A 56394-nucleotide genomic window follows, 5' to 3' on the forward strand; every position below is an offset into this window, starting at 1 on the left:
CTTACAGGAAGTCAGTCCCGCGGTGATCTGCTCGTCGCGGAAAGCCTGCGCGATCTGGTAACACAAGTGCCCGGAAAGCTCTCAGCCCGCCTCGAACTCTACCGGGTCATTTCCCGTAAAGCCGCCTTTCTTGAAGAGGGAGAAGACAACCGACTTCACGCGCTGTCATTTCCTCAACGCATCCTTCTCCTCCTGACCGCACTGGAAGGCCTGTCCTCTTCTCAGGCAGCCAATATCCTTGAACTTGATGAAGACACGGCAATCGCGGAAATAACCAGCGCCCACAAAACGATCCGGTCCGTCTCCCAGACGTCGATTCTCATTATTGAAGATGAGCCAATCATCGCCATGGATATCGAGGATCTGATCATTCATTGCGGACATACGGTCGCCGGCATCGCTCACACCCAGGCGGACGCGATTGCCCTGGCCAGGGAAACCAGGCCCGGCCTGATTCTGGCGGATATCAATCTCGGCGAAGGCGGCAACGGCATGGAAGCCGTGGCTGAAATCATGAAAAACATGACCGTACCCGTCATTTTCGTGACCGCTTACCCCGAGTGCCTCCTGACCGGAAACACTGTCGAACCGGCTTTTGTCATTACAAAACCGTTCGAACCTTTAACCCTCGCCATCGCTACCTATCAGGCCATTACAGGCGGGGTGCCAGTCCCCTGACCCCCAGCCTGCGTCAGATTCAGGGGAATTACCTCGTCAGGCATCTTGCATGACGGGTCACTTCCCCGCACTTTCCGCACATGGCACCTCCTCCTCTCCTTCTCCTGCAGGACATCACTCTGACGCTTGGCGGGAAACCACTGCTCGATGGCGTGGGGTTTTCAGTTTCTCCCGGCGAACGGGTCTGTCTTGTCGGCCGTAACGGCTGCGGCAAATCCACCCTTCTCCGCATTGCGGCAGGCGAGATCCTCCCCGATTCCGGAACTCGCTTCCTCCAGCCCGGCAGCACCCTGCGCTATCTGCCGCAGGAGCCTGATCTTTCCGGCTATGAAACGGCGCTCGATTACGTGATCGGCGGCCTGACCGACCCATCGCAGGAATGGCGCGCAAGCGTCATGCTTGATGCGCTGGGTATGAGTCCGATGGATAACCCCGCGACACTGTCCGGTGGAGAGGCCCGTCGCTGTGCGCTCGCTCGTGCACTGGCCGCCGAGCCGGACGTGCTTCTGCTGGACGAGCCGACCAACCATCTCGACATGCCGACCATCGAGTGGCTGGAAAAGGAACTGCTCTCCCTGCGCACCGCCATGGTCATCATCAGCCATGACAGACGCCTGCTGGAAACCCTGTCACGCAGCGTCGTCTGGCTTGATCGCGGCACCACGCGCCGTCTTGATCAGGGATTCGAGCGATTCGAGACATGGCGTGAAGAGGTTCTGGAGCAGGAAGAACGGGACGCCCACAAGCTGGACCGTCAGATTGCACGCGAAGAAGACTGGATGCGTTACGGCGTCACCGCCCGCCGCAAGCGCAATGTGCGGCGTGTGGCGGAACTTGCCGCCCTGCGCACCGCCAGGAAGGACGCCGTCCGTCCTCAGGGAACAGTAAACCTTACCGCACAGACCGCTTCGAACTCCGGAAAACTCGTTACAGTCGCAGAGCAAGCCTGCAAAAGCTGGGGTGATCGGCCTATCGTGCGCAATCTCGACCTGCGCCTGCTGCGCGGTGATCGCATGGGCGTAGTCGGGGCGAATGGAGCAGGCAAAACCACTCTGCTGCGCCTGCTGACCGGGCTGGATCAGCCCGACAGCGGCACTGTGACGCTTGGTCCATCCGTCGCGATGGTTACGCTCGACCAGCAACGCAAAACACTGAACCCGCAGCAGACTCTGGCCGACACACTGACCGGTGGTGGTGGAGAAATGGTGCAGGTCGGCGACGAAAAGCGCCACGTCATCGGCTATATGAAGGACTTCCTGTTCCGTCCCGAGCAGGCCCGCACCCCTGTCGGACAGCTTTCCGGTGGAGAGCGTGGTCGTCTGATGCTGGCCTGCGCTCTCGCTCGCAAGTCAAACCTGCTGGTGCTCGACGAACCGACCAACGATCTCGATCTGGAAACGCTCGACCTGCTGCAGGAAATGCTGTCGTCCTATGACGGCACTGTCCTTCTTGTCAGCCATGATCGTGATTTCCTTGATCGCGTTGCGACATCCACTCTCGCCGCAATCGGCGGCGGCGAATGGATCGAATATGCTGGTGGCTACAGCGACATGCTGGCTCAGCGTCACGGAGAGGCACTGGAGCAGCGCACAGCAGCCCCTCAGGAGCCCGCTGTTTCTTCTCCCGGCCCTGCGGCAACCAATACGGCCAGGTCCGGCACCCGCAAACTGACCTACAAGGATCAGCTTGCGCTGGACAAACTGCCGGGACAGATCGCGGAAACCGAAGCCAAAATTCTCAAATTGCGGGCGGCACTGGAAGATCCTGATCTTTACACCAAAGACCCAAAAGGTTTTGCCAGACACAGCGATGCGCTGGATGCCGCGGAACGGGATCTGACGACCGCCGAAGAGCTCTGGCTGGAACTGGAAACCAGGCGCGAGGCGTTGCAGTAAGACTGATCGCAGAAGAAGACAGGCGGCGCTAAAGGACACTCTCCACCATTTACGCCTGACTGTTCCGCAGTCAGGCGGTCCATGTCCTGACGCAGGACTCCACATCCAGCACGATCCCACCCTTTGCGACAATCTGACCACAGGCATAAGGGCCAAGCGCACCGGCGGCGGTCAGAAAGACGGCACCCGGATACGGCACCCAGATCTCATCGATCTGGTTCAGCATGTCATCCAGACTGCCCCTGTGCAGGAACACGTCATTCACTGTCCCGAAATTGCAGATTTCCGCTATTTTGGCCGCAAGCCCTGCCTGCGTGGTGACCACTCCGGCAAAAGGCAGCCCGCCCAACAGGGAGCGCAAACCGGGATCTGCTTCAGCAAGGGCCGACATCGTATCGAGCCCCGCGCACGGTGCGTAACGACCTGTACGGACCTCCCGGTCCTGCTCGGCAAAAAAGCCGAAATGTTCCCTGTCGTCCTGCAAAATGACCGATGAAGGTAGGCAGAGGATGGCAGAATCCCGTGCGGCTTCCCGGTACACTCGCCCCAGCCTTGCCTGTGTGCTGGCGGCACAGTCGATAAAAGCCGTATCTGACATCCTCTGCCACACGGCGTCGGCCATCTCTGTAATTTCCACGGCTCGCAATAGCAGAGAGGCGTGAAGACTGGTTGCACACACGACTTTCGCTTCGTCGTATCCCATGCTGACCAGAGAGAACGGATCGCCAGCCTGCAAGGCGCTCTGAATCATCGCCGCCACACGCTGAGGCGAGAGCCACAGTTCGGATTTTTTGGCCTCTTCCAGATCCTGCAACAGGATTCTGCGCTGGGATGCCTTCGCCAGACGGGCGTTGGCCAGTTGGCTGTAGAGCGAGATTCGTCCTCGCTGGGGCGCAGCCAATTCATCAAGAAAATCCGCGCTGTCGATCAGTTCGTCATACCGTCCTGTTGCTTCGAGACTACGGATATAGTTCCAGGCGGAAAAACGCTCCCCACTGAGACCATGCACCACATTGCGGAGCAGAGGGAGCGCCTCCTCAAATCGACCATCGTTGACCAGGGCTGCGGCGATGTCTGCGTCCTGCGCCTCATCACGCATTTCAGTGCGCAGAAGCAGGTCGCAGATCGTTTTCCGTTCCTGAGCGTTGGCCGTTTCAGACGCCTTCAGCAGAATCTGGCGCAGAAAACGGACGTCCGGCCATTTCTCGAACGCACGACTACAGTCAGCAATGACCGCCCCCATGTCGCCCTTTTCCAGATCATGCTCCGCCCGCGTCAGCGCGGAAGTGAAACTTTTTTCAGAAGCCCCGGTCAGATGCTCTGTTCCGTCACCGCTCAAGATCCGTTCCCTCACCGAATAGAATCGCCAGACAGAACGTCCCATGGTCACACGCGTTTCTGGCAGAACGCAAACAGAGCCCAACAATCAGCAGCTAACCTTAATTTAGGCTAACGATACGGATGATCATAAAAAAAACGGATGGAGCATAACTCCATCCGTCTGCCCGTATCGGGGCCGTGAAACGCCCGCTTACTCGCCCTTCGCCGCCACAGTCAGAAGACCTGTCAGACGCTGCGCAAAAGCGGTCGGGTCCTTCGGATTTTCGCCGTCCTGAATACGGGCGACATCCAGAAGCACGCGGGCCAGATCAGCCAGAGCCGGGCTTTTCTCAGCCGCCTTACGCGCCAGTTCGAGCACCAGAGGATTGCGCGGATTGAGTTCCAGAACCGGAGCCGATTCCGGCAGCTTCTGACCGCTGCGCCGCATCAGCTTCTGCAACTGAAGGTCCGGACCATTCTCGGACGCCGCCAGCACAACGGCGCTGGACACCAGACGATCCGTGCCGCGCACATCGGACACTTCGCCGCCCAGCGCCTCTTTCAGCGCCGGAAGCAGGATGTCCATGTCAGCGGCTTCACCCGTCGCGGCTTCGCCTTCGACAGCGAACTTCTCAAGATCGGCCGCACCCTGTGTCACGCTCTTCAGCGTCTTGCCTTCAAAGCTGGTCAGACGATCCGGCCAGAAAGAATCGACCGGCTCGGACAGCAGCAGCACTTCCAGACCACGCGCCCGGAAGCCTTCAAGCTGCGGCGAGTTGGCGACCGCATCCTCGTTGTCGCCTGTCAGATAATAGATCGCCTCCTGCTCGGGCTTCATGCGGCTGATATAGTCGGCCAGCGTGGTCCAGCCGGCCTCCGGCTTGTCCTCTTCCGCCTTCACGGCGCTGGAACGGAAGCGCGCCAGACCGGCCAGTTCCGTGCGATGCTCGGCGTCTTCCCAGATGCCTTCCTTCACGATGGAACCAAAGTTTTCCCAGAACTTCAGGAATTCAGCATTGTCTGAAGAACGCTTCTTGATCTCGTTCAGCATACGCCCCGTCACGGCCTTGCGGATACGGGCCAGAACCGGCGTCGCCTGAAGCATCTCACGCGAGACATTCAGCGGCAGGTCTTCCGTATCCACCACACCGACGACAAAGCGCATCCATGCAGGCAGCAACGCAGCATCGTCCGTGATGAACATCCGCTTCACATGCAGGCGAATCTTGCTCTCGCGGGCTGGATCACCGAACTCGAACGGACGTGAGCCGGGAATGAACAGCAGCGCGCTGAACTCGATGGTGCCTTCCGCGCGCCAGTGCAGCGTATCCCACGGTGTATCGAAGTTGTGGGATACGTGACGGTAGAAGTCGTTGTACTGTTCTTCCGTCACTTCACTCTTCGGCTTGCGCCACAGAGCCGTGCCTTCATTGGCCGGGCTTTCCTCGCCGTCCTTCACGATGGTCACCGGCCACGCGATATGGTCCGCCCACTTGCGGATGATTTCCTGCAAGCGCCACGAATCAAGGAACTCGTCAGCGTCTTCCTTGATGTGCAGGGTAATATCCGTGCCCGGCTTTTCGCGGGTCGCCGGCGCGAGTTCGTAAGATCCCTTTCCGTCCGACGTCCATTTCCACGCCTCGTCCGAACCGGCGCGACGGGAGACGACTTCCACGTGATCCGCCACCATGAAAGCGGCATAGAAACCGACGCCGAACTGACCGATCAGATTCGGCTTGTCCTCGGGGTTCGCACTCTCGAGTTCCTTGCCGAACGCGCGCGTGCCGGACCGGGCGATGGTGCCGAGGTTATTGACCAACTCTTCCCTGGTCATGCCGGTGCCATCGTCGGTGATGGTCAGCAGGCGGGCGTCCTTGTCCGGATTGATGCGGATTTTCGCGTCTTCAGGGAGCGCGCGGGCGCCATCGGTCAGCGCCTCGAAGCGACGGCGGTCGGTGGCGTCGGCGGCGTTGGCCACCAGTTCGCGGAGGAAAATCTCGCGTTCGGAATAAAGGGAGTGAACGACAAGGTCGAGAAGCCGTCCGACTTCGGCGCTGAATTCATGCTTTTCAGCCGAGGAAGACGGGTTCCTGGTGTCCTGTTCGGTCATATAATAAATATCCTTCTGCTTTCAGTTCATTCAAATGCAGTCGTCGAGCGACTGTAGCCTGTCGGAATTAGTCCCTCTTTAGAGGGCACATCAAGACACTCATTTGCACCACAAAATGCAAATGCAGCGCTATACATGGTGTCAGTCAATCCTAATGACAGGGGGACAAAGGAGTAAATTGTCACCCCATTGCACCAGTGTCATGGCTTATGTCTTCGGGTCAAAATGCCGGAAAACCAGCAACCGCACTTTCCGGCCTCACCCGAGACGGACGGAATCTGCATCATCGCCAGTTCCGGGAATGCAGAAGTGAGGGGATTATTCTCCACTTCAGAATGCTGACCCTTGTCTATTGTGTCCCGAGTTCCTGCAGGACACGGACCTTATGATTTTCAAGATCGATGTATCTCAGTTTAATCGGAGCAAGCTGGGAAACCATCCGGAAATAAGGAAGCGCCGGACGTTTATGCACCTCATCCAGAATTTCAAGACCACCAAGCTCACGGGCCGGGACAAAGCCATAACATTCTCCGTATGTCAGAGGGCCGAGTTTCTTCAAAGCCCGTTTGAAAAGTGGAGCCGCCTTTTCTGTTCTTTCAATATAGTCGTAACTTTCTTTATCAACCCCCATAAGTTCTACAGCAATACTTTGATCTGGTGGGAGTATTGGGAAATCCTCATCGAGATGTTCTGTATAGGCAATTTTCCCGTAAATATTCACCGAAAGAAAATAATTCCTGTTATTCCAGATCAAAAGTTTTCCGAATGCGGAAAACCCTATCAAGACAGATTCCTTCGGTGGAAAATCAGGGTCTCCATCAAGAATGAGACTGACAAGTTCCTGATATTTATCCGGACGGCATAGCTGAAAATACCCATCAAGCCACAGGCCGGTCCCGCACTCTTCCCAGAAATCAAGCATCGTCTGCGGAACCAGGTCAGCATAAGCCGCCAGAACGTCAGCAGGAACCTGCTCTCCTCCAACAGGACGACCAAATTTTTTCAGAATATATTGAAAAATATCCGATAGCTCTATCATGATACTCCGTTCCCCTCGTCGCAAACCTCTAAACGTACATCCATCGTCTTTTTTCCTGCCTTCAATGCTTTTTTGACCGCATTGACCAATGCTTCCCGGCATCGCCCCTTACTCCACGCGCTGCCTACACGGCGGTTGGCTCCACGAGGGCGCATTGCCATGTGCTCAGCATCTTCCTCATGACCGCCGACAATCGAGTCCAGAATATGCGCTGCATCCAGCTTCTTCATCCGTTCGAGAGTCTCACTTTCTGCCTCCTGCTTGGCTATTTTAGGGCTGATACCTTGGCGCAATTTTTTCTTTTCTACGGCGTGTCGTCAGTTAAGTCCTGAGTGTGGCGCATGAGGGTTGTACTTTCTGTCTGCCTGTTGTGTCTGTTTCCCCGGTTTTGAGGGAGATGGATGAATGCGGCGATACGGTTTGCGCGACGACCAGTGGGAGCGGATAAAGGCTCTTCTTCCCGGTCGTGAAGGTCATGTCGGCGGCACGGCTGCGGACAACCGTCTGTTTGTGGAGGCCGTGCTGTATCGCTATCGTGCAGGCATCCCCTGGCGTGACCTTCCTGCCCGCTTTGGCGACTGGAAAAACAAACATCGCCGTCTGCGCCGCTGGCGCGAAAGTGGTGTGATTGAAAGGATCTTTCGTTATCTGGCGGCAGATCACGACAACGAATACATGATGATCGACAGCACGATTGTGCGGACGCATCAACACAGCGCCAGAGCCCTGAAAAAAGGGGCACGGATCAGGCCATCGGACGCTCACGAGGTGGACTGACGACGAAGATCCATGCCATCTGCGATGCGCTCGGTAATCCGGTGGAACTCGCCCTCACACCGGGGCAGGATGCCGATATCACCCAGGCGGAACCGCTGCTGGAAAACATCGATCCGGATGCCTTCCTCGCCGACAGGGCCTATGACGCAGACAGACTGATCGACCGTTTGACAGAGCGCGGGATTACTTCGGTCATCCCGCCAAAACGCAATAGAACAACACGACGCAAAACAGATTTCGCTCTTTACAGGGAGCGAAATCTGATCGAAAGGTTTTTCAATAAACTCAAACAGTTCCGCGCCATTGCAACCCGCTACGACACATTGAAATCGACCTTCCTCGCAGCCGTTCAGTTCGCTTCAATCATCATCCTGCTTAAATGACGACACGCCCTAATATTCCACTCTCTTTTTTGTAATAGTCATTCCTCGTCTCAGTTCTATCCTGAGCATCATTCTCCGGCCTGTATGATCCCGTATCGTCTTTTCTGGCCTGTGCATCGGCAAGACGCTTATCCATCTCTTCAGGCGACAGGTCATTGATGAACTTCTGCTGTTCATCCAGCTCCTTCTGCGTTTCCGCCCGGTCATCCGGCCCGTTACCACCCGGAAAACATGGAATCTCTCCACACTCAATGCAGGGCTTATCGGAGGCTTTATCCTTCAGAGCGGTGTCTGCCTGATGGTTTGCGTGCTTTAACGCCCCGGACGTCGCAACAACAACGCCGAGAGCAGCAGCCGCAAGAAGCCACTCAGCCGGCCCAAGCTCGGAAATCCGCTCATCTGTCAGAAAGCGGGGAAGATTGCTGAACCCGGCTCCGTCCATTGCTGCGAACACGGGCTAATCGGGCCACAGGGCAATCCTGTCGCACAGCGTTCGAATATCATTACCACTCATGACGGGTCGTAAAACGGCGTAACCAACGAGGATACCAGTCGCGGACAGAGATTGCCGCCGCCGTCATGTTCGGTGCGGTCACCTATCCGCGCGGCTGGTTTGCTGTTGATAAGCATCTACGCCGAGTCTGCGCTTATTTTATTCAGCAAACCATCACAGGTCGTCCCCAAGACAATCGTCAGCAAAGCCCATCCTGTCTTAGAGCCTGATCGAGATCATTTTGAATAATTTCAGCATATTCTGAATGAAATGTACCACGCCTACCAAGTTTGCAAGAAATAAAAATCAATAATTTCAAGTAACAGAGAAACTGATACGCTTGAAAGTGATTTAAACGGCGTAAAAATATATGGAACAGACACTTAGGAGATAGCCTGAAAAATGTTCAAGCTCCGCTACTGATACCAAAAACGATATCAAATCCGATGAATACGAGGCCTTATTAATCATCATCTCCATCCGTGATTACCCGATCAGAAGGACGCAAAGGTCTAGCCTCAGCTAGCAGTGCATCATGCGCCCCTTTCGCGAATATACCGAACCATTTATCGGGACTTCCTAGAGGACACATATTAAAAGACAAGCCGAATTTATATGAATCTATACCACCAATTAAAGCTCCTAAATTAACATCTTTTTTCTCTATAAAATTAAGAAACAAAACAGGATCTTCCTTAAGTATATTCTTTTCAAAAAAAATCAACTCACCAGAATCTTCTGTAAAAGACATCTCCATTAACGTGTTTCCGCTAAATTCTAAAGTAGGGACTTTAATTTTACCTCTTTGCTCCCTAACTCTTCCGTCTCCAAATACCCTTTCTCTCTCGGGTTTCCCATAAAGTTTTTCAACATTCTCTCGGGTCATGCCAAATTTTAGGTCGTTGACTCCAACATAAGGAGTAAATATCCATCTCACTCGTATTTTTTCTCTTCAACGAAGGTTTATACTGGATTGACTTGACTAGATCATGCGCTTTGTTTTTTGTTTTAGAAAATTATTGAAACAAAAAAATCACGGCGGATTGTTTTTATAAACATCTCAGTTTTTCTGAACACATCTCGCATATTCAATAGCTTCTTTGATCGTATCCTTGTGTTTATCATACATAGATGTTCCATCCTGAAATTTTATTGATTTCAAATCGTCTATGTCCACCTGAAGTACTTCCATATATTTTCCTTCTTTTATCAATTTAGCCTGCTGTTTTCTATACTCTTCCGCTACCCGAGATGATCCCCAACTGGCAGTATCTTCATGGTCAGCTTTATCCATCTGGATGGCTGGCCCCTTTTCCCTTGTTGGGCCTCCTCCACTTTTACTCGCTGAATTCGCTGGCATATGGTGAGATTCCAGCTTCGTCGGATCCGTGTTTTCATCAGTTTTCTGGAACCTGTCCTTCCTGTTCTCGCGCTGCTTCGTCTCTCCGTGCCTTCCGCCCCGATAGTCTCCTTCACCCCGCCCAACAGCCCGGCCTGCAGCGCCACCAACGACACCGCCGACTTTGCTGCCAATAGCGCCACCAACTCTCGCTCCAAATCCACCGGGCCGCTCATGACGCCCCCCTATGCACGGGCGCTTTGGCTGCCGCCTCCACCATCCGTGCTTGCCGGCTTCCTTCGGACACGGACGGAAACCACCATTCGCGTTCGCCGGCTTCCCCGAGACGGGCGGAATCTACATCATCCCAGTTCCGGGGATGCAGAAGTGAGGGGATTATTCTCCACTACCCACTTCAGAATGCTGCCCCTTGTCTATTGAGCCCCGAGATCCCGCAGGACACGAACTTTATGATTTTCGAGATCAATGTATCTCAGTTTAATCGGAGCAAGCTGGGAAACCATCCGGAAATAAGGAAGCGCCGGACGTTTATGCACCTCATCCAGAATTTCAAGACCACCAAGCTCACGGGCTGGAACAAAGCCGTAACATTCTCCGTATGCCAGAGGGCCGAGTTTCTTCAAAGCCCGTCTGAAAAGCGGAGCCGCCTTTTCTGTTCTTTCAGTATAGTCGTAGGTATCATCATCAATACCTGAAAGCTCCGCTGGAAGTTCTCTATTTGGCTGCAATATGGGAAAATTTGAATTTAAGTGACTAGTGTAAGCAACTTTATTATATAACGACAAAGAGAGAAAATAATTTGTGTTATTCCAGATCAAAAGTTTTCCAAATGCGGAAAACCCTATCAAGACAGATTCCTTCGGCGGGAAATCAGGATCACCATCAAGAATGAGACTGACAAGTTCCTGATATTTATCAGGTCGGCATAGCTGAAAATACCCATCAAGCCACAGGCCAGTCCCGCACTCTTTCCAGAAATCAAGCATCGTCTGCGGAACCCGGTCAGCATAAGCTGCCAGAACTTCCGTAGGCACCTGTTCTCCGCCAATAGGACGTCCAAACTCTTCCAGAACAAATTGAAAATCTTCTGATAATTCTATCATGACACCCCGTCTCCCTCTTCGCAAACCTTCAGATGCACATCCATCTTCTTCTTTCCCGCCTTCAATGCTTTTTTGACCGCATTGACCAATGCTTCCCGGCGTCGCCCCTTACTCCACGCACTGCCTACACGCCGGTTCGCTCCACGAGGGCGCATTGCCATGTGCTCAGCATCTTCCTCATGACCGCCGACAATCGAGTCCAGAATATGGGCAGCATCCAGTTTCTTCATCTGCTCAAGAGTTTCACTCTCTGCTTCCTGTTTGGCTATCTTGGGGTTAAGTCCTTGCTGTCGTTTTTCTCTCTCTAAAATTTTCTTTGTCTCATTGTAATATGCTTTCCTCGTCTCAGTTCTATCCTGAGCATCATTGTCCGGCCTGTATGACCCCGTATCATCCTTTCTGGCCTGTGCGTCGGCAAGACGCTCATCCATCTCCTCAGGCGACTGATCGTTGATGAACTTTTGCTGCTCATCAAGCTCCTTCTGCGTTTCCGCCCGGTCATCCGGCCCGTTGCCACCGGGAAAACAGGGAATTTCTCCACACTCGATGCAGGGCGTATCGGAGGCTTTATCCTTCAGGCTGGAGTCCGCCTGATGGTTGGCATGGTTTAACGCCGCAGACGTTGCAACAACAACACCAAGGGCAGCAGCCACAAGTATCCATTCAGCCGGCCCAAGCTCAGAAAAAGCAGCTCCTGCTACAGCAATACGAGCAGCAAGACCTTCTGCGAGCGCTGGAGACGCTATCGGAACGGCAGCAGCACTCATTGTCTCTCCAGCCCCTCGTTTCTACTTTGGGCCATCTCCTCCATAAATATTTTCAGAACAGAATCAGCCTTGTCGTTTTTTAACTCAATCACTCTCTCAATTGCTTTTTGCTTTGCAAACCGCCCCTCAGACATCAACTGAAGCCACGCCAGACGCCCCTGTCCGGCTTCAGTCTTCAGCCCCCATGCCTTCCCCACTTTTTCCGCCTCTTCCACGAAGCCTAATAACTCCGTGTCATCCATCTTTTTCGTCTGCTCCAGCGCGGTCTCCCGCAAATATGCGACGATCTTGCGCCGGGATCGCAGGGTCATACCGTCCGTGATGGCATCCATCTGCTCCTTGGTGAAACTCAGTGGACCTTTTGCGGGCTCTGGCCAATCCATCCGACGTTTCGCTTCCAGCACGCCTTCCGGCACACTGACCACAAGAGACTGCGCCGGACCGAACATCCGCGCCCGCTGCGCCGGTGTCATCACTGGCAGTGTCAAAACCACGGTCTTCGGATCAAAATGCCGGAAAACAACCATTCGCGTTTTCGGGCTTTTTCCGGGCGCGGATGGAATCCGCACCATCGTCAGACTGCGTAGATGCCTGTGGAATTCGTCCGCACCGCACGGCGCGTTCCAGAAAACAGAACCGTCCGGAACATCCCGCAAGGTCAAAAACGTCTCCAGCCGATCGCGCGGAACAATCGCCATAAATGGCCCGGCGCGGCCGACGTCTCCCGGCCTGCGATCGAGAAACAACGGACGGAAGGGAATCCGTTCATCTCTCAGAAAGCGGGGAAGATTGCTGAACCCGGCTCCGTCCATTGCAGCGAACACGGGCTGGTCGGGCCACAGGGCAATTTTGTCACGCAGCGTCGGAACAGCATCTCCAGTCATGACAGGTCGTAAAACGGCGTGTCCAGAGAGGACGCCTGTCGCGGACAGGGATCACCACCGCCCGTATCTCCGATGAAGACATTTCCGCTTCCGCCAATGATAACGCCGCCATGTTCGGTGCGGTCGCCCATTCGGGACGCTGGTTTTCCGTTGATAAAGACCGTGGCAGAACCCTCGCTGATTTTGTCTGGTGGCCCCTGACAGGTTGCCCTGTCACCCACACGGGCGGCGGGGCGACCATTGATGAACACATTCGGCGAACCAGTAACGACGGGACCGCCCACATGAGGCATCTGCGCTGTCGTTTTCGGACAGGTGTGCATATCCGTCAGCCGTGCGGCGGGCTTTCCTGACATTCCCGTTTTCTCCCGGTCTGGTGATCAGACGTTTTCACCAGTCTTATCTGGATGAAATCCTTTGATAAATCCATTCAGGGCGTCAAGCTGGCTTTGCGTAAACATACCCTGAGCCAGCGCGGCCATGACCAGAACAGTCTTTCCGGCCAGCAGGTAAAGCCGCCTTTCATCTGCACGGCTATCAGCGCTTTCCAGCGTCCCGGCAGTGATGAAACCTTCAACTCCTTCATGGAGGTATGGTTTCTTCCACGACAGGGCGTAGCCCTCTCCATTGGTCTCACGTGTAGTAATTGCTTCAGACACATAGTCCGTCAGCCCGCTTCCGTCAGGCAAGGGGGAGCGCGTGACGACAATGCTGAAAACCTGTCCTTCATCTGGCGTCAGGGTGAAGGCAAGAACACTGTGATCTTGTGTTCCTTCGGGAAGATCGAGGCTGAACCCTGGAATGCGATAAGTCATCCCGTCACATTCCTTGTTGCGCTGACCGGTCTCCCGTGCAGGACCGGATCGCAAACCCGCAGAAGATCAGATCTGTTTGACTGTATTCCATTAAGATGGATTACAGAAAAAAAGGGAGCAGAGACAGGCCCTACTCCCCTTCACAGCACGATCTGAGATCAGGCCGAGCCTTTTTCCTTCAGCGCCGCCAGCACGTCTTCCGGACGGACAGGCATATGCCGCAGGCGGACACCCACCGCATTGAAGATGGCGTTGCCGATGGCCGCGCCAATGGTGGTCACGCCCGGCTCTCCGAGACCCATGGGCTTTTCCGTGCTTTCGACAAACTCGATGTCCATCTCCGGCACGTCCGGCATCCGCAGCGGCGTGTAGGTGTCGAGATTTCGATCACGGCAGACGCCGTTCTCGATCTCGCTGCCTTCACTTAGCGCCATGCTGAGGCCCCAGAGCGCCCCGCCTTCCGTCTGCGCCAGCGCGCCGTCCGGATCGACGATGGTTCCGGCATCCAGCACCAGCCAGATCTTCTCACAGGTGACGACACCCGTTGCCCGATCCACATGCACCCGCACCGCACCGGCGGTCCAGGTCGGCATGCCGCGTTCCTGACCGAAGGTGGTCGCCATGCCCAGCGCCGTGTCTTTCGGGAGCGGCTTGCCCCAGCCAGCCTTCTCGGCCAGCCGTTTCACAACAGCTGCCTGACGCAGTGCGCCACCGTTGGAATCCGGAGCCTGACCCTTGTTGCGTCCGTCCGGCCCATTGCCGTTCAGCAGTTCCAGACGGAGCGCGACCGGATCTTTACCAAGGGCATGGGCCACTTCATCGATAAAGCTTTCCTGCGCCCAAGGCGTCCAGCCCGCGCTCACTGAACGCAGCCAGCCGGGACGGAAGGTTTCCTTCGCAAGATCGTTGCTGATTGCACGGACGCGCATGGCGCCGAAATCGTACCAGCTATCCGCACCCGCAATGGCGAACTGATCGTAAGGCTTGCCGTCCACGCCCTTTTCCATGAACGCACTGGCCATCACTTCGGTCGGCCAGCCTGCCGTCGCATGATGTTCGAATCCGACGACGGTGTTTTTCTCGTCCAGCGCCACACGCACTTTCTGCACGGACGGCGAGCGGATTGAGTCGAACTGCATGTCATCGGAGCGCGTCAGGATCAGCTTCACCGGCTTGCCGCCAATGGCCTTGGAGGCCAGCGCCGTCGGAACTGCATAGTCACCGTTCAGACGACGACCGAAACCGCCTCCGAGCAGATAGCTGACCATCTTCACTCTGGCTTCAGGCACGCCGAGCGCCTTGGCGATGACCGGCAGGAACAGGGTCTGCCACTGGTTACCGCAGTGAATTTCCCATGTGCCGTCCTTCAGCCGGGCGATCGCGTTCATCGGCTCAAGCTGATAGTGCATCACCGAAGCGCAGGTATATTCCTGCTCCAGCACGCGCTTCGCGCCCTTGAACGCCTCATCGACGCCTTTGTCGTTGAAGATCATGGTGCCGACATCGGATTTGCCGATCAGCTCGCGTCCGCGATCCTGAATCTGCTTTTCCGTGACGTTCGCGGTCCTGCCCGGCGTCCACTCGACTTTCAGCAGGTCCGTGGCGCGGATGGCGGCCGGATAGCTTTTCGCCAGCACGACAACCCAGCCCGGAACCGTCTCGCTGGGATCGTCCAGCGTGATATAACGGATATAACCCGGAACCTTCTTCGCCTCGGTGTCATCTACCGAGACAACCTTGGAGCCGTAGCGGGTCGGCGGCATCTTCGGACGGCCATAGACCATGCCGTCGATTTTCGCGTCGATACCGTAGATCGCCGTGCCGTTGGTCTTGGACGGAATGTCCAGAGACTTCACCGGCTTGCCGATCAGGCGACGCTCCGAAGCCGGCTTGAGCGGTAGAGCCTTCATCTGGTCAGGCGTGAAACTGCGTGTCGGCTTCGCTTTGGCGACGATGTCACCAAAGCTGATGGAGAACGAGCCACCAATCACATGACCATTCCGGGCATGGCAGGAAGAGGCTGGAATCCCCAGCAGCTTCGCGCCTTCCTCGACCAGAATGGTCCGGGCGGCAGCGCCGGCCTGACGGAACACGTCCCATGTCATCCAGACAGACCATGAGCCACCCGTGACCATCAGGCCCCATTTCGGGTCCGTGTCCACATAGGTGATCTTCACCTTGTCCCAGTCGGCTTCCATTTCGTCAGCGATGATCCGGGCGAGCGCCGTGCCGATATGCTGGCCCATTTCCGCGCGGATGATGTTGACGTTGATCGTCCCGTCCGGCGCGACCGAGCACCAGATGTTGGGCTCGAACTCCGGCGGCGGCAGGGGCGCGCCGAGCGGATAGGTCTGCGCGGCCTGCGACTCACGGGCGAAACCGAACAGGAAGGAACTGCCGACGGCAGCGGAGAGGAAGCCACGCCGGGACAGGCCGCGCCCTGCGGCCCGGTCCTGCTGGGCGGCAATGCGTTCGAGCTTACCCATTGGAGTGATCTCCCTCCGTCTTCGCCGACTTCATGGCGGCGGCGGCTTCCTTGATGGCCTTGCGGATACGGATATAGGTCATGCAGCGGCAGAGGCTGCCGCCCATGACGCCGTCGATATCCTCATCCGTCGGATCGGGATAATCGCGCAGCAGGCTGGCGGCCTGCATGATCTGTCCCGACTGGCAGTAACCGCACTGCGGTACCTGAATCTCCTGCCACGCTTCCTGAAGCGGATGACGACCTTCCGGGTCCAGCCCTTCGATCGTGGTGACATCCGCGCCTTCGATGGCGGAGACTGGCGTCACGCAGGAACGGGTCGCCCGTCCGCCGACATGCACGGTGCAGGCGCCGCACTGGCCGACGCCGCAACCGAACTTCGTGCCTGTCAGCCCGAGATCGTCCCGCAGAGCCCACAGCAGAGGGGTGTCTTCCGGCACGTCGAGCGAGACGTCACGGCCATTGAGTTTGAATTTGATCATGATACGGCTCCGTGATCCCAGCTCATCCGAGGCTCAGTGCGAGGAATTGACTGGTGGTTCCACCAGCTTGCGGGCGTCAGCAGCTTTCTTCTCCAGATCCGTCCATGGTGGCAGGGTCGTGCGCGTGCGGCGCAGATAGGCGGCGATACGCGCCATGTCGTGGTCGCTGAGCGCATTGTAGAAACTCGGCATCGCGACGCCGCTCTGGCCTTCCTTCGCCGTCAGGCCACGCAGCATGACAAGGTAAAGGTTGGTCGGCTCTTTCAGCCACAGCGCATTGTTGAGCGCGAGTTCAGGGCGTCCGAGAACCGGCGCGGGCGCCGCGTTGTAATGGCAGGCTCCGCAGGCGCCCTGATAGAGACGCGCGTCCGGGTCCGTGCTGAAACCGACAAGATCCTTCTTCGAGTCCGTCATGGCCTGCGCAATGGCCGCCTTGTCACCGGACACACGCTCGGCCGCATGGGCCTTGTCCGCGAAATAATAGGCAATGGCGTGAACATCCGATTCCGGAACGGTCGCAAGGAAGTCATGCGCGACAGGCGACATCGGGCCGCCAGCCGGACCGTGCAGCGGCGCAACGCCGTTACGGAGATACTGATACAGCTCGTCTTCGGTCCAGACGACAGGCGTCGGGTTGTTCTGGTTCAGCGGCGGAGCAATCCAGCCATCAACCACACCACCGTCATATTCCTGACCCGGCACCTTTTCCGCACCGGCAAGATTGCGGGGCGTATGACAGGCGCCACAATGGGCTGCGCCTTCGGCCAGATAGGCGCCGCGATTCCATTCCGCATTGTGGTTGGGGTCCGGCTTGTAACGACCGGGCGTGAAGAACAGCATTTTCCAGCCTGCAAGACCCAGACGGGGCGCGATGCTCAGCGGAAAGCCATTCGTGCGGTGGGTCATATGCACCGCCGGGCGGGTCATGATCCACGCATAAAGGTCCGAGATGTCCTCGTCGCTCATCTTGGTGAAATGGTCATAAACGAACGCAGGCAGCAGATGGGAGCCGTCACGGGACACGCCATACTGGAGCGCACGGCGGAGGGCTGCTTCCGACCAGTTGCCGATGCCCGTCTCCGGATCCGGCGTGATGTTGGAAGAGAAGATGTCGCCGAACGGCGTCTCCATCTTGTAATCGCCGGCCAGCGTCGGACCGCCGCCATTATCCTGACGGGTATGACATTCAACACAGTAGCTCTCAGCCGCGACAATGCGACCGCGCTCAATCTTTTCCGCTGAAAACTGTCCCGGCTGCACAGGGGCGATCTTGGGAATGGCTGGCCACCAGGCGTACCAAAGAAACCCTGCTCCGGCGATAGCACCGACGCCCGCAACGCCTGCAAGTATGCGTTTGATCACTCTCAACCCTCACTGCCGGAAAACCGACCGTCTTTCACAATGGAAAGCGACACGCATCCGCCACGAAAACTCTGTTCAGGCATTTGTGTCACTCTGCGCCATCTTTTAATAGAGGCATAAATCCGAGTGTGGAACCTCAAAACAGGAATATGATCTATGTCATGGCAGAATTTTTAATACCGAAACGGCGTAATGACCTTTTAAGGCACCCGGAAGTGAACAAATCGTCTATATCCATATGAATATAGATGTATCATTACTATCTTGACGGCCCTCGAATATTCATTTCCTGCACCTTCACCGGGCCTGAGCGGCAGGATGAGGCCAAAATGCCCGTGGCGCGCGGATAATATGGATAAAAGACTTGAAAGACAGGGCGCTGTTCTGTATGAGCGCCTTTCCTTCACGCGTCCGGGCCTGTGGGGCATGCCCGGCCGTGCTTTGCTGTTTTCTTTCTTCGGAAGGAAAGCAGCCTTACGTCAAGGAGACTGAAATGCCCAAGATGAAGACGAAATCGTCGGTCAAGAAGCGGTTCAAGATCACCGCGACCGGCAAGGTGCTCTGCGGTCCTGGCAACAAGCGCCACGGCCTTATCAACCGTTCACAGAAGATGAAGCGCACCAACCGTGGTCCCCAGACCATGACGGAAATGGACGCCAAGACTGTGAAGCAGTGGGCCCCCTACGGGCTGGCTTGAGGAGCACTTTATAAATGGCACGTGTTAAGCGGGGCGTAACGACGCACGCCCGTCACAAGAAAGTTCTCAAGCTCTCCAAGGGCTTCCGTGGACGTTCCTCCACGAACTATCGCATTGCGATGGAGCGTCTCGAAAAGTCGCTTCAGTACGCCTACCGCGATCGTCGTAACAAGAAGCGCGAATTCCGCGCCCTGTGGATCCAGCGTATCAACGCTGCCGTTCGCGAGCATGGCCTGACCTACAGCCGTTTCATCAACGGTCTGGACAAGGCTGGCATCGAGATCGACCGTAAGGTTCTGGCAGCCATCGCATTCGATGACGCCGCCACTTTCGGTGAAATCGTAAAGAAGGCTCAGGCTGCTCTCGCTGCCTGACTGCCGCCTTCAAAGACGCCATAAGAAAGCCGCCTCTCCGGGCGGCTTTTTTTATGGCATTCTTCAGATGCGCTGACTTTGCAATCTTCCAGAAACAGGCCCGATCCGGGCTCGGCTCCAGGCGAACCGGAGCATGGGAGCCCCATTCTCATTTTTAGAACTATAGCCGGGCAGGCCACGTGCTGTTCATCAGGCTCTTTTACGGCCCACAAGGCGCTGCATCGCACAGCGGCTACCGTGGAGAAAACCATGTCGGCTTTCTTCTTCCAGAATCGCCTTAAGCCCATTGTCCAGTTCATTTCCAGCAAGCACGACGAACCCCTTTCTGGCGTAAAAGGGCGCATTCCAGGGCACATCGCAAAATGTCGTCAGAGTGATTGCTGTCAGATGATTCTTCTCGGCCCACACTGCAAGTGTCTCAAGAAGAGCTGCTCCAATACCGTTGCCCTGCATGCACTCCACAACTGACATTTCCATAATATGCATGCGCACGCCTTCCCTACGGGTGCTCAGAAACGCCACCGGATTGCCTGTCTCATCAACTGCGACCCAGCATGTCTCCGCAGCGATACAGGCCTCATGCCTTTTTTCTGATATGGGTTCGTCATCAGCAATCCATGCAAGAGACGGAATATTGCGGAAGGCCTGAGCGGCGGACCTCTCGATATCAGGCAGCAGAGCAGCGTCTGCATGTCGAGCCTTGCGAATACTGAAAGAGAGTGTGGGCTTTACCAGTCTCACGATCGCTTCTGTCCTGATACTCCGTGTCCGTTTCCCACCCTGGCGACGCGGAGTCAGTGTGCCTCAACTGAAAATATTGATGGAGGAGTCAGTGTCTCCAACAGTCGCGCGCAGGCCGCAAATGCGCTGTGTGCTAGCCGGATGAACGTCTAAGCACACATCCATTCAGGAACTGATTGAAAGAACATATGTTATCTCGTGATGGCGCAGGGGAATCGCCGGTCTTCCGGCCGAAGCCGACACGATCATAAAAAATCCCATCGCAACATTTAAGCGGCAGGAATCTCTACCGGCCGGTTATCCTCACCCACCGCCACAAACACGAACTTTCCATGTGTCACCAGTTGCCGCTCACTGGACTGCCGCACACGCCGCCACGCCTGCACCCCAATCGTCATGGACGTGCGGCCGACCTTGAGAATGTCCGTATAGACCGACAGTTCATCGCCCACCGCCATCGGCGCAAGGAAGGAGACGCCGTCAATGGCGACTGTCACCGTTTTTGAACCAGCCCGCATGCCCGCCGCCGAGCCGGCCGCCAGATCCATCTGGGACATCACCCACCCGCCAAAAACATCCCCTGCGGCGTTGGTATTGCTCGGCATGGCGATGACACGGATGGTCAGTTCACCCGATGGCTCTTTGATCTCGTTTGACAGCATGGACGTCCTCACTTTCGCCTGGCGTAGCGATATCGAGAATGAGCGAAAAGGATGCCGTCGGCAACTGACGTCCTCGTTGGTTGCGCTCTGTTAGGGGCCGTAAAGCGCTTCAGGTGTAACGAGGGGATCCGAAATCGTCTTCAGCCCTTCCGGCCCGAACTGCCGGTAGAAACAGCTCCGCCGTCCTGTGTGACAGGCCACACCTGTCTGATCCACCAGCAGCAGGATCGCATCGCCATCGCAGTCAAGCCGTGCTTCGATCAGTTTCTGCACCTGACCGGATGTCTCGCCCTTGCGCCACAGCGCCTTGCGGCTGCGCGACCAGTAACAGACCTGCCCTGTCAGCAATGTTTCCCTGAGCGCATCGCGGTTGAGCCATGCGACCATCAGCACTTCACCGCTGTCATGCTGTTGCGCAATGCCGCAGACAAGACCGGACGCATCAAACGCAACACGTTCCAGTTCACTTTCCACGGATTCAGCCGTCGGGCGGATGGTTTCCTGTTGAGCGGTTTTCACGGTGATACTTCCCCCAGACCAGCGGCCTGACTGTTTTTCTCTGCTGCCTGCACGGTCGCAAACCATGTGGGCACGCGCGGCACAATCCGGTGGCCTTCCGCTTCCAGATGAAGGTCTACAGAGTCGGGCTTCAGAAACGCCAGACCGCAATGGTCGTGACTGGAGCGGATCTGCCCGATTTCACGGCCGTCGGCGGTCACAGCCGTTCCCGGCGCAGGCAGAACGGCTTCGGACGCGACAGGCACCAGCCGCCGCTTGACGAGACCACGGTAGTGGGTCCGCGCTGTCATCTCCTGCCCCATGTAGCAGCCCTTGGTCCATGAAACGCCGTTGAGCAGATCGAAATTGGCCTCCAGAAGAAGAGTCTTTTCAGCCTCACAGTCCCGGACACCATCAGGCAATCCGAGCACGAGACGGTGCAGGTCATATGTCGCAGCATCCGCTTTCGCGGCGGCTGACGGTTCCAGCATGAGGAGACGCCATCCCGCTTCCGGGAGGCGCGGGTCCGGCACGACAATCGCGTTTTCCACGGTCGCGACATCAGGCAGGCCACCCCATGCCGCATGAACGACAAGGCGGGTTTCCTGAATGCTCACGTCGGAGCGAAGACGGAATCTTGAAAGCGTTGCAACCAGCATGGCGCTCTGCGATGAGGCGCAGTCGATCAGGAGACAGGGCTCGTCAGGATCAGCGATAATGAAGAAATCGGCTTTCCAGCGTCCCTGCGGTGTGAGCAGAGCGGCCCATACGGCCTTGCCCGGTTCCACAGTTTCTACATCGTTGGACACCAGTCCCTGAAGGAACCTGACGCGGTCCTCACCTCTGACGGCTATCACCGCCCGGTCAGTCAGGTGAGTAAAATAAGTCATTGTCTATCTCCCGGAGGTCTGTGACCTCGTCGTTCCTGTAGAGGCGTCCGGAAGATTGGTCTTCACCCCACTCCATACAAGTGACAAGTTCTACATTTTCAGGAAAGGAATCTCACTTTCCTATTAGTGACACTCTAAATTTCCTCGCGAATGGGTCTGCTTCTCTCGCTGGCGGTCTTCAACTGCCCGCAGGCCGCCAGAATATCACGTCCACGCGGCGTACGGATCGGCGAGGCAAAACCGGCATCCATGACGATCTGGGCAAATTTCGCCTGCTGCTCGCGGGTTGAAGGCTTATAGTCACTGCCGGGCCAGATGTTGAACGGGATCAGGTTCACCTTGGCCGGAATACCACGAATCAGGCGCACCAGTTCGCGGGCGTCGGCCTCGCTGTCATTGATGCCGCGCAGCATTATATATTCAAACGTGATGCGTCGTGCATTGCTCGCCGCCGGATAGCGACGGCAGGCCGCGATCACTTCCTCGATAGGATATTTCCGGTTGAGCGGCACGATCTGGTCACGCAGGTCATTGCGGACGGCATGCAGCGACACCGCGAGATTGATCCCGAGTTCATCGCCGCAGCGATCCATCAGCGGCACGACACCGGACGTGGACAGTGTGATGCGCCGACGCGACAGGCCGATCCCCTCCCCGTCCATGATGATCCGCATGGCCTTGGCCACATTCTCGTAATTATAGAGCGGCTCGCCCATGCCCATGAGAACAATGGTGGAAAGCAGGCGTGGCGTATCACCCTTCAGGCTGGGCCATTCATTATAGGAATCGCGCGCGGCCATGAACTGGCCGACGATTTCCGCCGCGCCGAGATTACGCACCAGCTTCTGCGTGCCGGTATGGCAGAAGGTGCAGGACAGAGTGCAGCCCACCTGCGAGGAAATGCAGACCGCGCCACGATCCTCACGCCGATCCGGGATGTAGACCGTCTCGGCTTCCTGCCCGTCGCGGAATCGGAACAGGAATTTGCGCGTCTCGTCCTGTGAGGTCTGCACGACCGCAGGCTCCGGTCGCCCGACAATGAACCGCTCCGCAAGCTTCTGCTGAAGCGGCTTGGCGATACTGCTCATCTTCGTGAAATCGGTCACGCCCTGATGGTAAATCCAGTGCCAGAGCTGCTTGGTGCGGAACGGTTTCTCGCCAATGGCGACCAGTTCTTCGGTCAGTTCCTCGCGCGACAGCCCGACAAGGTCGCGGCGACCATCGGCAAGCTGGATCGGCGGCGGTGAGAACAGCGCCGACTTCGCGAGAATCCGCTCCCGGTCGGCGGCGTCAAGCGCGAAGTCCGTGTCGCTCATAACCTTGTCTCTTCCTGTTCAGTCGAAAATGATCGTAAACGCGGGCTCCTACCACGGGCAGCCGGGAAATTGGAGAAAAATCGGCAACCGCCGCGCCATGCAGGCATTGCTCTTCCGGACAGCACCTCATTAAACAGCAGATCCCTGCGCCTTATCCAGATAGAGACCGCCATGGCCCTGCGTCCGATTGTGACCTTCCCCGATCAGAAGCTGCGGCTTGTCGCCAAGCCCGTCACCTGTTTCGACGAGGCTCTCCGGTCTCTGGCCATGGACCTTCTCGACACCATGCGCGCCGCTCCGGGAATAGGGATTACCGCTCCCCATGTCGGTGTTGCCCGGCGTGTCGTCGTGCTGGAGCTTCCCGATGCGCCCACACCACAAATCTACGTCAATCCAGAGATTATCGAGATCTCGAAGGAGACAATCCGTCTGGAGGAAGGCAGCATTTCCATGCCGGGCGTCACCGGTCTGGTCGAACGCTCTGCCCGTGTCCGCGTCCGCTATCAGGATATGGAGGGCATCGGGCACATTGAAGATGCGGAAGGGCTCCGTGCTGCCTGCCATCAGCATGAGATCGATCAGTTGAACGGCCAGTTCTGGACCCAGCGCCTCTCACCGTTAAGACGCGGAAAAGTCATGGCCCTGTTTGAGAAACTTCGCCGTCGATAATGTAGTCACCGGCAACGCCACCCACAGCATGCGTGTTCCCGGCCGCTGGAATATGACTTTCACGTATTATGTAACGCCCACATACATTGATTAAGGCTCGTGACCATTCGTTACGCATTTACATTTATCAGTCATTGATGTGATAGCGTCCCGACTTATGGGATGACCTATCCTTTCTTTTCTCTCAGGTGGCACTTCATGCGTTTCAGGCAGTTCCCTACAGGAGACATATCTCCTGTCTGGCCGTGGATGCACATTTTGAATGCGCGGACGGCAGACGACCTCGGACCCTTCGCTCCTTCATGACATCCATCACTGTGCCTACCGGCAGAGATCGTATTGGCGGTTATCTGACCGGACTGGCGTTCAACGGCGGCGTCGGGCTGATGCGTCTGCTCGGCATAGGGCTGTCTTCCGGCCTTGGCGGCCTTCTCGCAGGAACCATTGGCCCGCTTCTGCCTGTCTCGCGCGTTGCCAGAGGCAATCTCACGCTCGCCTTCCCCGACATGGACAGAAAACAGCAGAAGAGAATTGTCCGGGGCGCCTGGAACAATCTTGGGCGCGTCGTCGGGGAGTTTTCCCATCTCAAAAAGATGGAATGCACTCCGTCGGGACCGGGCTGGGAGATTTCAGGTCAGGAACATATCGAGGCTGCGCGGAAAAACGGCCTGCCGCCTCTGTTCTTCTCGGCTCATCTGGGCAACTGGGAAATGATTCTGCCCATTGCTGGCGCACTGGGTCTGCCGGTCGGCGGTGTGTACCGGGCATCGTCAAACCCCGTGGTCGAGCGTCTGATCCAGCAACTCCGCAGTGAGGCAGGGCATGGAACGCGGATGTTTCCCAAGGGAGCGCGAGGCGCGCGCGACATCATCGGCCATCTGAGCGCTGGCGGCACACTGGGACTTCTGGTGGACCAGAAAATGAACGACGGCATCGCCGTTCCGTTCTTCGGACAGACGGCGTGGACAGCCCCTGCCCTTGCCCAGCTTGCCGCGCGGTTTGAGCGCAACATCGTGCCGATCCATGTCGTGCGGATCGGCACGGCCCGGTTCCGGCTGGTGTGCGAGCCCGCCCTGACTTTCACCATGACAGGCGAGCGCACAGCCGATCAGTTGTCGATCATGAAGGCCGTGAACGCGCATCTTGAAGGCTGGATCAGAGCCGAACCCCAACAGTGGCTGTGGTTTCATCGTCGATGGCCGAAAACAATGGTGAGTTCGGCGGTTCATGAGGATATGGCCGCGTAAGCGACTTATTTAACTGAGAGGCAAAGGCTGCTTATTGGGCTGTCATGAGGCAGCTTTCTGTTTGCGCGTTTCAGGTCATTCGGAAAGATTACAGAACACCGCCTTTTTGAAAAAAGATGGCGCCCAAAGCGTCTGGTTTATACCAGAGGTGGTGAAGATTGACCTGTCGATGAGAGCATCCGGGCTCAGCCCGGACCCGGCAGGAACCACAGGCCGTCACAGCCCGGTTTGCTGATCATAAAACGGTTTACAAAGGCGAGCCTTTGCCGGGTTCCGGCGCAGAGCCCTGCCAATCCTGCACCGGCCAGTATACGGGATCGGCCAGTCTCATACAGCCCAAAGGCCAGACCCGCCGGGTATTACCCCGTCCGGCGTGCGCCGATCAGAAACTCACGGTTCCCTTCCGGTCCGGTGATCGGGCTGGCTTCCACGCCCAGCACTTCCCATCCCGGCAGGGTCTTCCACCAGTCGGAAATCATGGTGCAGACCTGCTCATGAATGGCAGGATCACGCACGACGCCTTTCGCCCCCACATGCTCACGCCCGGCTTCGAACTGAGGCTTGATCAGCGCAACAGCCCACGCATCCGGTAAGGTGAGCGACAGTGCGGCAGGCAGCACCGTACGCAGACCAATAAAGCTGGCGTCACACACGACCGCACCGATGGGATCAGGGATAAGCGTCGCGTCCAGCGCCCGGGCATTCTGCTTTTCCATGACCACGACACGGGGGTCGGAGCGCAGCTTCCACGCCAGTTGGCCATGCCCGACATCCACGGCATAGACCTTGCTCGCACCATTGGTCAGCAGAACATCCGTAAAGCCGCCAGTGGACGCCCCAACATCCAGACCGATCCGTCCTTCCGCAGAAAAACCGAAAAACGGAAGCGCATGGGAGAGCTTCAGCCCTCCACGCGAAACCCACGGATGGTCCTGTCCCTTGAGCGCCAGAGGCGCTTCTTCAGGCAGGAGATCCCCTGCTTTCGCGATACGCCGGTCACTCGTGTAGACAAGCCCCGCCATGATGAGAGCCTGCGCCTTGGTCCGGCTTTCGACCAGTCCCCGATCAACGAGGAGCTGGTCTACGCGGCGCTTCGCCATCAATCAGGCGATCTGCTCGCTCACACTCACCCCGATTGCGTTGAGCGCTGTCTGGACGATGTGAGGGGCGTTGAGGTGAGCGGTGTTGTATTGCTCGAACTGGCTGTCGTGGTCGATGAAGATGTCCGGGAGCGTCATGGTGCGCAGGCGGACAGTGTCGAGCAGGCCGGTCTTCGAGAGATGCTGGGCGACCAGCGAGCCGAAGCCGCCGACGGAGCCTTCCTCGATGGTGATCAGCACGGCGTGGTTGCGCGCCAGCTGTTCGAGCAGTTCCGTGTCCAGCGGCTTGGCGAAACGGGCGTCGGCCACCGTCGGCGGCAGGCCGTGCGCGGCGAGCTGGTCGGCGGCCTTGAGCGCCTCCTCCAGACGCGGACCAAGCGACAGGATGGCGATGCCGCCCTTCTCGCGCCCGGACTGCTGGCCCATCTCGCGGACGATGCGGCCCTTGCCGATCTGGATGATCCCGCCCTTCGCGGGCAGCTCCAGACCATAGGTGTTGCCGCGCGGATACCGCAGCGCGATCGGGCCTTCGTCGAACTCGCAGGCCGTGGCCGTCATGTTCAGAAGCTCGATCTCGTCGGACGGCGCCATGATGGTCATGCCCGGCAGGCAGCCCAGATAGGCGATGTCGAACGAGCCCGCATGCGTCGCGCCGTCGGCGCCGACCAGACCGGCGCGGTCAATGGCGAAACGGACCGGCAGCTTCTGCAGCACCACGTCGTGCATGACCTGATCGTAGGCGCGCTGCAGGAACGTGGAGTAGATCGCGCAGAACGGACGCAGCCCTTCCGTCGCCATGCCGGCGGCGAAGGTGACAGCGTGCTGCTCCGCGATGCCGACATCGAAGAACCGGTCGGGGAATTTGGTGGCGAACCTGTCGAGGCCCGTGCCGGACGGCATCGCGGCGGTGATGGCCGTGATGCGGTTGTCCGTGGAAGCGCGGTCGACCAGTTCGCGGGCGAAGATATTGGTCCAGGACGGCGGTCCCGGAGGGGCTTTCTTCTGCTCGCCGGTGACGACGTTGAACTTCGCCACGGCGTGATACTTGTCGCCCGCCGCCTCGGCCGGCTTGTAGCCGTGGCCCTTCTCGGTGATGACATGCAGCAGGATCGGGCCTTTATCCGTGTCGCGCAGATTGCGCAGGATCGGCACCAGCTGGGTCATGTCGTGGCCATCGACCGGGCCGACATAATAGAAACCCAGCTCCTCGAACAGCGTGCCGCCGGTGATCATGCCGCGGGCATATTCCTCGGCCTTCTTGGCGGTGCGTTCCAGACGGTCCGGCAGCTTTTTCACGAACTTTCCGGCGAGATCCCGCAGGCCCATGAACTGGCGCGACGACATCAGGCGGGAGAGGTAGTTCGACATCGAGCCGACGGGCGGCGCGATGGACATCTCGTTATCGTTGAGGATGACGATCAGCCGTTCCGCGCCCTCGCCGGCGACGGCGGCGTTGTTCATCGCCTCGTAGGCCATGCCGGCGGAGATCGAGCCGTCGCCGATCACGGCGATGACGTTGCGCTCGCGGTAGGACGGATCTTCCCCGGCGCGCAGATGGTGCGCGACCGCCATGCCGAGGCCGGACGAAATCGACGTTGAGGAATGGGCCGCGCCGAACGGGTCGTATTCGCTCTCCGAGCGGCGGGTGAAGCCCGACAGGCCGCCCGGCTGGCGCAGGGTGCGGATGCGGTCGCGGCGTCCGGTGATGATCTTGTGCGGGTAGGCCTGATGGCCCACGTCCCAGATCAGCCGGTCGTCGGGGGTGTCGAACACGGCGTGGATCGCGACCGTCAGTTCCACCACGCCCAGCGAGGCGCCAAGGTGGCCGCCTGTCGTGGACACCGTCTCGACCGTCTCCGAACGCAGCTCGTCCGCAACCTGCTTCAGCTGCTCGATCGAAAGGTTCCGAAGGTCAACAGGGTAGGAAACACGGTCCAGTAAAGGAAAACGACCCCGAGTGGGGATGGGTCCGGACGTATCGCTCATGGCTCTCAGCTCCTGCGCTCTACGACGTAACGCGCAAGGTCGCGCAGCCGATCGGCTTTCTCACCAAAAATATCGAGGGCATGACAGGCCCGCTCGGCCAGCTTCCCAGCCTCCTTGCGAGCGCCGTCGATACCCAGCAGCGCCACGAAGGTCGACTTTTCCGCAGCCTGATCCTTGCCGGCTGTCTTGCCGAGTTCTTCCTCGGTCGCCGTTGCATCCAGCACGTCGTCCGCGATCTGGAAGGCCGCGCCGATATCACGGCCGTAACTGGCGATGCGCTCACGCTGTTCGGGATTCGCGCCGCCCAGAATCGCGCCAGCCTCCGCCGAATAGCGGATCAGGCAACCGGTCTTCAGGGCGTGCAGATGACTGACTTCCTTCAGGGAAAGGGCGCGGCCCTCGCCTTCCATGTCGATCATCTGGCCGCCGACCATGCCAGCCGCGCCGGAAGCCTGCGCCAGAGCCAGCACAAGCTGGACCCGCACGACGGCATCCGGATGGGTTTCAGTCTCGGCCAGCACCTCGAAGGCGCGCGTCTGGAGCGCGTCACCGGCGAGTATGGCGGTCGCCTCGTCAAACTTGCGATGGGCGGACGGCTGGCCCCGGCGGAGATCATCGTCATCCATCGCGGGCAGGTCATCATGCACGAGGGAGTAGGCATGCAGCATCTCGACAGAGGCCGCTGCGCGATAGGCTCCTTCCTCGCCATTCTGTTCCGGGAACAGGGACGCCACTTCCGCCACAAGATACCCGCGCAGGCGCTTTCCACCACCCAGCGTCGCATAGCGCATGGCGTCGATCACGCGCGCCTCAGGTCCATCCACGCGGGGGACCAGCCGGTCCAGCATGGCTTCCACGGCAGCGGCGCGCTGCTTGAGGGATGCGCTCAGCGCTTCGGCAGAGGTGGGATTTGTGCTTGCACCGGAGTTGGTCATGACGAACTTCAATCCACGTTCTTGGCGTCAAGTGAGCCGTCAGCCCGTTTGACGATAGCCTGCACGCGCTCTTCAGCCTCGCGCAGCTTGCTTTCACAGTGAGCGCGAAGCGCCGCCCCGCGTTCATAGGAGGTGATGGCCTCTTCAAGCTTGAGCTGTCCGCCCTCAAGGCTCCGGACGATCCGCTCAAGCTCGGTGAGGGCGTCCTCGAAGGACAGGGAATTCGTCTCACCCGTCATGTCAAATAGCATCCTCAATAGGTCATCAAGCCGCTGCCCTTACCCCGCAGACACGCCGATGCCAAGACCGGAGATGTTATGCAGGGATTACTTTCCCTTGTTAAATTGACGATTCCACAACAGATGTCGCCTCCGCGCATCAGGTCTGAAACGCGCTCAGGCGGGCTCTTCGCTCTTTTTGCGGATCACGAAAGACAGCACGCCGGCCTCTTCCCCAAACGCGACAAGGGCATGCCCGGTTTCCCGGCAGAAACTCCGGAAATCCGCCGAAGAGGCGCGATCGGTCGCCAGTACGCGGAGATGATCCCCCGCCGTGAGGGTGCGCAGGGCCTTGTTGGCTTTCAGAACGGGCAACGGACAGGAGAGACCTCTCACATCCAGAAGAGTCTCACTCATGCTTTCTCCCCCTGATCGTCCGTGGTGTCGGGCTGTTTTCTCATCGCGGCATTCCTGCCCAAGTCTGGAACATGAGTGCAGTATCTGCTTTGAAGTAATCTTAACAGATCGTTTCGCACGATACGCAGTAACGGACAGTCAGCATGAACAGCATACGCCTTGGAATCGACCTGGGTGGCACCAAGATCGAAGTCGTGGCCATGAGCACGGCCGGGGACATCCTTCTGCGTGAACGTGTTCCGAATCCGGGATCGTATGAGCCGATGATGGCCGCCATCCGTGACCTGCTTGACGCCACAACCAGCAGACTGGGGCTGGACGAAAGCAGTCGTGACGCACGTCTGCCTTTCGGAATCGGCATACCCGGCTCGATCGACGACACGACGGGGCTGGTCAAGAACGCCAACGCCACATGGCTGAACGCCATGCCGTTCGGCGTCGATCTTCCGAAAATCACGGGACGACAGGTCCGGGTTGAAAATGACGCAAACTGCTTCGCTCTCTCGGAAGCCATCGACGGCGCAGCAAGCGGGCGTAATATCGTCTTCGGCGTGATCATCGGCTCCGGGATGGGCGGTGGTCTTGTCGTGAATCGCAAACTGCTCAGCGGTCGTCATCATATCGCCGGTGAATGGGGCCATATTCCCCTGCCCTGGCCACGCCGGGAAGAATTCCCGATGCCGCGCTGCTTCTGTGGAAACGAGGGCTGCCTTGAGCGCTTCCTCTGCGGCCCGGCTCTGGCGGCGGCCTGGAAAGGCGAAGGCGCACGCAGCGCGGAAGGCATCGAGGAAGCCGCAGCAGCCGGTGACAGAAAAGCTCAGGCGGCGCTCGACTCCTATGTGGATTATCTGGCGCGCGCCTGCTCGCTCATCATCAATCTTCTCGATCCTGACGCCATTGTCTTCGGCGGTGGTGTGTCCAATCTGCAAGCCACTCTCGCGCGCGTGCCGGATCTGCTCCCGCGCAACGTCATAACGCCCGTGTGCAGGACGGAACTGCTTGTCAACAAACATGGAGACAGCTCAGGTGTCCGGGGGGCTGCATGGCTTTGGGACATCGAGAAAATCCGCTGAATGCGGGAAGACACCCGGTTTTATGCCGGGACTGTCCGGACCTGTTCTGGCCACAGAGCGGTGCAGCCATTGCACGCTGCCCGACCTGCGGCTCCCGGCGGCTTGTCTTCCACCCTGAACTGAGCAGTCTTTCCATTGCCCATGTCGATTGTGACGCTTTTTTCGCCAGTGTCGAGAAACAGCGCCATCCCGAACTGAAGGGAAAACCTCTTCTCGTGGGTGGCACAGGTGATCGCGGGGTCGTCAGCACGGCCTGCTATATCGCCCGCCTTCACGGCCCTCACTCCGCCATGCCGATGCGCCGCGCCCGTGAACTGTGCCCGGACGCTGTGATCCTCCCCCCCGACATGGCGACCTATCGGATCGTGGCAGAGCGTATAAGAACCATGATGCGGGAGCTGACGCCGCTGGTTGAAGTCAAATCCATCGACGAGGCGGTTCTGGATCTGTCCGGCACGCGGGAACTGCATGGAGCGCCACCCTGTGTCGTGGTCGCACGACTGGCTTTGCGGGTGGAGAAAGAACTGGGTGTGACGATTTCAATCGGCCTCGCAACCAATACGCTGATGGCCAAGCTTGCTGCCGGCGTCGACAAACCGCGGGGTTTTGGCGTGATCGGGTCCGAGGCGCGGGAGTGGCTCGCCGACAAGCCGGTCAGGCTTTTGCCGGGTATCGGCAAGGCTCAGGAAGAAGCGCTTCAGAAGCTTGGTCTTGCAAGGCTGGGCACACTCGCGGCCCTGACGATCGAAGAAGCCTTCCGCCGCCTGGGTTCCCGGGGACCTGAGCTTGTAGAGCGCGCCCGGGGACAAAGTTTTCGGAAGGTGACACCCTTCCATCCGGTAAAATCCGTCAGCACCGAGGTGACATTTGCCCAGGACATCGGGGATATCCCCCGACTGGAACGGGAATTGTGGGATGTGTGCGAGCAGCTTGCGCTTCGCCTGAAACGCAAGAAAGTGTCCACGCAGGGGATTTCGCTGAAACTACGCACGGCGAGTTTCCAGACACGCACTCGGGCGATACAATTACACACACCGACCGTTCTGCCGGACCGCCTGTTTCAGGCGGCAAGATATTTATTAATGAAAGAAGCCGGAACAACCGCTTTCCGCCTCATCGGGATTTACTCAAAGAATCTCAAGCCATTACAGGAAGCGGACCCGCCCAATCTGACAGACATTCACAATATCAATTCTGTCGCCATGCAGGAAGCGATCGATACATTACGCCTGAAATTTGGCAGAAATATTATTCAGAGAGGTCGAAGTTTAAATAAATAGCCCTTAAATTGAATTAATTTTTTTCATTTCTTCCAGAACACGACTATCTTTGACTGCAAAACAGCACCCAAACAAATCAAAGAAAATGGTTTTTTGGAGCGCTCTGTGAATAGATTGAATCGCGTGATTCCCAAAGATTGTCTGATGTGATTCAAGATGAGGACTGGCGCTGGAGGCCAGCCTTCATGCCGAAAGCCTACTCACAGGATTTACGAGACCGGGTGATTGATGCCGTGGAGGAAGCCGAACTGATACCAAAATCTATTACGTCTGACACATCTGTGCAGTGAGGCGGCCGAACTTTTCTGATTCTGTTTTGTGAGGGAGGATCGAGGATGGCTGGTGCGATTGCATTGCAGACGGATTATACGGCTGAGGCACTTCGGCGGCTGGGCTCATAAAGGTGAAACGTGATAGCCGATGATAACGCCTCACAACCTGGAGGGTTGTGGCAACCTCTTTGTAGTGAGTCTTGGTCAGTGATTCCCTTTTTCCGGTTCTGACTGGAGGAATGGCGCTATAAAGCAGGCTGGTTTCTTTGATGTTGAAATGCGGCCTGCTCGGCTGGGCGGGCTCGGTGACCAGTTCGAAGCCTTTTCCCGGACTGTGGATTTTGAAGTCTTCCGCTCTGATCCGGAAAAGGCTCTGGCCTATTCAGACGGGCGCAAGGGTGAGCGTCCTCCGTTTGATCCGGTCATGATGTTCAAAATCCTGATCACCCAGACCCTGAACAGCCTATCCGGCGAACGGAGGGAATATCTGATCAACGACCGCCTGTTCTTCATGCGCTTCCCTGGTCAGAGGCTTTCAGATCGCGTGCCTGAAGCAGTTCAGAAGCATTGCGCCATGCTCCGATAAGCTGAATCAATCTTCATCTCAGTCGTGCAATTCCTCTCCGCTATCATCGGGATTAACTGACGACACGCCCCATCACAAAACGAAATTCCAAGTCATTTCAGGTACGGAAAGAGACAATCGCTTCCAAGCAATCAAAGTTTTCCGAGCCTCATAAACAATAGCTTTCATACAATTGTGGGGACATTTAAAAGAAAGAAAACAATCATTAGCGAACAAGAATGTCTTTTTTATCTCTGGATTCCGGAAACACGCCTCAAACAATCAGCTCGAATATAAATATAAAAGACACCAATGGAAACACAATTACACCCCATTATGTTAAAATAATCAATTCGCGGTTAGCAGAGTCCTGCACATTCAATGCCACGATACCAATTGATACTACATATACAGAAATCCCGTTTTTTGAAAATGGCAACTCTGTAGACATTTTTGCAAAAGCAACTCCAGCCGGGTCCGGAAGCGCCACAAGCGAGGATAAAATTTTTTCTGGAAAAATTGACAGATCTGTTTTTAATCCACCCAAAAGAATACTAAGTCTCTCTGGTCGTGACTGGTCATCAAGTCTTATAAATTATGAGATATCAGGAGAGTCTTTTTTAAATATGACAGCTTCAGATGCTCTAGCTTATCTCGCGTCTAAGGTCGGGCTGTCAGCAGATATTGACACAACATCCGGGTTTATTGGTCAATTCTATCAATATGAGCATAAAGCCCATGCTCTCTCAGGAATGCACAGATATCAGACAGCCTGGGATCTATGTGTTGGAATGCAGAATGAATACGGATATGATCTGTGGGTTGAAAACAAGACTTTATATTTCAAAAAAAAACAAGAAAATGGAAACATTATCAATCTGGAATGGACCAGTCAAAAACCAGGTTCAAATATTTATCAAAGAGCCATTCTGGATATAAATTTATCCAATAATCAGATTTACTCAGAAGGTATATACGTAAAAATATCTTCCTGGGATGCGCGACAAAAAATTATTCATTCAGCTCAATATCCTGAAAATATATCCTCCGGTCAGGTTTTTAATTTCACAGCACCTGTAGGAACAACCACAGATCAGTGCAAAAATCTTGCTCAACAAAGATATACTGATATTATGGCGCATGGAAAAAACGTAGAATTACATCTTCATCCCTATTTAAACATATCAACAAGACAGCTCGTAAAGCTAAGCGGAACAGGAACATCTTTTGATTCTATAGTTTATACTGTCGATCAAGTTATTATAGAATACAGTGCAAAATCCATATCAAAAAAAGCAATATTAAGACCACGATAAATTGCAAAAGATTTTAGAATGACACAACTCAACAACTCTCTGAATATGCTGATGCATTCCCATACATCCCGTATTGGGCGTGCAAAATTTGGTATTGTAAGTGCTCTGGATTGTAAAAATGGTCTCGTAAAAGTACGTTTGCAACCTGATGATTGTGAAACTGGCTGGATATGCGATTCAGCCGTCTCTGTCGGATCAGCCACCATTTACTCTCCATCACCTGTCGGGACACATGTTTTTGTTGATACTGCTCATGGGGATGGTGACAATTACGTCGTCGTAAGTCGGGTTTTTGATTCCATAACAGCACCACAAACATTTACCTGCGTGAATAATAAGCCTCTCTCAGTAGGGCAATTTGGAATAAAAATTGGTAGTGTTGAATTTTTTATCGACAAAGACGGTATAAAAATAGTTTCAGATCTAGAAATATCTGGAAATATTATTGTTTCTGGAGATGTAAAAGCATCTGGAATTTCATTAACAGATCATACTCATAGTGGTGTGAAGGCCGGAACAGATTCCACAAGCCCACCACAATAAAATTCAAGGATATAATGAAATATGTCAGATATATCTCACACGCTTGGCTATGATCTCGATATTTCAGAAAATGGTGATCTGGCCACAGTATCTGGATCTGACATTGGAAAACAACGTATCATCAGACGTTTATCCACAAATCCTGGCGATTATATTTTTTGGTTAGATTACGGAGCCGGTCTTCCACAAAAAATAGGAAATACTGATAGCTTAGCTGATATCAGTTCTATTGTTCTGGAACAAATGAAAATGGAATCTGCAATATCTGAATCACCAACGCCTTCCATAAAAATGTACATGTTAACCGATGGAACAAAAAAAATCAGTATACAGTACGCAGATTCAGATACAGATGAAACCATCTTAATGGAAATTTAGAATGAATTTATCTTTGCAGAATTTTTCAACTTTGGTTTCTAACTCGTGTACAGCAGCACAAAGCGCCTGCTCGTCGTTGATAAATTTTACAACAGGCTCCGTTTCAAGATCAATATTTGAGGCAAATGCGACAGTAGCACTTTGGATACAATATTTAATTCTTCAAACCTTATCCATAACACGCCTTGGCACATCGTTTGGAGACGACGTGGATTCATGGATTGCTCAATTTGGCATTTCACGTTTACCTGCAGCATCCTCTACAACAACAGAAACATTCATCAGCTTAACTCCCGACTCATCATCCGCAACGGTTCCTGTAGGAGCTATCGTCAAATCATCTGATGGAAGCATACTGTTTTCGGTAACGAAAGATCAGACAAATCAATATTGGTCAGAATCATCCAATGGCTATATCCGGCAGAATGGTGTTGCATCTATTACTTGCCCTGTAGAATGCACTACTCCAGGCGCTATTGGAAATGTCATGTCCGGCGCCCTAAACACACTGGGAACTCAAATTTCTGGAATTGATACCTGCACAAACCTGTCAAGTGTAAGCAACGGTTACGATGAAGAAGATGATGAATCCGTAAAATCACGTATAAATCTATGGTTTTCCTCATTATCTTCAGCAACTCTTTCATCCATAGAATATGCCATAGAAAGCACCTCTCCAAATATTCTCTATCAGATCATAGAAAATAAAGACCCATCGGGATATTACAGGCCCGGTTTTTTTTATGTAGCCGTTGATGATGGATCAGGTAATATATCCTCGAACAATATCAATCAGATCACAACATCCATAGAATCCGTGCGAGCTTGTGGCGTCGAGTTTTCTGTTATTCGCCCCACAGTAATTTATGTATCTGTTGTTGTACCCATCACTGTAAAAACCGGAACAGATACAACATCCATAGAAAGCGCCCTTAGCACCAGTATATCTGATTATATCAACAGCCTGACAGTCGGTGCGGTATGTAGTTACACAAAAATATCCAGCGTGGCTTTTTCTACTGCAGAAAATATAGTTGAAGCTATCGGAGTTATAACTCTAAACCATGAATCGGTAGACATCGGCGGTCAAACGGCAAGCGTAGTACGCCTACAAAATATAGCATTCTCTGTATCTTATACTTAAGGAAAAAAGAATGGCCACCGGTGACAGTGAAGATATTTTCAAAAGAATTCGATCTATATTACCACAATCATGGTTTCCGTCATTATCTGAAAACTCAACGCCAGTACTTGATAGTATTCTGAAAGGATTGGCATGGCCATGGACCATGCTTTATAGTCTTTTAGAGTATACGAACAATCAAACCCGCCTTGATACAAGCTCTGGAAATTTTATAGATCTCGCGGCCTCTGATTATTTTGGCGGCACATTACCTCGTCTGAATGATGAAAGTGATTCTGCTTATATCAGTAGAATAAAAAAAGAATTTTTCATCAAGAGAAACACCAGACCTGCTTTTGATGTGATCAAAACATCTGATAGCACAATCGAAAAAATTACTGAGCCCTGGAGTTCGCTCGATTGCGCATGTTATGGGCGGGATCAGTACGATGGCACCACTCTTTGCTATGGCTCCAGAACGTCATCTGGAACCATTTTTGTAGAAATTTCAAAAAATGCATCGCTCACCACCGTATCGAATGAATTAATCGATATAAAACCGGAAGGTGTTGATGTCATTTTAGTAGTAAACGATTCAGATTAATCTATTCATCATATTGTATAAGATCAGAGGTTGGAAAAAGGACCAGAAAACAAACTCCTTTTTCCGGGACACCCGGATGAGTATCCAGAATCTTCAATTCAGCATTATGAAGACGTAGAATAGAAGCCACAAGGCTTAGCCCCAGACCGCTCCCTGGAATATGCCGGCTTTTGTCAGATCGATAAAAACGTGAGAGAACAGCATGCTTCTCATCAGGTTGTATGCCAATTCCCGTATCCTCAACTGCAATGAATGGATGATGTCCGCTCATGCTGACAGAAATTTGAACCCTTCCCCCTTCTGGTGTGAATTTTATTGCATTATCAACAAGATTTCCTAGCATTTCGATCAAAAGATCTCTGTCACCATAGACTGAGATTTCCTTGGGAGAGCAATGAAACGAAAAATCAATGTTTTCACTTTCTGCAATTGGTTCGTAGAGATCAACAATATCACGCACAAGTTCTGCTAAATCTATCCTTGCAAATGCGGCGCGCCCTTTGCTGTTATCTATCTCTGTCAGCCTCAGCAAAGCAGTGATAATAGCAAAACATTGATCCAGATTATCGATTGCGCGCTCAATGACAGATCGCAGCGCTTCTGCCGATGAAGCCTGAGACCCGGAAAGAGCTCTCTCCAACCCGACCCTGACGCGGGCAAGAGGCGTACGCAGATCATGGGCAATATCGTCTCCCACACTCTTCATGTCCCGCATGAGTTGCTCCAGCCGATCCAGCATCCGATTGACGCTCCCGGCAAGTCGCTGCAACTCATCCTGCTCAGCCCCCGCAGGCAGCCGTTCATGAATATCGCCTTGCATAATCAGGTCAACAGCTTCGTGCATTTCCTCCACCCGGGTCAGAGCCCGGTGACTCAGCCAGGTTCCTGCCAGTAAAGCAAAGAAGACAATGGGAACGAGAGTGACCAGCGAAGCATGGCGGAGCATGAGTTTCTGTTCATCCAGAACATGCAGACTGCGACCAAGAACGACAATATGCCCGCCAGGCGCACGGGCCGCGAGAAACCTCAAAGCGTAAGGACTTCCCTCTTCCGGCTCCATCACAATATTATGGAGCTTTCCGTCCGCTACCAGACCATCAGGCCATACGCGCAATTCACCGGCTACAGGCTGGTGGGATGCTGTAAAAATTCCAGCTTCATTCACGACCAGTCTTAAATCGTCCGTAGCGCGTTCACGAATGACATATTCAAGATGCTCCGGCGTCATCGCCAGAAGAAGTTTCATTTCTCCGTTCAGAACCTGACCTGACCGTCGAAATTCGAAAGATGTCATCTGGGTATAGGTCAGACTGAACTGGACTGCGATTGTTCCAAGCATCGCCAATGCGAACGCCAGCCCCAGCTTGAAACGGGCCGTACGAAAAAGAGCCAGTCGCTCACTCTGCAGAATATTTTTCAGCAAGATGATTTTAATCCGACGACTGGAGGGTAAAACCTGCCCCCCGAATACTGTGAATCAAGGTCTGCTCCCCGGATGCATCCACCTTGCGCCGCAACTTTCCGATATGCACATCAACCAGATTGGTCTGCGGCGTGAACCGATAGTTCCAGACCTCTTCCAGCAACATGGCTCGTGTCAGAATCTGTCCCGGACGACGCATCAGATATTCCAGCAGGCGGAACTCCCTCGGCAGCAATTCTATTTCACGATCGTCACGCTTCACTTTTCGATCAATCAGATCCATCACAAGCGGACCGACACGCAGAACGGTCTGACGCGTATCATCCGGGCGACGCAGAAGGGCCTCAATCCGGGCAATCAGTTCCACCATGGCAAAAGGCTTAGTCAGGTAATCATCACCACCAGCCTTGAGACCACTCACTCTGTCATCAACGGCGCCAAGAGCGGACAGAACCAGCACAGGCGTACGACCGCCATTCTGTCTGACCGTCTCGATCAGCGAGAGACCATCCAGTTCAGGTAGCATACGGTCAACGATCATGACATTATACTGCCCGGTGAGCGCCTGCTCCAGCCCTATGCCGCCCGTCTCCGCCACGGCCACGAAAAAACCACGACTTTTCAGTTCTGCCGAAATTTCCTCAGCAATATCCGCATCGTCCTCAACAAGGAGAACCCGGATTTCTTCGGCGCCATCAAGTGATGCACTGTTCATATCTGTCATCCCTCACCGATGCCCTGCGCTTACTGACTCTGGCCAGTAAAATTCTTTTCAGAATCAATCCATGCACTCCAAAGTTTCCTCTCCCGCAAAAAAGAACCTCTAAAGCCACTGCCATCAGCACAGATTTTTATATCGGTGGCAAATCAACATCATGAATACCCGATAGATATCACAATACAGACGGGAGCAGTCTGCCTGTAAAAACGTCCGTCAAACGCCCTTCCCTCCTGTTCATGGTTGAGCAGGACATTCCCTGTCCTGTCAGGATGATCGGCACGTTTTCAAAGCGACGAGGCAGAAAATGTATTACATTGCCCGATATCGCCTGCGCTGAGGCCCCGACGAAACCACGTAACACGCTGGGCGGAAGTGCCATGGGTAAAGCTGTCCGGAACGACATAGCCCTGCGTTTCTTTCTGAAGTCTGTCGTCACCGACAGCGGCCGCCGCATTCAGACCGGACTCCACATCACCGCTTTCCAGAATATTTTTGGCGTCGTTGGCCCGCTTCGCCCACACGCCCGCAAAACAGTCCGCCTGGAGTTCGAGACGGACAGATTGGCCATTCTTACCTTGCAGACTGGTCCCATGCCGTCCATCCATCTCCTGCATGATACCCAGTTGATTCTGCACATGATGCCCGACCTCGTGCGCCACGACATAAGCCCGAGCAAAATCGCCTCCCGCCCCCAGCCGACCCTGAAGTTCCTTGAAGAAACCAAGATCGAGATAAATTTTCTGGTCAACAGGGCAATAGAACGGGCCAGTCGACGTCTGTGCATAGCCACACGCCGAGTTCGTGCCGCCTGTGAAAAGCCTCAGATGCGGCGCGTGATAGGTCTTTCCCATCTGCGCGAAATAGCTCGTCCACACGTCTTCCGTAGAGGCGAGAACCCGGGCAATAAACCGCTTCTGGGCATCATCGACCGGTGACGGCGCCTGAGCCACGGTCTGACTGGTCGTGGATGGCGCGGCTCCACCCTCCAGAAGATTAAGCACAATCTGCGGATCAACGCCGAAATAAAGCGCTCCAAGGATCAGAACTATCCCGCCAATGCCACCGATACGGAGCGGCGCCCGACTGCCACCGCCGGAACCGCGTACGTCCTCAATATTGGTACTTTCGCGTTCATCATCCATGCGCATGGACACAGGCTCCGTCGTACAAGTTTCACTTTCTTCGTATCACTTATCAACGTTCTTGAGAAAAGATGGTTACCGAAGTTCCCTACCACTCCATGGTGCAGCGACTTACATGCTGAAACAGCCATATTCCGTTGCCTTTATTGACTGCCGCAAATTAGAAATTCTGCTTCTCATGCAACACACACCTATTTTTGTCGTATCGTCTACCACGTTGAATAAACACCGACCTCAAAATATACTTGATTTTATTTCCATCTCCATAACTTACGATATACTAAAATATTTACCTTACGCCATAAAATATCTCCAATACCGGACGGAATATGACAAATTATCTTAACCTCCGGTATAACCTCATCCAATAAGACCGTCGCCAGTGGCGACACCGTAATGGTCGCCACTGGCGGGATTTTGAACAGTGTAACCATTGAATCCGGCGGTATTGTTATCGACAGCGGCAGCCTCGTTTCCATCGATTTTCATGATATCGGAAACGATATCACTGTCGAAAATGGAAACTCAGCAGTCAAATGGCGAGGAACCATTGACGGCATTACCGCGAGCATTGGCGGGACACTTCTGACTGTGTCACAAACGCCGAATACGAAAATGCTGTCGGGTCAATCGCGACCACCAGTGATGCAACAAGCATCACGTATGATCCATCGGGCATGAGTAAGGTAATAACAGGAGGTTCAAGGCGACAAAACTGACGTTCTACCCACCCTTTTATCTCCGCGTATCCCAGAGAACACGAAACAGATATATCCCCTTGCATTCCGGTTTTCAGACCCCATATCCTCTAGCAAGATCAAGACCATGGCCGCGCCGCCTCCTTGAGGGGCGCCCTCCCATGGCCCTGACCGTCGCCTCACTTCAAAGGGACACACAGGAATATGGATATCCAGAAATTCACCGAACGGAGCCGCGGCTTTCTTCAGGCTGCACAGACGATCGCGCTCCGTGAATACAACCAGCAACTCACACCCGAGCATCTGCTCAAGGCGATGCTGGACGATAATGAAGGCGCGGCTTCCTCACTCATCAAGGCAGCAGGCGGCAACCCTGTCGGCGCGCTGGCGGCGGTGGAACAGGCGCTTGCAAAACTGCCGAAAGTACAGGGCGGTGGAGCCGGTCAGCCGCAGGCGACACCGGATCTCGTGCGTCTGCTCGACAACGCCGAACAGACAGCACAGAAGGCCAATGATTCCTTCGTCGCGCAGGACCGGCTTCTGGTCGCCATCGCAGCGTCTGACACAGCGGCTGGCCGTGCGCTCAAAGACAACGGAGCTTCTGCTGACGCTCTTGAAAAAGCCGTCGCGACCATCCGCAAAGGCCGCACCGTAACAGGTGAGAACGCCGAGGCCGGCTTCGACGCGCTGAAGAAATACGCCCGCGACGTGACCGCCGTGGCGCTGGCGGGCAAGCTCGACCCGGTGATTGGCCGTGACGAGGAAATCCGCCGCGCCATTCAGGTTCTCGCACGCCGCAGCAAGAACAACCCCGTCCTGATCGGTGAGCCGGGCGTCGGCAAGACCGCCATCGTGGAAGGTCTGGCCCAGCGTATCGTCAACGGTGACGTGCCGGAAGCTCTTCGTAACAAGAAGCTGCTTTCGCTCGACATGGGCGCGCTGATCGCCGGTGCGAAATATCGCGGTGAGTTTGAGGAACGCCTGAAGGCCGTTCTCAAGGAAATCGAGTCCGCCGAAGGGCAGGTCATCCTGTTCATCGACGAGATGCATACGCTTGTCGGCGCGGGTCGCTCCGATGGCGCGATGGATGCGTCGAACCTCATCAAGCCCGAACTCGCACGCGGCACGCTGCATTGTATCGGCGCCACGACGCTCGACGAATATCGCAAATACATCGAGAAGGACGCGGCGCTTGCCCGTCGTTTCCAGCCGGTGTTCGTGGGCGAACCTTCGGTGGCCGACACGATCTCGATCCTGCGCGGCATCAAGGAGAAGTACGAGCTTCACCATGGTATCCGCATTGCTGACGGCGCGCTGGTCGCCGCCGCCACACTGTCGAACCGCTACATCACCGATCGCTTCCTGCCTGACAAGGCCATCGATCTGATCGATGAAGCCTCCAGCCGCCTTCGGATGCAGATCGACAGCAAGCCGGAAGAACTCGACGAACTGGATCGTCGTGTCATCCAGCTCAAAATCGAGCGTGAGGCGCTGCGCAAGGAGGATGACTCCGCCAGCCGCGAGCGTCTTGAAAAGGTCGATGCCGAACTGGCCGAGCTGGAAGAAAAATCCGACGCTCTGAATACCGCCTGGCATGCGGAAAAGGATCGGGTCAACGCCGTTCAGAAGCTCAAGGAGCAACTGGACGAGGCCCGGTCACAGGTCGAAGTCGCACAGCGTAAGGGCGATCTGGGTCGCGCTTCCGAGCTGATGTACAGCACCATTCCACAACTGGAAGCCAAGATCACCGAGGCGCAGAGCGAGGAGCAGACCAACTCGGCCAACGACCTGGTTTCAAAGGCGGTCACCGAGCAGAGCATCGCCTCGGTCGTGTCCCGCTGGACCGGTATCCCTGTGGATCGCATGGTCGAAGGCGAACGCGCCAAGCTGCTCCGCATGGAGGACGAACTGAGACGTCGTGTCGTCGGTCAGGAGCCTGCGCTCAAGGCCGTGGCCAATGCCGTCCGTCGTGCCCGCGCCGGATTGCAGGACCCGAACCGTCCGATCGGTTCGTTCCTGTTCCTCGGCCCGACCGGCGTCGGCAAGACCGAACTGACAAAGGCGCTCGCCGAATTCCTGTTCGACGACGAAAAGGCTCTGCTCCGTGTCGACATGAGCGAGTTCATGGAGAAGCACTCCGTGGCCCGTCTGGTCGGCGCGCCTCCGGGTTATGTCGGCTACGAGGAAGGCGGTGTGCTGACCGAGGCCGTGCGGCGTCGTCCGTATCAGGTCATCCTGTTCGACGAGGTAGAGAAGGCCCATCCGGATGTCTTCAACATCCTGCTTCAGGTGCTTGATGACGGTCGCCTGACCGATGGTCAGGGTCGCACCGTGGACTTCCGCAACACGCTGATCGTGCTGACCAGTAACCTCGGCTCCGATGTTCTGGCCAACCAGCCGGATGGCGAAACCACCGACATGGTGCAGGCGCAGGTCATGGAAGTCGTGCGTGCGCACTTCCGGCCCGAGTTCCTGAACCGTCTGGATGAGATCGTCCTGTTCTCGCGGTTGCAGAAGAAGGACATGGCGCGGATCGTGGATATCCAGATCGCCCGTCTCCAGTCACTGCTGACCGACCGGAACATCGTGATCAAGCTGGACGATCTTGCCGACCTGTGGCTCGCGAACGAAGGCTACGATCCGGTTTACGGCGCCCGTCCGCTCAAGAGGGTGGTGCAGCGCACCTTGCAGAACCCGCTCGCGGAACTGCTGCTCGAAGGCGCGATTCACGATGGCGAAGAGGTGAAGGTCTCGGCCAACGGCGACGGTCTGATCATCAACGGTCGCGAGGCGGCAACGGTTCTCGCCTGATCGTCCCGTTGAGTGACATCATGAAAAAGGCTCCCGTTTTCGGGGGCCTTTTTCTTTTGGGGGAACAGGCAGGTCTTGTAAAACCTGTGCATTGGGAACTGCACCTCTCATCGGTCCCTTGCGTCTTCGTCCGCAGTCTGGGAAACCGACCTCCTTTATAGGCGCGACAGGAACTCCTTTTCATGATCGAACACTATACGGATCACGCTGCGAACGAACGCACTTTTCTCGCATGGATACGCACGGCTCTGGCGCTGGTCGCTTTTGGCTGCGTTCTCGCAAAATTCGATCTGTTCCTGCGTCTTCTGGCAGCCCAGCATGCCGTGTCCGTCCATCAGTCCTTCACGTCCACCTCGCAGATGGGTATTCTTACGGTTCTGACCGGCATTCTGCTGCTTCCGGTTTCTTACTGGCGTTTCCGCAAGGTGAGGACGGCGCTGAATGAAACGAAAGCCATGGATATTGCGCTGGCAAAGATCGAAGGCATCCTCACCATTGTCCTGATCGCCCTCTGTCTGGCCGTGTTCGCCGTGCTGCTGCCGGCTGTTACTGGCTGACAGCCGCCTCTCTTTCCGGAACATGGTCATCGATAGACCATTCCTCCATCGATCAGAATCGCCTGCCCCGTCACGTAATCGGAATCCGGTCCGGCAAGATAGGACACGAGCGCCGCGACATCGTCAGGTGTCTCCGGACGGCCAAGCGCTATGCCTTCAACATACTTATTGAAGGTCGCTCCTTTTTCGGCCCCTGTGAGTTCTGCGAACAGACTGTCGATTTCGACCCACATGTCGGTTCCGACAACGCCGGGACAATAGGCGTTCACGGTAATCCCCTTGCTGGCATATTCCTTGGCCGCTGCCTGGGTCAGTCCCCTCACCGCGAATTTCGTCGAGGAGTAGACCCCCAGCAGCGCGTATCCCTCATGACCGGCAATCGAGCAGGCGTTGATGATCTTTCCTTTCTGCTGCCGCATCATGAAGCGGTCCGCCGCCGCCTGAATGCCCCACAGGACACCCTGCACATTGATACGATAAATCCGCTCGACATCTTCCGGTGTAACGGTGGCGATCGATTTCACCTGCGCAATGCCGGCATTGTTGATCATGACGTCAAAGCCGCCCAGCGTCTGATCAGCATGGTCCACGGCGGCCCGGACCTGCTCCCTGTCTCCGATATCCGCGCTGAAAGTGGTGCAGGTTCCACCCTGTTCCTGAATTTCCCTGGCCACTCCATCAAGCGCTTCCCGCTTGATATCGACCAGAGCGACGGCAAAACCGTCACGCACCAGACGAAGGGCAATGCCCCGACCAATTCCCTGTGCCGCCCCTGTCACCAGTGCGACTTTTTTTGATGCTGTCATGCTGAACTCTCTCCCTGGACATCGGCTCTGGCCGCGCCCGGGGAGCACATCACGCCTGCATCTCCAATTACAAAATGAGCAATTTCAGGCTCTCCTCTTCGTGACAACACCCTGTCCATTCTGTCGCATAAACGCGACAGGACCGCAGGAGAGATCCGACTCCCAATCAGCGAAGAAGTTGTCAGAAGAAATTCATATAATCAGTCTGAAATGATTGCCGGATGAGCCGGCCTCTCACCTGCCTCCTTCCACACAACAGCTGAGCATTCGCCGAATGGAACCTCATGCGGAAGCGTGAATTTACTCCGGAGCAGGGGAAAACGTTCCATGACGCCGCAGAAAGAAGAAATTCTCTGACATCACCTGGTTCACCATGAGATTGCCGGGCTCCGAAACGCTCGTCTTCGATCCTGGGAAACTTTTTCATTCCGCCTCGCGTTCAGAGACTGACGGAACGGAGTATTTCCCATGGACCTTTTACGTTGGACCCTGATCTTTCTGGTCTTCGCCCTTATCGCGGCTGTTTTAGGTTTTTCCGGTATCGCCGCGAACTTTGCCTATATCGGCAAGATCCTGTTTTTCATCTTTATCGTCCTGTTCATCATCAGCTTCTTGTTCGGCCGCCGAAGGGTCTGAGCAGACAGGTTACCAGAAGAACCAGCACGATCAGGGCTGCCACTCCCTCCATCACGGTAAGGGAGATCGGCAGCCCATTAAAAATATAAGTCGGCATGTCGCATGGCTTGGCCGGACGTAACGGCATGGACGCCAGTCGTTCAGCCATCGTCGCGCCTGTCAGATGCGGCGACAGACATTCCGGCAGCGGGCTTTTCCAGAACTGCCACTCGACGCCCGCATGCACCACCACCAAAGCCAGATCGACCAGCAACATCGGTACGCCAAGCCACGCTGCGGTTCTGGCCCAGCGGCGGGGGGCGAGCAGACCGACAGCTCCGATCACCACCAGAAAACGCCATGGCCAGCGCTCCCACAAACACAGCGCGCAGGGGGCAATACCCAGCCCTTCCTGCACCCACCACACGAAAAGCAGGGCTGCGACCCCTGTCAGCACCAGCAGGAGACTGGGCAGACGCACGGTTCCGGGCGTCTGTTTATTGAAGATTCTGCGTCGTGGCATCAGCACCATGCGCCAAGCTTTCTGTTCCACATGCAAGACCATGTGTTTTCGGGAAACGTGCCTATAGCAGCCCCCCGCAGGAATTTCACCCGGGGCCGGGCTTTCTGCTGCGATTCAGGGCTCTCAGGAAATCCCTGGCCCAGGAACCGGCAGTCGTGTTCCTGATCTCCCCGTTCAGGGCATCCCAGCGGCGCTTCCGTTCTTCCTTCTTCATGGTCAGAGCGAGGTGCAGGGCATCTGCAATGGCGTCCGCATCATGGGGATTGACCAGCAACGCCTCATCCAGTTCAGGCGCAGCTCCGGCCAGATGGGACAGGACAAGCGCCCCGGGATTTTCCGGATTCTGCGCCGCCACATACTCCTTGGCGACAAGATTCATGCCGTCACGCAAAGGCGTGACAAGCGCCACATCGGCAAGACGATAGAAACCCGCCAGTGTCTGACGCGCAATCGGGCGAGTCAGATAACGGATCGGTGTCCAGTCATAGGCGGCAAAAGCACCGTTGATCCGCCCGATCGTTTCATCCAGCTGACGACGGAGAAGGCGATACTCCTCGACCTCACCGCGTGAAACCGGAGCGACCTGAAGATAGGTCACATGGCGATGGTGTTCAGGATAGCGGATCAGCAGTTTTTCATAACCGAGAAACCGTTCTTCCAGCCCTTTCGAATAATCAAGCCGGTCCACACCGATGATCAGCGGTTCGTCATGAAGGCTTTCTCTCAGACGGCGAACCTCCGGTCCATCGAAAGCCTCTCTCGCATCCTCGCTGAAGGAAATCGGATCAATGCCGATCGGACACGCCACCACCCGCGCAGGGTCGGTCATGCCTTCGACACGCAGACACTCCCACAGGTTCTGGGCGTCCTCCTCGGTCTGAACGCCGATGAGATCATACGCCTTCATGTCGTCCAGAAGCGCGGATGCGGGGGGCAGAGCACGAAAAAGGCTCCAGGGCGGAAACGGGATATGCAGGAAGAAGCCGATGGCGGCTGTGACCCCGAGTTCCCGCAGCGCCTGCGCCAGCGGGAAGAGGTGATAATCATGCACCCAGATGACATCATCGGATTTCAGCAGCGGCGCCAGAGTCCGGGCGAACATCCGGTTCACTTCAAGATACTGCAACCAGTCAGTTCTTGAGTAGTTCATCAGACCGAGCCGATAATGGCAGAGCGGCCACAGAATACCGTTCGAAAAGCTCTGATAATACCCGCGATGCTGCGCGTGGGTCAGTGGAACCGTGGCGTAGGTTACCGATCCATGCGTATCCAGGGACGGAACGGGATCCACGTCTGATTCCGCCTGCCGACCAGACCAGCCAAACCACAGGGTCTGCTGATCTTCACGCAGGGCATCCGCCAGACCGACCGCGAGACCGCCTGCCGGTTTGTTCCTCTCCCGAGGGTCCGGCACGCGGTTGGAAACAATAACAAGGCGTCCCATCGTCATGCCCCGTGACCCACGGAATGGTCTTCGTTCGGGGAAGGAACCAGAGAATTCAGCCAACCCCGAAAAACTGATGGCGTAGGGAAATCGACAGGAATGCGCAGACCGGCTCCGCCCAGACGAATAGCCGCCTTGATGGCGTCCTCGTCAGTGACGTCGTCTCCGACAAACACAGGCCTGCGACCGACGAAGGGCGCATTTTCCATGAGCAGATTGACAGCGTAGCCCTTATCAACGCCGAAAGGCCGGACTTCCCACGCCATTTTCGCGGCCTGAACATGGAATCTGCCGTCTTCTTCCTTCACCCACGCCTCTGCCGCCTTCCGGAGCAGCGCCTCCGTTTCCGGCGCTCCCCGATAATGCAGAACGAAGCCGCCGACCTTTCGTTCCAGCCGCGTACCCGGCAGGGACGCCACCAGCTCCTGCGCCTCGACAACCCATTGACTGGGAACGGAGGGCAGAGCCGCGCGCTCGATGGGGCCGCCAGGACGGTGACGAATGGCGATGCCGTGCTCTCCGGCGACAGCGAACGGCACGTCGCCCAGAAAAGCATCAATCTGGTCGACGGACCGCCCGGATATGATCGCCAGAGCGTCTCCCGTCGCCTCCCGCAGGGCGAGCAGCGTCTCCTTCAGGCCCGGAGGCACGACCACCGCGTCGGGACTGGCTGCAATATCGACAAGAGTGCCATCGAAATCGAAAAGAAACGCCACCCGACCGAGAGGCATATTATTCCGTGTCAGTTTGACAGTGGAAACCTGAGGAGCTGAAGTCATGTCTGAAGCACTCACGACAAAATGCCTTCCCTGCTCGCCTGTTCAGCCCGCACCAGCCCGGATCATTCCGGAGAGCGGCGCATACAGGGCGTTACAATGATGTGGACGCTGGCTGCTGCGGTGAAGTTCTGTTTCACCACAGCTTCCCGGGCATTACCATAGGCAGCCGAGAGCCCCTGCTCCGCTTCCCGCTCCTGACAAAACCCAACCTCAGGGCCTGTTTCCGTCTGACGCGCCGGTATCTGTCGGAGAGCCGGAAGACGGCGGCGCGGCATCCTGATCTCCCTGTGTATCATTTCCGTGCGCATTCCCCTGCGCATCGTCCTGCTTCTGACCGGATTGTGAACTGTCGCTTTTTCCAGGGAGAGGTGGAACGGCGGGAGGGGTCAGGGTCGGCAGCATGGGCTGGACGTCGTTCCCTTCGCAGGTCACGACATGCACATCGTAGATCGGGCTTTCCAGAATGCCCAGCGAAGGCTCGGCGGCCAGCATCCAGCCATGGAAAGCCGCTCCCTCCGCCCGTTGGTCCTGAATATCGAGCCATACGGCCGCATCCGCACGCGCCGTCGGAGCATGCAGCAGGCACCGCGTCACACCGATTTCGAGCGTCTCGTAATGAGACATTTCACCGACCGGAACCCTGATGGTCTCGGCACGGGAATCGAGACGATTCAACACCCGCACGACCGCGGTGCTTTTTCCCTGCCATGTATTGGGGGGATACATCGCGGGAGGCGCCAGCGGTTCAGCAGCCATTGCCGTCCCGACGCAGGAAAGGACAGAGGCCAGTCCCAGAAATATCTGGCAGGACCGCATCAGCATTGTGGTTCTTGTCTCACACATCATTCTGCGGACCTGCTCCGGGGACTGGCGAGAGAGGCCACCAGCGTCGTCAGCATCTGTTTCATTTCGGTCTCATCCACGCCCATGAGCACAGCATCTTCAAACGCGTCCTGCATGACACCCTGCAGTTCTTCCCAGTTCTGACGCAGGACCAGCAGCTTTTCCGTGCACGAAACCGGTGTTCCGTCCGGTTGTGGCCAGTGTGAGGGCACGTCAATCACGGCGCCGTCTCAGCCTTCGGCGCGGCGACACCCTCTTTCGCCTTTGCCTGACCCGCCTGCGTCAGCGTATCCGTCACCGAGAAAATGAACTTGCTCAGCAATTGCTCCAGGCTGATCGCACCCTGCGTCTCGACGAGTTCACCGCCCGCTTTCAGCATTCTTGTGTCGCCACCCGGTGAAATGGCGATGTATTTGCCGCCAAGGAGGCTGTCGCTGGTGATGATCGCGGCGCTGTCCACCGGCAACTGAACGTCCCGCCGCACCGTGAACACCACCAGGGCCTGGAAGGTTTTCGGATCCACCCCCTCGGACACGACATGCCCGATGGAGATTCCGGCCAGCTTCACATCTGATCCGATGTCGAGGCCGTCAATGTGGGAGAAGGCCGCCTTGAGCTGATATCCCGCATCCGTCCTGCGCCCACTGCTGACCACGGCAAGTCCCAGCAGAAGCACAAAAGCGACAATCACAGCGAAACCGGCAATGAGCTCCACAGTCGAACGTGTATTGCGGAGAGGCGGCAACACCGTTGTCGTGGGCGGGGAAGTGGTCGAAACAGAACTCATCGGTTCTCACACGCCTTTTTGATCATTCGTTCTTGTCATCTGGAACGATGAAACCTGACAAGCCCGATAGCGCAACTCTCTGGCAAGAATATGCCCGCAAACGCGTATCCGCATGTTCAGGTCGCACGAAAAGGAGCGTTCAGGGGCTGTTTTCCACCCCGCACCCGATCTCCCGGTTTATCTGAACGGGCGAAAAGCTCAGCTTTCAGGTGTCCAGGCATCGTAATCACCGGTCGCAGGCGGACGCTGACCGCCTTTGTAAGCGCTGCCGGGAGGACGATAGGCCCCGGCTGTGCCTGTCATGTTAGGCTGATAAGGCAGTTGCCAGGGCTTGCGGGCCTCCATGGGGATGGGCTGATCCTCCATGTAATGCAGCCAGCCCCACCATTCTGGCGGCACGGCGGACGCATCCTCGCCTTTCCTGTAGATGACCCAGCGCTCATAGCGCTCGCCCCCGCCCGTTTTACGGGTGGGTCGTCGCGACTCGTAATAGGCGCGACCATCGTTGTCCTTGCCCACAAAACGTCCATGCAGGCGGGTATGAAGAAGGGTGCCGAGCGTTGCCATGTACGCGATCATAAGGAGTCGAACCGCCGCCGTCCACTGCCTGCACACCTCCTCGCGTTCACGTTATACGGCACTCCTGCAAAAGCCTCCCGACAGCCTCGGCTTCCCGCTCAGAGGGGCAATCTCACGCCTTTTGCGGGTCTGGCGAAAGTTATCCCCCATATCCTCGCTTTCCCGACCATTATCCCCCCCTTATCCTCAGCCTCGCCCGCTTCCGCCCCGCTCCCGCGGAACGGTAAGCTCCCAGCATGAACGCTCATCATTTCTGGAACGGTGTCGAAATGCGCACCGTCATGGCCTCCGCCGACCCCGACGCTCCGGCACGCGCCATTACGCTGCCCGCCGACTGGGATGACGATGCCGCCGCCGCCCTTGCAGAAATCGTCGCCGGAACGGGAGCGGTCTCGCTGCCTCTTGAATCCGCGCGCTGGATCGAATCCTTCACATCCAGCAGTCGGCGTCCGGATGGGGGGAGACAGGAACCGTCACGCGGGGACATCATAAGCGGACGCTCGCTGGCATGGCTGCATATCCTGAGACAGGTGGCTCCCACCCTTGCCGTCTGGCATGGGGCTTCCGACAGACGGCCCGGATTTGTCATCAACCTCGCGGCCTTCGTCCTGCCGGGCGAGGATTTCGCCGCCGAAACCTTTGTCGCCGCGTTGCGACTGCTGTGCCTCGTTCTGCGCACTGACGCCCGCGCCAAGGCGACCCGACGCAATGGCGAACTGCCGCTTGACGAGGCGACGCCCCCGGAGCCGACCCTGTTCGATCTGCCGACAGCGTCCACACAGCCACGGCAGGCCGCCTCAGAAGCGGCAACAGAGAAGACCGGCGACCTGCTTGCGGACGCCCCGCTTCCGATTGTGGGAGAAATCCTGCTGACCAATCTGGATGCGTGCCTGGCGGCGCTCGGTCTCGATTATGACAGTGACGATGGGCGTGACGCGGCCTGCTCGATCGTGGCGCTGACCACCCTTGTCACCCGCGAAGGCACCGGTTGCGATCACCTTCCCCTCATGCCGCACCGGCATGTCCTGCCGGGTCTTTCCGCCGCGATCCGGGATGCCTGGTCGAGAGCCGCTGTCGACACCGACATGCCTGAAGCGCGCATTGAAACCGGCTTCTCCTCGACAGGGCCTGTCGACGCGCTTCTTGGCTGCGAAGCCTGCGGCATTGCACCAGTCTTTTCACCACTCCGGGCCGATGGACGGCTCGCGGCCAGCACGCTCAACCGGCTGGCCGCTCGTGGCCTGTCAGTGGAAACAGCTCTCGCCGCGTCTCTCGCGGGTGAAAGCCCACTGATCCTGCCGACAATCGACGCGCATATGCGGATGTATCGCGCTCTCGCCGGGTTCGTGGATCGCGTACCGGCCCGCCCGGACCCAACCATGGCTCCGCTACCCCGTATCCTGCCGCGTGGCACCTTGCAGCCGCTTCCCGAACGGCACACCGGCATCGCCCAGAAAGCCTCGGTCGGCGGGCATCGCTTCTTCCTGCGCACAGCCGAATACGAAGACGGTACGCTCGGCGAGATCGCCCTGACACCGGCCAGGGAAAGCGCCATGGTGCGCGGTCTGATGGAGAGCTTCAGTCAGGCCGTCAGCATCGGTCTGCAATATGGCGCGCCATTGGAAGATTTCGTTGACCGGTTCGCCTACTCTTCCTTCGGGCCCGCAGGCACCGTCGAGGGTGATCCGGTCACATCCTACGCCACGTCCATTCTGGATTACGCATTCCGTGCGCTGTCCAATCTCTATCTGCATCAGCGCCTGCCCGACGCACCGCATGAAGAAGAGAACCGTGGCGGCTCACCGCTACTGCCTTTCGACTTCAAAAGCGGAGAGAACCGCAAACCTTCAGCACCGAACGGGCGGCGGGGACTACGGCTGGTCAGTTAAAGACCTGTTCGCGAATTTCATGGGCAACTGGAATATACGTCGCTTTTCCAAAAAAGCGACGTGTGGCCGACTAATGTCCAAACCGGCTCATTCAACTTTACGTTTGCAAGTTTCGGAAGCGGACTGGCGACATCCCCATCAGGTTTGTAAAAGCTTTTGCAAATGCACTAAGCGATGCGTAACCGACACCAGCCGCTACATCTGTTACCCGTTGCCCCTCGGCAAGCAGGTTTGCCGCGTGGAAGAGACGGGCCTGCACGATCCAGTCCTGCCATGTCATGCCGGTTTCTTCATGAAAATGGCGACGGAAACTACGTTCCGACATTCCGGCATGACGCAACGCCAAGTTTAGATTTGCCTGCCCGGGGCTGGCAAGAGCTGCTTCCATAGCCCGCACGATAGACGGGTGAGCAGCACGCGGCAGCGTGAAAAGCCGTGTTGTTTTCGTCTGTATTTGCTCCATGCAGAGCAGGCCGACGGTTTGAAAAAAACTCCGGGCAATGGGGTCGTGCTCTGCTGAACCGGGTTGCCAACGCACTGTGTGGAGCAACATCTCCTGCAACATTGTCGTTATGGGAAATGTCTGGATATGGTCCGTTTGGTTATGCGGAAAATATGCCGGATCAAAATAGACGGAAACACCGTCCAGATCGCGGATCATGGTTCGATGACGTGTTCCTGCCGGAATCCATATGGCATGAGCCGTAGGCAACAGATGATGGCCATCCGGACCTTCGATCTGTGTAGTGCCGCGTCTTGCATATGTGATCTGGTGGCATGAATGGGCGTGCCAGTCATAAAAGATGGCTGAAGACGGATTACGGAATGCAAAACCGGGTTTCCCCGGGCCATCCAGTCTGTTCTCGACAAGGACGCCTTGTGTCTCTCTGGAGGTCAGGTTTTTCATTGGCCGATATCCGCTTATTTATGGCCGGATAGCGTTAGACGGCCAACCGCCCTTTCCTTATCCTGAAACGCCAAGGAAAGGAATAAAGATGTCTGCTTCTCGCACTCCTCATGACACCCGGATCGTTGACCAGTTTACACGCTGGGCAAAGCCATTTGCTGAGTTGGCCATTCACGCAGAGGCGGAAAGCATGGCGCAGACGCTCGCCGCCTGCGCCGTTACCAGAGATATGAAAGTGCTTGATGTCGCCTGCGGTCCGGGGATTATCGCGTGTGAACTGGCCCGCGTTGGCGCGGAGGTCACGGGCATCGACCTGACACCAGCCATGATCGAACAGGCACGCCTGCGTGCGGACAGGGAGGGGGTGATGGTTGAGTATCATATTGGAAATGCGCTGCATTTACCGTTTCAGGCGGACAGTTTCGACCGGGTCGTGACACGGTACAGCTTTCACCATATGCAAGCGCCCCGGGAAGTTCTGGCGGAAATGGTAAGAGTCTGCCGTCCCGGTGGCCGGATCATTGTGATTGACGCCACCCCGGCTGAGGAATGCCAGGAAGGATATGATCGGGCGGAAACGCTCCGTGATCCCTCGCATACAAGCGCCCTGACACTGCATCAGTTGCTGTCGCTTGGGACTGACGCGGGTCTGTCGCCTGTGATGATGCATCAATATCGTCTTGAGTCCCGCTTGCAGGATCAGGTCGCTCCGGAGGACTGGAATGCCCTGAAAGCGATATTTGAAGAGGATATCGCAAGCGGTCAGGATCGTCTGGGCATGGGCGCATGGGAAGATGCAGACGGGATTCGTTTCTATTTCCCTGTGTCAATCGTGGCATGGAGTAAAAGCATGCACGAAAATCGCCCCGTCTGCTCCTGAGAGGAAGACTTATTCATCAACATGCCTGTCTACCAGATGAAACAAGCAGACAGGCAATTTCCGCCGTCATGTTGGACAAAAAGTATGCCATTATTAATTTTGGAAAGCAGATATTACTCGATAATCTTATGTTTTGACGGATAAAATCTGGAAATTAAAACGAAATAAAAGAACTTATCTATTTTTATGTTCCCATGACATTAGGTGTTTAGTCCTGCGGTTGGATGGTGCGTTATTTTCACGCGGGTGGCAGGATGCGCTAGGACCGATCGACATTCAGGATTCCCTTTTTTTGGAATGAGTGATTCATAGAGCACCGTGTTGGAACACGGAGCGTGGGATGGGGATCAAGCGTTACGAGTTGACCGAGGTGCAATGGCAGAGGATTGCGCCTTTGCTACCCGGCAAGGTCGGTGATGCAGGCCGTAGCGGGACGGATAACCGCATGTTCGTGAATGGCTGTCTTTGGGTTCTGCGCTCCGGCGCGCATTGGAAAGACCTGCCTGAGCGGTATGGCAAATGGAAGACGGTACATCGTCGGTTCAGCCGATGGTGCCATGCCGGGGTGTGGGAAAAGGTTTTCGAGACGCTGACGGCCGATCGGAACAATCAGTATCTGATGCTCGATTCAACCATCGTTCGCACCCATCAGCAGGCCGCGAGCGGAAAAGGGGGGCCAAAGATCAGGCGCTGGGGCGTTCTCGAGGTGGTCTGACGACCAAGATTCATATGCTGGCCGATGCGCTGGGCCGCCCGCTGTGCTTCGTGGTCACGGCTGGTCAGGTTGGCGACGTCACCCAGGCGCCGGCCCTGCTCGCGGGTCAGGAGGGGGCTGCCGTCATTGCCGACAAAGCCTATGACAGCAATGCGTTACGTGCCCTCATCGCTCAGATGGGTGCAGAAGCCGTCATTCCTTGTAACCCGACCCGCAAGATTATCATCTCCCACGATGCCATCGCCTACAGGATACGTAATCGTATCGAGCGGTGCTTCAACCGCCTCAAGCACTTCCGACGCTTCGCTACCAGATATGATCGACGCACCATCCATTTCCTCGGCTTCGTTCACCTCGCCTCAGCCATGATCTGGATGACCTGAATGTCGATCCGTCCTAGGGGCCAGACTCACCACGGAAGCGCCACGACGACAGCGGCGGTCCGTCGAGCCACAGCATAGTCAAGGAGCCTGCGGGTTCTGGCGAAACGCCACGGGATCAACCCGAAGGCGCCCTCCTCAACCGTCCCGTCGATTGAAGAAGAGGCGATCGTCCCAGTGCTCCGCCGCCACATCCTGCTGCCTCTGGACGATTGCCTTTACGCACTTCAGGCGACGATCCCGCACCAGCAAAGCACAGCACTAAACAGCTGGAATTTTTGCAGGACTGACATCGATAAGGCCCATTCTGTCCATTCGAATACATGGCGTTGCCGCGTATCCTGCTCCAAAACATTTTCCCACGGAAATACACTTGCCCAATCGCAACACACTGACTGATTTTTACAGAAACTCGCAGAAACAATCATCAACTATAATAGTTATATATACCCATAATAAAAAATACTTTCACTCTTCATTAGCACTCAAATATAGACCATTACACCCATACAATTACAGCCTCTGATACAGGCTATTAAAATGTTACTTTAATCACCTTCAATAAACTCAGGATCTATGAATTGTGGCAGATGCTCTTTCAGTTTTCTGATACTGGCCAGCCTAATACTTCAACCTGATCAAGATGAAAATAATCGTTTTTAAGCGATGTGATCCGAAGCACACGTCCGATAAGTGGCTCGGATGCCTGCCATTCAAGAGGCATCCCGTCGACACCCCCGATCACTCTGTCATCATGTTTTTCAAGGATGGTTTTGAGTGAATTCTCATCCATGCCTACTTCTATTCGAAGATGGTTACAGCGTTCAGGTGCGGAGTCGCAGCGATTGAACAATCGAATGTTTTTGATTACACATGGCTCTTCCAGATCAACTTCCCACCATGCATTCGCTTCAGTATCTGTGTGGAACTGGAAAGTCCCAGTCAGAACACCACTGGTCGCGTTGGCTTTCTGATCCGGAACCCACGGATGGAGTGAGCTTTGTCTGGTTTTTTTATCAATAGCGACGTTGCGCAACG

The 56394-nt window shown here is 56.0% G+C and carries 57 protein-coding genes and 5 pseudogenes (2 of these 62 only partly in view); 24 read left to right on the top strand and 38 right to left on the bottom strand.

Translation table 11 applies throughout. The annotated features are described in order from the left end of the window. Together A0U92_RS12960 and A0U92_RS12965 are read left to right on the top strand one after the other, a co-directional pair. A protein-coding gene (locus tag A0U92_RS12960; RefSeq protein WP_077814448.1) for a response regulator crosses the window boundary here: on the top strand, nt 1-678 show its 3' portion. 66 nt of this gene lie to the left of the window's left edge; only the last 678 of its 744 coding nucleotides appear in the window; its start codon lies beyond the left edge, outside the window; it ends in the stop codon at nt 676-678. Between the two features lie 80 nt (nt 679-758). Continuing rightward, nucleotides 759-2573: an ABC-F family ATP-binding cassette domain-containing protein gene (locus A0U92_RS12965; RefSeq protein WP_077813569.1), complete on the top strand. Its 1815-nt coding sequence runs from the start codon at nt 759-761 to the stop codon at nt 2571-2573. Nucleotides 2574-2643: 70 nt separating this feature from the next. Here A0U92_RS12965 and A0U92_RS12970 read toward each other — a convergent pair whose 3' ends face one another. From A0U92_RS12970 to A0U92_RS12985, 4 genes and pseudogenes are all read right to left on the bottom strand, one after another. After that, the gene (locus A0U92_RS12970) at nt 2644-3912 is read right to left on the bottom strand and encodes a hypothetical protein (RefSeq protein WP_077814449.1); all 1269 of its coding nucleotides are present in this window, start codon (nt 3910-3912) and stop codon (nt 2644-2646) included. A 192-nt stretch (nt 3913-4104) separates the two neighbouring features. Further along, nucleotides 4105-6003: a molecular chaperone HtpG gene (gene htpG / locus A0U92_RS12975; protein ID WP_077813570.1), complete on the bottom strand. Its 1899-nt coding sequence runs from the start codon at nt 6001-6003 to the stop codon at nt 4105-4107. A 349-nt stretch (nt 6004-6352) separates the two neighbouring features. Beyond that, entirely contained in the window at nt 6353-7042 is a 690-nt protein-coding gene (locus A0U92_RS12980; RefSeq protein WP_187668767.1) for a GAD-like domain-containing protein, read from the bottom strand. Further along, nucleotides 7039-7341: pseudogene (locus tag A0U92_RS12985) on the bottom strand (polymorphic toxin type 15 domain-containing protein); the annotation flags it as partial. The pseudogene A0U92_RS12985 and the gene A0U92_RS12980, both read right to left, overlap by 4 nt. 106 nt (nt 7342-7447) lie before the next feature. Between A0U92_RS12985 and A0U92_RS12990 the strand changes: the two are divergent. Further along, nucleotides 7448-8202: pseudogene (locus A0U92_RS12990) on the top strand (IS5 family transposase). Here the strand turns inward: A0U92_RS12990 and A0U92_RS12995 are convergent. From A0U92_RS12995 to A0U92_RS13005, 3 genes are all read right to left on the bottom strand, one after another. Further along, entirely contained in the window at nt 8195-8656 is a 462-nt protein-coding gene (locus A0U92_RS12995; protein ID WP_077813573.1) for a hypothetical protein, read from the bottom strand. The pseudogene A0U92_RS12990 and the gene A0U92_RS12995 sit on opposite strands and share 8 nt — an antisense overlap. Before the next feature lie 502 nt (nt 8657-9158). Then, nucleotides 9159-9581 (bottom strand): hypothetical protein, encoded by a 423-nt coding sequence (locus tag A0U92_RS13000; RefSeq protein WP_149026470.1) that lies wholly within the window; start codon nt 9579-9581, stop codon nt 9159-9161. A 174-nt stretch (nt 9582-9755) separates the two neighbouring features. Beyond that, nucleotides 9756-10055 carry a hypothetical protein gene (locus A0U92_RS13005; protein WP_077813575.1) on the bottom strand — a complete coding sequence of 100 codons (300 nt, stop codon included), beginning with the start codon at nt 10053-10055 and terminating at the stop codon, nt 9756-9758. On the opposite strand from A0U92_RS13005, the gene A0U92_RS13010 reads away from it, so the two are divergent. Further along, nucleotides 10056-10475, top strand: coding sequence for a hypothetical protein (locus A0U92_RS13010; RefSeq protein WP_077813576.1), 420 nt, complete (start codon nt 10056-10058; stop codon nt 10473-10475). Here A0U92_RS13010 and A0U92_RS13015 read toward each other — a convergent pair. From A0U92_RS13015 to A0U92_RS13050, 8 genes are all read right to left on the bottom strand, one after another. Then, entirely contained in the window at nt 10469-11158 is a 690-nt protein-coding gene (locus A0U92_RS13015) for a GAD-like domain-containing protein (protein ID WP_077813577.1), read from the bottom strand. The two genes, A0U92_RS13010 and A0U92_RS13015, sit on opposite strands and share 7 nt — an antisense overlap. Then, entirely contained in the window at nt 11155-11925 is a 771-nt protein-coding gene (locus A0U92_RS13020; protein WP_077813578.1) for a polymorphic toxin type 15 domain-containing protein, read from the bottom strand. The genes A0U92_RS13015 and A0U92_RS13020 overlap by 4 nt, the downstream gene beginning before the upstream one ends. Then, entirely contained in the window at nt 11922-12809 is an 888-nt protein-coding gene (locus A0U92_RS13025) for a DUF4123 domain-containing protein (RefSeq protein ID WP_077813579.1), read from the bottom strand. Before A0U92_RS13025 ends, A0U92_RS13020 begins: the two co-directional genes overlap by 4 nt. Continuing rightward, a complete protein-coding gene (locus A0U92_RS13030) occupies nt 12806-13165 on the bottom strand; it encodes a PAAR domain-containing protein (RefSeq protein ID WP_077813580.1) in 360 nt (119 codons plus the stop codon). The genes A0U92_RS13025 and A0U92_RS13030 overlap by 4 nt, the downstream gene beginning before the upstream one ends. A gap of 24 nt (nt 13166-13189) precedes the next feature. Further along, nucleotides 13190-13624, bottom strand: coding sequence for a DcrB-related protein (locus A0U92_RS13035; protein WP_077813581.1), 435 nt, complete (start codon nt 13622-13624; stop codon nt 13190-13192). A 158-nt stretch (nt 13625-13782) separates the two neighbouring features. After that, the gene (locus tag A0U92_RS13040) at nt 13783-16110 is read right to left on the bottom strand and encodes a xanthine dehydrogenase family protein molybdopterin-binding subunit (RefSeq protein WP_077813582.1); all 2328 of its coding nucleotides are present in this window, start codon (nt 16108-16110) and stop codon (nt 13783-13785) included. Next, a complete protein-coding gene (locus A0U92_RS13045; RefSeq protein WP_077813583.1) occupies nt 16103-16591 on the bottom strand; it encodes a (2Fe-2S)-binding protein in 489 nt (162 codons plus the stop codon). Before A0U92_RS13045 ends, A0U92_RS13040 begins: the two co-directional genes overlap by 8 nt. 33 nt (nt 16592-16624) lie before the next feature. Continuing rightward, entirely contained in the window at nt 16625-17953 is a 1329-nt protein-coding gene (locus tag A0U92_RS13050) for a cytochrome c (RefSeq protein ID WP_077813584.1), read from the bottom strand. Between the two features lie 493 nt (nt 17954-18446). Between A0U92_RS13050 and rpmI the strand changes: the two genes are divergently transcribed. Both rpmI and rplT read left to right on the top strand, forming a co-directional pair. Further along, nucleotides 18447-18650, top strand: coding sequence for a 50S ribosomal protein L35 (rpmI, locus tag A0U92_RS13055; RefSeq protein WP_010669172.1), 204 nt, complete (start codon nt 18447-18449; stop codon nt 18648-18650). A 14-nt stretch (nt 18651-18664) separates the two neighbouring features. Continuing rightward, nucleotides 18665-19024, top strand: coding sequence for a 50S ribosomal protein L20 (gene rplT, locus A0U92_RS13060; RefSeq protein ID WP_077813585.1), 360 nt, complete (start codon nt 18665-18667; stop codon nt 19022-19024). Between the two features lie 189 nt (nt 19025-19213). On the opposite strand, the gene A0U92_RS13065 is transcribed toward rplT, so the two are convergent. The 5 genes from A0U92_RS13065 to rlmN all read right to left on the bottom strand — a co-directional run bounded on the left by A0U92_RS13065 (nt 19214) and on the right by rlmN (nt 23131). Then, on the bottom strand, nt 19214-19765 hold the full coding sequence (locus A0U92_RS13065; RefSeq protein WP_236748141.1) for a GNAT family N-acetyltransferase: 552 nt from the start codon (nt 19763-19765) through the stop codon (nt 19214-19216). A 269-nt stretch (nt 19766-20034) separates the two neighbouring features. Then, nucleotides 20035-20427 carry an acyl-CoA thioesterase gene (locus tag A0U92_RS13070; RefSeq protein WP_077813586.1) on the bottom strand — a complete coding sequence of 131 codons (393 nt, stop codon included), beginning with the start codon at nt 20425-20427 and terminating at the stop codon, nt 20035-20037. A gap of 90 nt (nt 20428-20517) precedes the next feature. Then, nucleotides 20518-20946 (bottom strand): phosphoribosyl-AMP cyclohydrolase, encoded by a 429-nt coding sequence (gene hisI, locus A0U92_RS13075; RefSeq protein ID WP_077813587.1) that lies wholly within the window; start codon nt 20944-20946, stop codon nt 20518-20520. Next, on the bottom strand, nt 20943-21815 hold the full coding sequence (ygfZ, locus tag A0U92_RS13080; RefSeq protein ID WP_077813588.1) for a CAF17-like 4Fe-4S cluster assembly/insertion protein YgfZ: 873 nt from the start codon (nt 21813-21815) through the stop codon (nt 20943-20945). The genes hisI and ygfZ overlap by 4 nt, the downstream gene beginning before the upstream one ends. Before the next feature lie 134 nt (nt 21816-21949). Then, a complete protein-coding gene (gene rlmN, locus A0U92_RS13085) occupies nt 21950-23131 on the bottom strand; it encodes a dual-specificity RNA methyltransferase RlmN (RefSeq protein WP_077813589.1) in 1182 nt (393 codons plus the stop codon). 171 nt (nt 23132-23302) lie between these two features. Here rlmN and A0U92_RS13090 point away from each other — a divergent pair, with 171 nt between their 5' ends. Together A0U92_RS13090 and A0U92_RS13095 are read left to right on the top strand one after the other, a co-directional pair. Next, nucleotides 23303-23800: a peptide deformylase gene (locus A0U92_RS13090; RefSeq protein WP_077813590.1), complete on the top strand. Its 498-nt coding sequence runs from the start codon at nt 23303-23305 to the stop codon at nt 23798-23800. A 302-nt stretch (nt 23801-24102) separates the two neighbouring features. Next, complete coding sequence (locus A0U92_RS13095) at nt 24103-25047, top strand: lysophospholipid acyltransferase family protein (protein WP_236748142.1); 945 nt, start codon at nt 24103-24105, stop codon at nt 25045-25047. Nucleotides 25048-25406: 359 nt separating this feature from the next. Here A0U92_RS13095 and A0U92_RS13100 read toward each other — a convergent pair whose 3' ends face one another. The 5 genes from A0U92_RS13100 to A0U92_RS13120 form a co-directional block, all read right to left on the bottom strand. Continuing rightward, nucleotides 25407-26147, bottom strand: a complete 741-nt coding sequence (locus A0U92_RS13100; protein ID WP_077813592.1) for a TlyA family RNA methyltransferase — start codon at nt 26145-26147, stop codon at nt 25407-25409. 3 nt (nt 26148-26150) lie between these two features. Then, a complete protein-coding gene (gene dxs, locus A0U92_RS13105) occupies nt 26151-28133 on the bottom strand; it encodes a 1-deoxy-D-xylulose-5-phosphate synthase (RefSeq protein WP_077813593.1) in 1983 nt (660 codons plus the stop codon). Between the two features lie 5 nt (nt 28134-28138). After that, nucleotides 28139-29068: a polyprenyl synthetase family protein gene (locus tag A0U92_RS13110; RefSeq protein ID WP_077814451.1), complete on the bottom strand. Its 930-nt coding sequence runs from the start codon at nt 29066-29068 to the stop codon at nt 28139-28141. Between the two features lie 8 nt (nt 29069-29076). Beyond that, nucleotides 29077-29307 carry an exodeoxyribonuclease VII small subunit gene (locus A0U92_RS13115; protein ID WP_077813594.1) on the bottom strand — a complete coding sequence of 77 codons (231 nt, stop codon included), beginning with the start codon at nt 29305-29307 and terminating at the stop codon, nt 29077-29079. Nucleotides 29308-29463: 156 nt separating this feature from the next. Continuing rightward, nucleotides 29464-29703: a sulfurtransferase TusA family protein gene (locus A0U92_RS13120; RefSeq protein ID WP_077813595.1), complete on the bottom strand. Its 240-nt coding sequence runs from the start codon at nt 29701-29703 to the stop codon at nt 29464-29466. A 143-nt stretch (nt 29704-29846) separates the two neighbouring features. Between A0U92_RS13120 and A0U92_RS13125 the strand changes: the two genes are divergently transcribed. From A0U92_RS13125 to A0U92_RS17410, 8 genes and pseudogenes are all read left to right on the top strand, one after another. Continuing rightward, nucleotides 29847-30776 (top strand): ROK family protein, encoded by a 930-nt coding sequence (locus A0U92_RS13125; protein ID WP_077813596.1) that lies wholly within the window; start codon nt 29847-29849, stop codon nt 30774-30776. Continuing rightward, nucleotides 30746-32056 carry a DNA polymerase IV gene (locus tag A0U92_RS13130; protein ID WP_077813597.1) on the top strand — a complete coding sequence of 437 codons (1311 nt, stop codon included), beginning with the start codon at nt 30746-30748 and terminating at the stop codon, nt 32054-32056. The genes A0U92_RS13125 and A0U92_RS13130 overlap by 31 nt, the downstream gene beginning before the upstream one ends. A gap of 519 nt (nt 32057-32575) precedes the next feature. After that, nucleotides 32576-32884 (top strand): annotated as a pseudogene (locus A0U92_RS13135) (transposase); the annotation flags it as partial. Nucleotides 32885-33132: 248 nt separating this feature from the next. After that, nucleotides 33133-34209, top strand: a complete 1077-nt coding sequence (locus A0U92_RS17395; RefSeq protein ID WP_149026471.1) for a hypothetical protein — start codon at nt 33133-33135, stop codon at nt 34207-34209. Between the two features lie 18 nt (nt 34210-34227). After that, a complete protein-coding gene (locus A0U92_RS17400) occupies nt 34228-34752 on the top strand; it encodes a hypothetical protein (protein ID WP_149026472.1) in 525 nt (174 codons plus the stop codon). Nucleotides 34753-34773: 21 nt separating this feature from the next. Further along, nucleotides 34774-35130 (top strand): hypothetical protein, encoded by a 357-nt coding sequence (locus tag A0U92_RS17405; RefSeq protein ID WP_149026473.1) that lies wholly within the window; start codon nt 34774-34776, stop codon nt 35128-35130. Nucleotide 35131: 1 nt separating this feature from the next. Beyond that, a complete protein-coding gene (locus A0U92_RS13145; protein ID WP_077813599.1) occupies nt 35132-36274 on the top strand; it encodes a baseplate J/gp47 family protein in 1143 nt (380 codons plus the stop codon). Nucleotides 36275-36284: 10 nt separating this feature from the next. Next, complete coding sequence (locus tag A0U92_RS17410) at nt 36285-36857, top strand: hypothetical protein (protein ID WP_149026474.1); 573 nt, start codon at nt 36285-36287, stop codon at nt 36855-36857. Between the two features lies 1 nt (nt 36858). Here the strand turns inward: A0U92_RS17410 and A0U92_RS13150 are convergent, their stop codons facing one another. The 3 genes from A0U92_RS13150 to ypfJ form a co-directional block, all read right to left on the bottom strand. Then, on the bottom strand, nt 36859-38196 hold the full coding sequence (locus tag A0U92_RS13150; protein WP_187668957.1) for a sensor histidine kinase: 1338 nt from the start codon (nt 38194-38196) through the stop codon (nt 36859-36861). A 91-nt stretch (nt 38197-38287) separates the two neighbouring features. After that, a complete protein-coding gene (locus tag A0U92_RS13155; protein ID WP_077814453.1) occupies nt 38288-38995 on the bottom strand; it encodes a response regulator transcription factor in 708 nt (235 codons plus the stop codon). Nucleotides 38996-39285: 290 nt separating this feature from the next. Beyond that, nucleotides 39286-40149, bottom strand: coding sequence for a KPN_02809 family neutral zinc metallopeptidase (gene ypfJ, locus A0U92_RS13160; RefSeq protein WP_077813600.1), 864 nt, complete (start codon nt 40147-40149; stop codon nt 39286-39288). Nucleotides 40150-40539: 390 nt separating this feature from the next. Here ypfJ and A0U92_RS13165 point away from each other — a divergent pair, with 390 nt between their 5' ends. The 3 genes from A0U92_RS13165 to A0U92_RS13175 all read left to right on the top strand — a co-directional run bounded on the left by A0U92_RS13165 (nt 40540) and on the right by A0U92_RS13175 (nt 44209). After that, entirely contained in the window at nt 40540-40824 is a 285-nt protein-coding gene (locus tag A0U92_RS13165; RefSeq protein ID WP_077813601.1) for a hypothetical protein, read from the top strand. A 221-nt stretch (nt 40825-41045) separates the two neighbouring features. Then, on the top strand, nt 41046-43652 hold the full coding sequence (gene clpB, locus A0U92_RS13170; RefSeq protein ID WP_077813602.1) for an ATP-dependent chaperone ClpB: 2607 nt from the start codon (nt 41046-41048) through the stop codon (nt 43650-43652). A gap of 182 nt (nt 43653-43834) precedes the next feature. Continuing rightward, nucleotides 43835-44209, top strand: a complete 375-nt coding sequence (locus tag A0U92_RS13175; RefSeq protein ID WP_077813603.1) for a YidH family protein — start codon at nt 43835-43837, stop codon at nt 44207-44209. A gap of 26 nt (nt 44210-44235) precedes the next feature. On the opposite strand, the gene A0U92_RS13180 is transcribed toward A0U92_RS13175, so the two are convergent. Next, nucleotides 44236-45015: an acetoin reductase gene (locus A0U92_RS13180; RefSeq protein ID WP_077813604.1), complete on the bottom strand. Its 780-nt coding sequence runs from the start codon at nt 45013-45015 to the stop codon at nt 44236-44238. 468 nt (nt 45016-45483) lie between these two features. On the opposite strand from A0U92_RS13180, the gene A0U92_RS13185 reads away from it, so the two are divergent. After that, entirely contained in the window at nt 45484-45651 is a 168-nt protein-coding gene (locus A0U92_RS13185; protein WP_077813605.1) for a DUF1328 domain-containing protein, read from the top strand. On the opposite strand, the gene A0U92_RS13190 is transcribed toward A0U92_RS13185, so the two are convergent. From A0U92_RS13190 to A0U92_RS13220, 7 genes are all read right to left on the bottom strand, one after another. Further along, nucleotides 45620-46162 (bottom strand): disulfide bond formation protein B, encoded by a 543-nt coding sequence (locus A0U92_RS13190; protein ID WP_077813606.1) that lies wholly within the window; start codon nt 46160-46162, stop codon nt 45620-45622. The two genes, A0U92_RS13185 and A0U92_RS13190, sit on opposite strands and share 32 nt — an antisense overlap. A gap of 76 nt (nt 46163-46238) precedes the next feature. Continuing rightward, nucleotides 46239-47597 carry an alpha,alpha-trehalose-phosphate synthase (UDP-forming) gene (locus A0U92_RS13195; RefSeq protein ID WP_077813607.1) on the bottom strand — a complete coding sequence of 453 codons (1359 nt, stop codon included), beginning with the start codon at nt 47595-47597 and terminating at the stop codon, nt 46239-46241. A gap of 2 nt (nt 47598-47599) precedes the next feature. Next, the gene (gene otsB, locus A0U92_RS13200; RefSeq protein ID WP_408736086.1) at nt 47600-48376 is read right to left on the bottom strand and encodes a trehalose-phosphatase; all 777 of its coding nucleotides are present in this window, start codon (nt 48374-48376) and stop codon (nt 47600-47602) included. A gap of 210 nt (nt 48377-48586) precedes the next feature. Continuing rightward, the gene (locus A0U92_RS13205) at nt 48587-49222 is read right to left on the bottom strand and encodes a DUF2155 domain-containing protein (RefSeq protein WP_236748143.1); all 636 of its coding nucleotides are present in this window, start codon (nt 49220-49222) and stop codon (nt 48587-48589) included. Next, the gene (locus A0U92_RS13210) at nt 49219-49437 is read right to left on the bottom strand and encodes a hypothetical protein (protein ID WP_077814455.1); all 219 of its coding nucleotides are present in this window, start codon (nt 49435-49437) and stop codon (nt 49219-49221) included. Before A0U92_RS13210 ends, A0U92_RS13205 begins: the two co-directional genes overlap by 4 nt. Continuing rightward, nucleotides 49437-50006 carry an outer membrane lipid asymmetry maintenance protein MlaD gene (gene mlaD, locus A0U92_RS13215; protein WP_077813609.1) on the bottom strand — a complete coding sequence of 190 codons (570 nt, stop codon included), beginning with the start codon at nt 50004-50006 and terminating at the stop codon, nt 49437-49439. Before mlaD ends, A0U92_RS13210 begins: the two co-directional genes overlap by 1 nt. Before the next feature lie 198 nt (nt 50007-50204). Then, complete coding sequence (locus tag A0U92_RS13220; RefSeq protein ID WP_187668958.1) at nt 50205-50573, bottom strand: NADH-ubiquinone oxidoreductase subunit NDUFA12 family protein; 369 nt, start codon at nt 50571-50573, stop codon at nt 50205-50207. Between the two features lie 248 nt (nt 50574-50821). Here A0U92_RS13220 and A0U92_RS13225 point away from each other — a divergent pair, with 248 nt between their 5' ends. Continuing rightward, a complete protein-coding gene (locus tag A0U92_RS13225; RefSeq protein ID WP_077813611.1) occupies nt 50822-52474 on the top strand; it encodes a TSCPD domain-containing protein in 1653 nt (550 codons plus the stop codon). A gap of 97 nt (nt 52475-52571) precedes the next feature. On the opposite strand, the gene A0U92_RS13230 is transcribed toward A0U92_RS13225, so the two are convergent. Further along, entirely contained in the window at nt 52572-53381 is an 810-nt protein-coding gene (locus A0U92_RS13230; protein WP_077814456.1) for an AraC family transcriptional regulator, read from the bottom strand. Nucleotides 53382-53469: 88 nt separating this feature from the next. Between A0U92_RS13230 and A0U92_RS13235 the strand changes: the two genes are divergently transcribed. The 3 genes and pseudogenes from A0U92_RS13235 to A0U92_RS13245 all read left to right on the top strand — a co-directional run. Further along, entirely contained in the window at nt 53470-54261 is a 792-nt protein-coding gene (locus A0U92_RS13235) for a class I SAM-dependent methyltransferase (RefSeq protein WP_187668769.1), read from the top strand. Between the two features lie 340 nt (nt 54262-54601). Beyond that, nucleotides 54602-55359: pseudogene (locus A0U92_RS13240) on the top strand (IS5 family transposase). Further along, a pseudogene (locus A0U92_RS13245) lies at nt 55360-55623 on the top strand (IS481 family transposase); the annotation flags it as partial. A 331-nt stretch (nt 55624-55954) separates the two neighbouring features. On the opposite strand, the gene A0U92_RS13250 reads toward A0U92_RS13245, so the two are convergent. Further along, nucleotides 55955-56394, bottom strand: the 3' end of a protein-coding gene (locus A0U92_RS13250) for a glycosyltransferase 61 family protein (RefSeq protein WP_077813612.1). The gene runs 1141 nt beyond the window's last position; the window shows 440 of its 1581 coding nt (coding positions 1142-1581); its start codon lies off the right edge, out of view; the stop codon is at nt 55955-55957.

Source organism: Acetobacter aceti (genome assembly GCF_002005445.1).
Taxonomy (GTDB): Bacteria; Pseudomonadota; Alphaproteobacteria; order Acetobacterales; family Acetobacteraceae; genus Acetobacter; species Acetobacter aceti_B.

What these genes read in the sequence shown, in the direction of transcription:
- clpB (WP_077813602.1), top strand. Translation starts at nt 41,046, where the DNA reads ATGGATATCCAGAAATTCACCGAACGGAGCCGCGGCTTTCTTCAGGCT.
- otsB (WP_408736086.1), bottom strand. Translation starts at nt 48,376, where the DNA reads ATGACTTCAGCTCCTCAGGTTTCCACTGTCAAACTGACACGGAATAAT.
- A0U92_RS13225 (WP_077813611.1), top strand. Translation starts at nt 50,822, where the DNA reads ATGAACGCTCATCATTTCTGGAACGGTGTCGAAATGCGCACCGTCATG.
- A0U92_RS13185 (WP_077813605.1), top strand. Translation starts at nt 45,484, where the DNA reads ATGGACCTTTTACGTTGGACCCTGATCTTTCTGGTCTTCGCCCTTATC.
- A0U92_RS13035 (WP_077813581.1), bottom strand. Translation starts at nt 13,624, where the DNA reads ATGACTTATCGCATTCCAGGGTTCAGCCTCGATCTTCCCGAAGGAACA.
- A0U92_RS13165 (WP_077813601.1), top strand. Translation starts at nt 40,540, where the DNA reads ATGGTCGCCACTGGCGGGATTTTGAACAGTGTAACCATTGAATCCGGC.
- ygfZ (WP_077813588.1), bottom strand. Translation starts at nt 21,815, where the DNA reads ATGACTTATTTTACTCACCTGACTGACCGGGCGGTGATAGCCGTCAGA.
- A0U92_RS13090 (WP_077813590.1), top strand. Translation starts at nt 23,303, where the DNA reads ATGGCCCTGCGTCCGATTGTGACCTTCCCCGATCAGAAGCTGCGGCTT.
- A0U92_RS13040 (WP_077813582.1), bottom strand. Translation starts at nt 16,110, where the DNA reads ATGGGTAAGCTCGAACGCATTGCCGCCCAGCAGGACCGGGCCGCAGGG.
- A0U92_RS13195 (WP_077813607.1), bottom strand. Translation starts at nt 47,597, where the DNA reads ATGGGACGCCTTGTTATTGTTTCCAACCGCGTGCCGGACCCTCGGGAG.
- A0U92_RS13000 (WP_149026470.1), bottom strand. Translation starts at nt 9,581, where the DNA reads ATGACCCGAGAGAATGTTGAAAAACTTTATGGGAAACCCGAGAGAGAA.
- A0U92_RS13180 (WP_077813604.1), bottom strand. Translation starts at nt 45,015, where the DNA reads ATGACAGCATCAAAAAAAGTCGCACTGGTGACAGGGGCGGCACAGGGA.
- A0U92_RS13070 (WP_077813586.1), bottom strand. Translation starts at nt 20,427, where the DNA reads ATGCTGTCAAACGAGATCAAAGAGCCATCGGGTGAACTGACCATCCGT.
- A0U92_RS17410 (WP_149026474.1), top strand. Translation starts at nt 36,285, where the DNA reads ATGGCCACCGGTGACAGTGAAGATATTTTCAAAAGAATTCGATCTATA.
- A0U92_RS13010 (WP_077813576.1), top strand. Translation starts at nt 10,056, where the DNA reads ATGGTGAGATTCCAGCTTCGTCGGATCCGTGTTTTCATCAGTTTTCTG.
- A0U92_RS17395 (WP_149026471.1), top strand. Translation starts at nt 33,133, where the DNA reads ATGTCTTTTTTATCTCTGGATTCCGGAAACACGCCTCAAACAATCAGC.
- A0U92_RS17400 (WP_149026472.1), top strand. Translation starts at nt 34,228, where the DNA reads ATGACACAACTCAACAACTCTCTGAATATGCTGATGCATTCCCATACA.
- A0U92_RS12980 (WP_187668767.1), bottom strand. Translation starts at nt 7,042, where the DNA reads ATGATAGAGCTATCGGATATTTTTCAATATATTCTGAAAAAATTTGGT.
- A0U92_RS13145 (WP_077813599.1), top strand. Translation starts at nt 35,132, where the DNA reads ATGAATTTATCTTTGCAGAATTTTTCAACTTTGGTTTCTAACTCGTGT.
- ypfJ (WP_077813600.1), bottom strand. Translation starts at nt 40,149, where the DNA reads ATGCGCATGGATGATGAACGCGAAAGTACCAATATTGAGGACGTACGC.
- rlmN (WP_077813589.1), bottom strand. Translation starts at nt 23,131, where the DNA reads ATGAGCGACACGGACTTCGCGCTTGACGCCGCCGACCGGGAGCGGATT.
- A0U92_RS13030 (WP_077813580.1), bottom strand. Translation starts at nt 13,165, where the DNA reads ATGTCAGGAAAGCCCGCCGCACGGCTGACGGATATGCACACCTGTCCG.
- A0U92_RS13020 (WP_077813578.1), bottom strand. Translation starts at nt 11,925, where the DNA reads ATGAGTGCTGCTGCCGTTCCGATAGCGTCTCCAGCGCTCGCAGAAGGT.
- A0U92_RS12965 (WP_077813569.1), top strand. Translation starts at nt 759, where the DNA reads ATGGCACCTCCTCCTCTCCTTCTCCTGCAGGACATCACTCTGACGCTT.
- A0U92_RS17405 (WP_149026473.1), top strand. Translation starts at nt 34,774, where the DNA reads ATGTCAGATATATCTCACACGCTTGGCTATGATCTCGATATTTCAGAA.
- A0U92_RS13025 (WP_077813579.1), bottom strand. Translation starts at nt 12,809, where the DNA reads ATGACTGGAGATGCTGTTCCGACGCTGCGTGACAAAATTGCCCTGTGG.
- A0U92_RS13230 (WP_077814456.1), bottom strand. Translation starts at nt 53,381, where the DNA reads ATGAAAAACCTGACCTCCAGAGAGACACAAGGCGTCCTTGTCGAGAAC.
- A0U92_RS13005 (WP_077813575.1), bottom strand. Translation starts at nt 10,055, where the DNA reads ATGCCAGCGAATTCAGCGAGTAAAAGTGGAGGAGGCCCAACAAGGGAA.
- A0U92_RS13015 (WP_077813577.1), bottom strand. Translation starts at nt 11,158, where the DNA reads ATGATAGAATTATCAGAAGATTTTCAATTTGTTCTGGAAGAGTTTGGA.
- dxs (WP_077813593.1), bottom strand. Translation starts at nt 28,133, where the DNA reads ATGAGCGATACGTCCGGACCCATCCCCACTCGGGGTCGTTTTCCTTTA.
- A0U92_RS13100 (WP_077813592.1), bottom strand. Translation starts at nt 26,147, where the DNA reads ATGGCGAAGCGCCGCGTAGACCAGCTCCTCGTTGATCGGGGACTGGTC.
- A0U92_RS13110 (WP_077814451.1), bottom strand. Translation starts at nt 29,068, where the DNA reads ATGACCAACTCCGGTGCAAGCACAAATCCCACCTCTGCCGAAGCGCTG.
- A0U92_RS13155 (WP_077814453.1), bottom strand. Translation starts at nt 38,995, where the DNA reads ATGAACAGTGCATCACTTGATGGCGCCGAAGAAATCCGGGTTCTCCTT.
- rplT (WP_077813585.1), top strand. Translation starts at nt 18,665, where the DNA reads ATGGCACGTGTTAAGCGGGGCGTAACGACGCACGCCCGTCACAAGAAA.
- A0U92_RS13045 (WP_077813583.1), bottom strand. Translation starts at nt 16,591, where the DNA reads ATGATCAAATTCAAACTCAATGGCCGTGACGTCTCGCTCGACGTGCCG.
- A0U92_RS13205 (WP_236748143.1), bottom strand. Translation starts at nt 49,222, where the DNA reads ATGATGTGTGAGACAAGAACCACAATGCTGATGCGGTCCTGCCAGATA.
- htpG (WP_077813570.1), bottom strand. Translation starts at nt 6,003, where the DNA reads ATGACCGAACAGGACACCAGGAACCCGTCTTCCTCGGCTGAAAAGCAT.
- A0U92_RS13220 (WP_187668958.1), bottom strand. Translation starts at nt 50,573, where the DNA reads ATGGCAACGCTCGGCACCCTTCTTCATACCCGCCTGCATGGACGTTTT.
- rpmI (WP_010669172.1), top strand. Translation starts at nt 18,447, where the DNA reads ATGCCCAAGATGAAGACGAAATCGTCGGTCAAGAAGCGGTTCAAGATC.
- A0U92_RS13120 (WP_077813595.1), bottom strand. Translation starts at nt 29,703, where the DNA reads ATGAGTGAGACTCTTCTGGATGTGAGAGGTCTCTCCTGTCCGTTGCCC.
- A0U92_RS13150 (WP_187668957.1), bottom strand. Translation starts at nt 38,196, where the DNA reads ATGCTTGGAACAATCGCAGTCCAGTTCAGTCTGACCTATACCCAGATG.
- A0U92_RS13130 (WP_077813597.1), top strand. Translation starts at nt 30,746, where the DNA reads ATGGCTTTGGGACATCGAGAAAATCCGCTGAATGCGGGAAGACACCCG.
- A0U92_RS13115 (WP_077813594.1), bottom strand. Translation starts at nt 29,307, where the DNA reads ATGACGGGTGAGACGAATTCCCTGTCCTTCGAGGACGCCCTCACCGAG.
- A0U92_RS13235 (WP_187668769.1), top strand. Translation starts at nt 53,470, where the DNA reads ATGTCTGCTTCTCGCACTCCTCATGACACCCGGATCGTTGACCAGTTT.
- mlaD (WP_077813609.1), bottom strand. Translation starts at nt 50,006, where the DNA reads ATGAGTTCTGTTTCGACCACTTCCCCGCCCACGACAACGGTGTTGCCG.
- A0U92_RS13125 (WP_077813596.1), top strand. Translation starts at nt 29,847, where the DNA reads ATGAACAGCATACGCCTTGGAATCGACCTGGGTGGCACCAAGATCGAA.
- A0U92_RS13190 (WP_077813606.1), bottom strand. Translation starts at nt 46,162, where the DNA reads ATGGTGCTGATGCCACGACGCAGAATCTTCAATAAACAGACGCCCGGA.
- A0U92_RS13175 (WP_077813603.1), top strand. Translation starts at nt 43,835, where the DNA reads ATGATCGAACACTATACGGATCACGCTGCGAACGAACGCACTTTTCTC.
- A0U92_RS13095 (WP_236748142.1), top strand. Translation starts at nt 24,103, where the DNA reads ATGACATCCATCACTGTGCCTACCGGCAGAGATCGTATTGGCGGTTAT.